At 41.8% G+C, this 57,671-nt stretch carries 49 protein-coding genes (2 of these 49 cut by a window edge); 21 read left to right on the top strand and 28 right to left on the bottom strand.

Features of this window, described 5'->3' with window-relative positions; all coding sequences use genetic code 11:
• The 5 genes from benD to catA all read right to left on the bottom strand — a co-directional run.
• Positions 1–253, bottom strand: partial view of a benzoate diol dehydrogenase BenD gene (benD, locus tag FTT77_RS11675; RefSeq protein ID WP_180027182.1) — the beginning only. The gene continues 533 nt to the left of window position 1, outside the view; the window shows 253 of its 786 coding nt (coding positions 1–253); it begins with the start codon at positions 251–253; its stop codon lies off the left edge, out of view.
• A 14-nt stretch (positions 254–267) separates the two neighbouring features.
• Positions 268–1,284 (bottom strand): benzoate 1,2-dioxygenase electron transfer component BenC, encoded by a 1,017-nt coding sequence (gene benC, locus FTT77_RS11680; RefSeq protein ID WP_078190731.1) that lies wholly within the window; start codon positions 1,282–1,284, stop codon positions 268–270.
• Positions 1,285–1,378: 94 nt separating this feature from the next.
• The gene (gene benB / locus FTT77_RS11685) at positions 1,379–1,888 is read right to left on the bottom strand and encodes a benzoate 1,2-dioxygenase small subunit (RefSeq protein ID WP_180109337.1); all 510 of its coding nucleotides are present in this window, start codon (positions 1,886–1,888) and stop codon (positions 1,379–1,381) included.
• Complete coding sequence (gene benA, locus FTT77_RS11690) at positions 1,885–3,282, bottom strand: benzoate 1,2-dioxygenase large subunit (protein WP_180106481.1); 1,398 nt, start codon at positions 3,280–3,282, stop codon at positions 1,885–1,887. The genes benB and benA overlap by 4 nt, the downstream gene beginning before the upstream one ends.
• A gap of 85 nt (positions 3,283–3,367) precedes the next feature.
• Positions 3,368–4,288, bottom strand: a complete 921-nt coding sequence (catA, locus tag FTT77_RS11695) for a catechol 1,2-dioxygenase (RefSeq protein WP_180109338.1) — start codon at positions 4,286–4,288, stop codon at positions 3,368–3,370.
• 281 nt (positions 4,289–4,569) lie between these two features.
• Here catA and FTT77_RS11700 point away from each other — a divergent pair, with 281 nt between their 5' ends.
• The 4 genes from FTT77_RS11700 to FTT77_RS11715 all read left to right on the top strand — a co-directional run bounded on the left by FTT77_RS11700 (position 4,570) and on the right by FTT77_RS11715 (position 10,987).
• Positions 4,570–5,484 (top strand): LysR family transcriptional regulator, encoded by a 915-nt coding sequence (locus FTT77_RS11700; RefSeq protein WP_180073804.1) that lies wholly within the window; start codon positions 4,570–4,572, stop codon positions 5,482–5,484.
• A 191-nt stretch (positions 5,485–5,675) separates the two neighbouring features.
• Positions 5,676–7,049: an MFS transporter gene (locus FTT77_RS11705; RefSeq protein WP_180109339.1), complete on the top strand. Its 1,374-nt coding sequence runs from the start codon at positions 5,676–5,678 to the stop codon at positions 7,047–7,049.
• Between the two features lie 126 nt (positions 7,050–7,175).
• The gene (locus FTT77_RS11710; protein WP_180073806.1) at positions 7,176–8,489 is read left to right on the top strand and encodes a DcaP family trimeric outer membrane transporter; all 1,314 of its coding nucleotides are present in this window, start codon (positions 7,176–7,178) and stop codon (positions 8,487–8,489) included.
• A gap of 368 nt (positions 8,490–8,857) precedes the next feature.
• The gene (locus FTT77_RS11715; protein WP_180109340.1) at positions 8,858–10,987 is read left to right on the top strand and encodes a TonB-dependent receptor domain-containing protein; all 2,130 of its coding nucleotides are present in this window, start codon (positions 8,858–8,860) and stop codon (positions 10,985–10,987) included.
• Positions 10,988–11,093: 106 nt separating this feature from the next.
• Here FTT77_RS11715 and FTT77_RS11720 read toward each other — a convergent pair whose 3' ends face one another.
• Positions 11,094–12,530, bottom strand: coding sequence for an amidase (locus FTT77_RS11720; RefSeq protein WP_180106489.1), 1,437 nt, complete (start codon positions 12,528–12,530; stop codon positions 11,094–11,096).
• Between the two features lie 120 nt (positions 12,531–12,650).
• A complete protein-coding gene (locus FTT77_RS11725) occupies positions 12,651–14,075 on the bottom strand; it encodes a PLP-dependent aminotransferase family protein (protein ID WP_180109357.1) in 1,425 nt (474 codons plus the stop codon).
• A 197-nt stretch (positions 14,076–14,272) separates the two neighbouring features.
• Here FTT77_RS11725 and FTT77_RS11730 point away from each other — a divergent pair, with 197 nt between their 5' ends.
• Complete coding sequence (locus FTT77_RS11730) at positions 14,273–15,088, top strand: hypothetical protein (RefSeq protein WP_180109341.1); 816 nt, start codon at positions 14,273–14,275, stop codon at positions 15,086–15,088.
• A gap of 214 nt (positions 15,089–15,302) precedes the next feature.
• On the opposite strand, the gene FTT77_RS11735 is transcribed toward FTT77_RS11730, so the two are convergent.
• Both FTT77_RS11735 and FTT77_RS11740 read right to left on the bottom strand, forming a co-directional pair.
• Positions 15,303–15,461, bottom strand: a complete 159-nt coding sequence (locus FTT77_RS11735; protein WP_168379604.1) for a hypothetical protein — start codon at positions 15,459–15,461, stop codon at positions 15,303–15,305.
• 121 nt (positions 15,462–15,582) lie between these two features.
• Positions 15,583–16,464: a LysR family transcriptional regulator gene (locus tag FTT77_RS11740; protein WP_218954083.1), complete on the bottom strand. Its 882-nt coding sequence runs from the start codon at positions 16,462–16,464 to the stop codon at positions 15,583–15,585.
• Between the two features lie 163 nt (positions 16,465–16,627).
• On the opposite strand from FTT77_RS11740, the gene FTT77_RS11745 reads away from it, so the two are divergent.
• The 9 genes from FTT77_RS11745 (at position 16,628) to FTT77_RS11785 (ending at position 27,069) form a co-directional block, all read left to right on the top strand.
• Complete coding sequence (locus FTT77_RS11745) at positions 16,628–18,145, top strand: CoA-acylating methylmalonate-semialdehyde dehydrogenase (protein ID WP_180054704.1); 1,518 nt, start codon at positions 16,628–16,630, stop codon at positions 18,143–18,145.
• Between the two features lie 15 nt (positions 18,146–18,160).
• Positions 18,161–19,051: a 3-hydroxyisobutyrate dehydrogenase gene (gene mmsB / locus FTT77_RS11750; RefSeq protein ID WP_180109343.1), complete on the top strand. Its 891-nt coding sequence runs from the start codon at positions 18,161–18,163 to the stop codon at positions 19,049–19,051.
• 89 nt (positions 19,052–19,140) lie between these two features.
• Entirely contained in the window at positions 19,141–20,796 is a 1,656-nt protein-coding gene (locus FTT77_RS11755; protein ID WP_180109344.1) for an AMP-binding protein, read from the top strand.
• Between the two features lie 120 nt (positions 20,797–20,916).
• Positions 20,917–22,044: an acyl-CoA dehydrogenase family protein gene (locus FTT77_RS11760; RefSeq protein ID WP_180109345.1), complete on the top strand. Its 1,128-nt coding sequence runs from the start codon at positions 20,917–20,919 to the stop codon at positions 22,042–22,044.
• 79 nt (positions 22,045–22,123) lie between these two features.
• On the top strand, positions 22,124–22,897 hold the full coding sequence (locus FTT77_RS11765) for an enoyl-CoA hydratase (protein WP_180109346.1): 774 nt from the start codon (positions 22,124–22,126) through the stop codon (positions 22,895–22,897).
• A 23-nt stretch (positions 22,898–22,920) separates the two neighbouring features.
• Entirely contained in the window at positions 22,921–23,946 is a 1,026-nt protein-coding gene (locus FTT77_RS11770; RefSeq protein ID WP_180054714.1) for an enoyl-CoA hydratase/isomerase family protein, read from the top strand.
• Positions 23,947–24,148: 202 nt separating this feature from the next.
• Positions 24,149–25,486: an MFS transporter gene (locus FTT77_RS11775; protein WP_180008152.1), complete on the top strand. Its 1,338-nt coding sequence runs from the start codon at positions 24,149–24,151 to the stop codon at positions 25,484–25,486.
• Positions 25,487–26,005: 519 nt separating this feature from the next.
• The gene (locus FTT77_RS11780; protein ID WP_180004441.1) at positions 26,006–26,242 is read left to right on the top strand and encodes a VF530 family DNA-binding protein; all 237 of its coding nucleotides are present in this window, start codon (positions 26,006–26,008) and stop codon (positions 26,240–26,242) included.
• Positions 26,243–26,370: 128 nt separating this feature from the next.
• A complete protein-coding gene (locus tag FTT77_RS11785; RefSeq protein ID WP_180004439.1) occupies positions 26,371–27,069 on the top strand; it encodes a DUF1826 domain-containing protein in 699 nt (232 codons plus the stop codon).
• A gap of 114 nt (positions 27,070–27,183) precedes the next feature.
• Here FTT77_RS11785 and FTT77_RS11790 read toward each other — a convergent pair whose 3' ends face one another.
• The 18 genes from FTT77_RS11790 to FTT77_RS11875 form a co-directional block, all read right to left on the bottom strand.
• Entirely contained in the window at positions 27,184–30,339 is a 3,156-nt protein-coding gene (locus FTT77_RS11790; RefSeq protein ID WP_180109347.1) for an efflux RND transporter permease subunit, read from the bottom strand.
• Positions 30,329–31,555, bottom strand: coding sequence for an efflux RND transporter periplasmic adaptor subunit (locus FTT77_RS11795; RefSeq protein ID WP_180109348.1), 1,227 nt, complete (start codon positions 31,553–31,555; stop codon positions 30,329–30,331). The genes FTT77_RS11790 and FTT77_RS11795 overlap by 11 nt, the downstream gene beginning before the upstream one ends.
• Positions 31,556–31,568: 13 nt before the next feature.
• A complete protein-coding gene (locus FTT77_RS11800; protein ID WP_180008162.1) occupies positions 31,569–32,891 on the bottom strand; it encodes a TolC family protein in 1,323 nt (440 codons plus the stop codon).
• Between the two features lie 47 nt (positions 32,892–32,938).
• Entirely contained in the window at positions 32,939–33,370 is a 432-nt protein-coding gene (locus FTT77_RS11805) for a cation efflux protein, CzcI-like (protein WP_218948484.1), read from the bottom strand.
• 195 nt (positions 33,371–33,565) lie between these two features.
• Positions 33,566–34,969 (bottom strand): amino acid permease, encoded by a 1,404-nt coding sequence (locus tag FTT77_RS11810; protein WP_180008163.1) that lies wholly within the window; start codon positions 34,967–34,969, stop codon positions 33,566–33,568.
• A gap of 213 nt (positions 34,970–35,182) precedes the next feature.
• A complete protein-coding gene (locus FTT77_RS11815; protein ID WP_180009450.1) occupies positions 35,183–35,821 on the bottom strand; it encodes an ATP-binding cassette domain-containing protein in 639 nt (212 codons plus the stop codon).
• Entirely contained in the window at positions 35,808–36,506 is a 699-nt protein-coding gene (modB, locus tag FTT77_RS11820; RefSeq protein WP_180009449.1) for a molybdate ABC transporter permease subunit, read from the bottom strand. The genes FTT77_RS11815 and modB overlap by 14 nt, the downstream gene beginning before the upstream one ends.
• 3 nt (positions 36,507–36,509) lie before the next feature.
• Positions 36,510–37,271, bottom strand: a complete 762-nt coding sequence (gene modA, locus FTT77_RS11825; RefSeq protein WP_180009448.1) for a molybdate ABC transporter substrate-binding protein — start codon at positions 37,269–37,271, stop codon at positions 36,510–36,512.
• 9 nt (positions 37,272–37,280) lie between these two features.
• Positions 37,281–38,531 carry a molybdopterin molybdotransferase MoeA gene (locus FTT77_RS11830; RefSeq protein ID WP_180109349.1) on the bottom strand — a complete coding sequence of 417 codons (1,251 nt, stop codon included), beginning with the start codon at positions 38,529–38,531 and terminating at the stop codon, positions 37,281–37,283.
• Positions 38,528–39,451 carry a bifunctional molybdenum cofactor biosynthesis protein MoaC/MoaB gene (gene moaCB / locus FTT77_RS11835; protein WP_180109350.1) on the bottom strand — a complete coding sequence of 308 codons (924 nt, stop codon included), beginning with the start codon at positions 39,449–39,451 and terminating at the stop codon, positions 38,528–38,530. Before moaCB ends, FTT77_RS11830 begins: the two co-directional genes overlap by 4 nt.
• Before the next feature lie 51 nt (positions 39,452–39,502).
• Positions 39,503–40,066, bottom strand: a complete 564-nt coding sequence (locus FTT77_RS11840; protein WP_180004420.1) for a molybdenum cofactor biosynthesis protein MoaE — start codon at positions 40,064–40,066, stop codon at positions 39,503–39,505.
• Positions 40,067–40,068: 2 nt separating this feature from the next.
• Positions 40,069–40,320, bottom strand: coding sequence for a MoaD/ThiS family protein (locus tag FTT77_RS11845; protein WP_180109358.1), 252 nt, complete (start codon positions 40,318–40,320; stop codon positions 40,069–40,071).
• A gap of 2 nt (positions 40,321–40,322) precedes the next feature.
• On the bottom strand, positions 40,323–41,363 hold the full coding sequence (gene moaA / locus FTT77_RS11850; protein WP_180109351.1) for a GTP 3',8-cyclase MoaA: 1,041 nt from the start codon (positions 41,361–41,363) through the stop codon (positions 40,323–40,325).
• A gap of 356 nt (positions 41,364–41,719) precedes the next feature.
• Positions 41,720–42,343, bottom strand: coding sequence for a molybdenum cofactor guanylyltransferase (locus tag FTT77_RS11855; protein ID WP_373683881.1), 624 nt, complete (start codon positions 42,341–42,343; stop codon positions 41,720–41,722).
• Positions 42,343–45,135, bottom strand: coding sequence for a nitrate reductase (locus tag FTT77_RS11860; protein ID WP_180051016.1), 2,793 nt, complete (start codon positions 45,133–45,135; stop codon positions 42,343–42,345). Before FTT77_RS11860 ends, FTT77_RS11855 begins: the two co-directional genes overlap by 1 nt.
• 291 nt (positions 45,136–45,426) lie before the next feature.
• Entirely contained in the window at positions 45,427–47,037 is a 1,611-nt protein-coding gene (gene nirD, locus FTT77_RS11865) for a nitrite reductase small subunit NirD (RefSeq protein ID WP_180051013.1), read from the bottom strand.
• Between the two features lie 113 nt (positions 47,038–47,150).
• Positions 47,151–49,697, bottom strand: a complete 2,547-nt coding sequence (nirB, locus tag FTT77_RS11870) for a nitrite reductase large subunit NirB (protein ID WP_218946177.1) — start codon at positions 49,695–49,697, stop codon at positions 47,151–47,153.
• Positions 49,698–49,763: 66 nt separating this feature from the next.
• The gene (locus tag FTT77_RS11875) at positions 49,764–51,113 is read right to left on the bottom strand and encodes an MFS transporter (RefSeq protein WP_180009439.1); all 1,350 of its coding nucleotides are present in this window, start codon (positions 51,111–51,113) and stop codon (positions 49,764–49,766) included.
• A gap of 446 nt (positions 51,114–51,559) precedes the next feature.
• Here FTT77_RS11875 and FTT77_RS11880 point away from each other — a divergent pair, with 446 nt between their 5' ends.
• Entirely contained in the window at positions 51,560–52,147 is a 588-nt protein-coding gene (locus FTT77_RS11880) for an ANTAR domain-containing response regulator (protein ID WP_078190882.1), read from the top strand.
• A gap of 3 nt (positions 52,148–52,150) precedes the next feature.
• Positions 52,151–53,146, top strand: coding sequence for an ABC transporter substrate-binding protein (locus FTT77_RS11885; protein ID WP_180109352.1), 996 nt, complete (start codon positions 52,151–52,153; stop codon positions 53,144–53,146).
• Between the two features lie 76 nt (positions 53,147–53,222).
• Here FTT77_RS11885 and catM read toward each other — a convergent pair whose 3' ends face one another.
• Positions 53,223–54,146, bottom strand: coding sequence for a cis,cis-muconate-binding transcription regulator CatM (gene catM, locus FTT77_RS11890; protein WP_180109353.1), 924 nt, complete (start codon positions 54,144–54,146; stop codon positions 53,223–53,225).
• Positions 54,147–54,249: 103 nt separating this feature from the next.
• Here catM and FTT77_RS11895 point away from each other — a divergent pair, with 103 nt between their 5' ends.
• The 5 genes from FTT77_RS11895 to pcaF all read left to right on the top strand — a co-directional run.
• A complete protein-coding gene (locus tag FTT77_RS11895) occupies positions 54,250–55,359 on the top strand; it encodes a muconate/chloromuconate family cycloisomerase (protein WP_180026996.1) in 1,110 nt (369 codons plus the stop codon).
• A 20-nt stretch (positions 55,360–55,379) separates the two neighbouring features.
• Entirely contained in the window at positions 55,380–55,670 is a 291-nt protein-coding gene (gene catC, locus FTT77_RS11900) for a muconolactone Delta-isomerase (RefSeq protein ID WP_078190886.1), read from the top strand.
• A gap of 154 nt (positions 55,671–55,824) precedes the next feature.
• A complete protein-coding gene (locus tag FTT77_RS11905) occupies positions 55,825–56,511 on the top strand; it encodes a 3-oxoacid CoA-transferase subunit A (protein WP_078193765.1) in 687 nt (228 codons plus the stop codon).
• A 19-nt stretch (positions 56,512–56,530) separates the two neighbouring features.
• The gene (locus tag FTT77_RS11910) at positions 56,531–57,181 is read left to right on the top strand and encodes a 3-oxoacid CoA-transferase subunit B (RefSeq protein ID WP_180109354.1); all 651 of its coding nucleotides are present in this window, start codon (positions 56,531–56,533) and stop codon (positions 57,179–57,181) included.
• A gap of 125 nt (positions 57,182–57,306) precedes the next feature.
• A protein-coding gene (gene pcaF / locus FTT77_RS11915; RefSeq protein WP_180088309.1) for a 3-oxoadipyl-CoA thiolase crosses the window boundary here: on the top strand, positions 57,307–57,671 show its 5' portion. Its footprint extends 841 nt past the window's final position; 365 of the gene's 1,206 nt are visible here — the first part of the coding sequence; the start codon lies at positions 57,307–57,309; the stop codon falls past the right edge of the window.

The raw sequence follows: 57,671 nt of genomic DNA on the forward strand, positions 1-57,671 counted from the left end.
GGCCATATTTTTCAATGGCTTGAGCAGCAACTGATTGAGCGCCTGCAAATGTTTCAAGATTGGCTTTAACAATAATGGCATCGCCATTGTGGGCTTGAATATCGTTAAGCGTCTCTTCAACAAAATCTGAGAGATCTGCCAATACCACTTGAGCGCCTTCTCGAGCCACTTGTAGTGCTACTCCACGACCGATACCTTGAGCGGCACCGGTAACGATGACAACTTTATTGTTAAATCTGGCTTGTTCTGACATTAAACTATTCTCCCTTAATTCGCTGAGAATTTTTCAAACAAAAAGTTTGCAGGTTTAACGCCTTCGGTATCTAACCAGCCACGTACCGCTTCGACCATCGGTACAGGACCACAGAGGTAAATATCCACATCGCCATTGTTTAACCAATCTTTTTCAACATGACTGGTCACATAGCCTTTACGTTCATGCTGTGACTCAGGGTGAGCGACCACAGTACGGTATTCGAACCACGGGAGTTTGCTTTGTAATTCATCGAGCTTGTCTTTTGCTACGATGTCAAAGTCATTGGTTACGCCAAATACAAGACGAACAGGTTGTTCAGAACCTTTTTCTTCAAGCACTTGTAACATGGACATAAACGGCGCAATACCTGTACCACCTGCAAGCATGACCACAGGGCGGACAACATTACGCAGATAAAAACTACCAAAAGGTCCTTTGAAGGTCATTTTGTCGCCGGCTTTCGCATCGGCACTCAGGAAAGTACTCATTTTGCCTTCAGGGACATTACGAACCACGAAGCCTGTTAAACGATTGCCCGGCTTTGAACTAAACGAATACGAACGAGTTTCTTCAGTCCCCGGAATGCCGACATTGACGTATTGACCTGCCAAGAAGTTAATGTCAGGTTGACCTTCATCCAGTTGAATATCAAAGGTAATCGTAGAATCCGACATATTTTCAACACGAGACAATGTGCCTTGAAACTCATGAATTTCAGTTTTACACACGTCAGATGATGCACTGATTTGGAAAACCGCATCTGAACTAGGACGACATTGGCAAGCTAAAATATAACCTTGCTCTGCTTCTTCGGGGGTTAAAGCGTCTTCGATATAAGATTCTTCAGGCATGTCGTAAGTACCCGACTCACAAAATGCACGGCATGTCCCGCATGCGCCATCACGGCAATCTAGAGGGATATTGATTTTTTGACGATAGGCTGCGTCGGATAGGGTTTCACCTTGAGCAACACTAATAAAACGAGTAACGCCATCTTCAAATTGAAGTGCAACATTATGGTTTGACATGGCTGAATATCCTTTTGAAAATCTGGTATAACGTGTCCTTTCAGCCAAATATCCTTCTGGCTGAAAGTTAAACCTTGCTTAGTGAAATAAGCTTTTATAGGTGATAAATATCAATAACTTGGTTGATATAATCGTTTTTCAGAACAACATATTTGCTGAGGATTTTTGGCTGCTCGCCTGAAAAATCAATTTCATAACGTGACATGCCAAAGTAGCTATAGTTGGTTTTGTAGCGGAAACTTAAGGTGTTCCAGTTAAAACGCACCGTCACTTTTTCGCCATCACGTTCAATAATCTCGACATTATTAATGTTATGGCTGGTGCGGGTATCTGGCATCGTTGCAGATGAACGCTCAGTTTTAATGCGGAAGACACGGTCTTCTAAACCTTGGCGGTCTGGATAATAAATTAAAGAAATCTCAGACTGAGGATCTTCCGTTAGGCGGTCGTCGTCATCCCAAGCCGGCATCCAAAATGATGCAGATGGGGCATAGCACTCTAGCCATTCATCCCACTTTTCATCATCTAAAAAACGCGCTTCGCGGTAGAGGAACTGAGATACAGCTTCAATGCTTACGCTGTCTAAATGTGCAGTTGCATTCATGCGACATCTCCTTGTTCATTTGCGACTTGTTGTGCCAATTCTTTTTCTTCAGCGATGGCATGTTTCATGGTTTTTAACCAATATTGATGCTGAGCAAGGTAAAGACCTTCATCTTCGGTTTTGATGCCACTTAATAGTGGTTTTAATCCAATTTCATTGGCTGCATCATCCGGTCCATGAATCCAGTGTTTTGAACCACGGCACATGTCGTTCCATTCCAGTTCAATCCCTGCATAACCTGCTTGGCAGGCACGGAATTCTTCTAAATCGTCAGGTGTTGCCATGCCTGAAGCATTAAAGAAGTCTTCATATTGACGAATACGACGTGTACGTGCTTCTGGCTCTTCACCGACAGGGGCGATACAGTAAATGGTGACTTCAGTTTTATTGACAGAAATCGGGCGTAAAACTCGAATTTGTGAACCAAATTGATCCATCAAATAAACGTTTGGATAAAGACATAGGTTACGTGAACGTTCGATCATCCATTTCGACATCGGCGCGCCAAATTTTTCGGTATATTCATCGGCTTTGCTAAAGTTTGGACGGTCTTCTGGGTTAGCCCATTGTGTCCACAACAACATGTGACCACTGTCAAAACCATAAGAACCACCACCTTGCTTGCCCCAAGAACCCGCACTCATGGCACGAATATTATCTGCCGCTTGTGCTTCTTTACGGTGCTGAGTGGTCGCTGCATAGTTCCAATGCACGGCTGATACGTGATAGCCATCTGCGCCATTTTCAGCTGTCAGTTTCCAGTTACCTTCATAGGTATAGGTAGATGAACCACGTAAAACTTCTAAACCGTTTTCCGACTGACCTTCGATCATGTCGATAATTTTGGTGGTTTCACCTAAGAATTCTTCAAGGCTTGGCACATCAGGATTTAAGCTACCAAATAAAAAGCCTTTATAACTTTCAAAGCGCGCGACTTTTTTCAAGTCATGTGAACCATCTTGGTTAAAGCAATCTGAATAACCAGCTTCAGCAGGGTCTTTAACTTTGAGCAATTTACCTGAGTTATTAAAAGTCCAACCATGGAATGGACAGGTGTAGGTTGCTTTGTTGCCTTTTTTATAACGACATAACTGTGCGCCACGGTGTGAGCAGGCATTGATCATGGCATTCAATTCACCATTACGGTTACGTGCAATGATAATGGGCTGGCGACCGATATGAGTCGTGTAATAATCATTGTTATTTGGAATTTGGCTTTCATGTGCCAAATATACCCAGTTACCTTCAAAAATGTATTTCATTTCAAGATCAAACAACGCTTGATCGGTAAATACTGAGCGGTGCAGTTTAAATTCACCAGTGTCAAAATTATCGACAAGAAGTTCATCAATACGATCTAGATGGCTGGTGTTAATTACAGGAATACGTGGCATGTCCATTCTCCGACTGTCCAATGAGGGGATAGTCGCCGAGTTGTCAAACTTGGATGAGACAGCTCGGCTTCCTTTGAGTGAGTAATTAAGCGCTAGCTCGTCGACGATCAACTTCAGTATTTGGTGCTGCGGCTTGTTCTTTAACTAACTCAACATTAAAGCTAATGTGCTTAAACGGTTGGTTTAGACCACGACGCGCAATTTCAGCTTCGTCTGTGATATCAACAGCAGTTGCTACCAGACCATCACGAGTTGCAAAGGCAAAGTCGTCCCAAAGGTATTTATCACCTTCGATGTTGAATTGAGTGGTTAGCTTGCGGTAACCTGGTGCAGAGATAAAATAATGTACATGCGATGGACGGTTACCATGACGGCCTAATTTGTCTAAAACAAATTGAGTTGTACCTTCTGGAGGGCAGCCATAACCAACGGGCATCGTAGTTTGTGCAACATATTTACCGTCTTGGTCAGAAAGAATCGTACGGCGAAGGTTAAAGTCAGATTGAGACTTATCAAAGAAAGAATAGTTACCTAGGCTGTTGGCATGCCAAATTTCAACTTTAGCGCCTTCAATGATGTTGCCTTCGGTATCTGTTACTGTACCTTCAATAAACAGTGTTGGAATTTTATCGGTTTCCGTACCATCATCCATACGAGCAAAGCCCACTGATTTAGGTGCGCCAGCCACATATAAAGGGCCTTCAATGGTACGTGGTGTACCACCTGTAATACCTGCTTTCGCATCAGCTTCATCCGCACGTAAATCAAGATAGTGCTCTAAACCTAAACCTGCGGCTAAAAGACCTAATTCGTTTGCTTGACCCGCGTCTGTAAAATACTCTAGACCTTTCCATAGTTCAGTTTGAGTAATATCCAGATCTTCAATCGCTTGGAATAAATCACCCAATAAACGTACCACAACTTGTTGTACACGTTGGTCAACAGGCCCTGTCGCTGTATCTACGTTCATTTGTTTAACCAGAACATCAATCTCTTGACGGTTCATACTATATCTCCTTAAGTATGCATTTAAGTATGGGTGGCTATCACTCGATAAAAGAGGTCTTTGGCTGCCACGTTCCTTGTTTGGTTGTCTAACAATACTTTTTAAGTTGTTTCGTGTAGCGGCTGAAGCTTCTTTCAGGTAATGCACTGCACGATGTTTTTGATCTGTTGGATGGGATTAAATTTGCTTAATCCTGTCTATGTGATATACCTTAAAAGAATAAAATCTTCACGTCGAAGATCAAATTTGCATTTTATTATACTTAATAGGTATCGATAACCATGGAACTAAGACACTTAAGATACTTTGTCGCGGTGGTTGAAGAGCAGAGTTTTACCAAAGCGGCAGAAAAACTATATATAGCTCAACCACCTTTGAGTCGGCAGATTCAAAATTTGGAACATGAGCTTGGAATTCAGTTATTTGAACGAGGTAGCCGTCCGCTTAAGACTACAGAAGCAGGTCAGTTTTTTTATCATCATGCTTTAAAACTTTTGTCTAATGCAGAAGAAATTAAATCAATGACGAAACGAATCGGTTTGACAGAACGGACCGTGACAATCGGTTTTGTGAGCTCTTTATTGTTTGGTTTACTTTCGAATATTTTGTATTTATTTAAACAACAACATCCACATTTAAAAATAGAAATGGAGGAAATGGCGACCACTGAACAAATTAAAGCATTAAAAGAAGGTCGTATAGATGTCGGCTTTGGGCGTTTGCGTATTTCAGACCCCGCGATCAAACGGGTTTTACTGCGTGAAGAACGCTTAGTGGTAGCCTTACATGCCAGTCATCCTTTTGCACAAAAAAAGGAAGGTATATATCTTGCAGATCTGATCGATCAGCAATTGATTTTTTATCCAAATCACAACAAACCAAACTTTTCGACCCAAGTGCGTGGCATATTTTCAGAGTATGGTTTGGAACCTAAAAAAGTACGTGAAGTTCGTGAATTACAACTGGCATTGGGCTTTGTTGCGGCGAACGAAGGGGTTTGTATCACCCCAATGAGTGCCCAAAGTGTGCAATTAACACATTTAACCTTTGTTCCTATCTTAGACGAAGCCGCGATTAGCCCTGTATTTATGGCTGTGCGTAATATGGATGAAAGCGAAGATATTCGTGGTTTATTTGATAGTGTTTATCAAGTGTATGATTTAGAAGCGATTCCATATGATCGTGCTGTGTTTTAAGTAATGTGTTGATAGACGTTCAGATGAACTGCAGTTATGAAATGATCTATTTAAATAAAGCGGAATCAAGGGATTAATTTGTATTTAACTTTTTAGGTATACAAACATGCCTAATCGGTTTTGGACATTAAGCACCAACTTATTCATTGTGAAAAGCGAATTTTACAAGCTTCACAATTAGGAGGTGGGCTATGCAAAACCAGAAAATTAATATTAATACCTTGGTTGATGAAGCCAAATTTACGCCATTTCATTGGGGTGTTTTGATTTGGTGTCTTTTGATTATTATTTTTGACGGTTATGACTTGGTGATCTATGGCGTTGCCTTACCGTTGTTGATGCAAGAATGGTCCTTATCTGCGGTACAAGCCGGCTTACTGGCAAGTACGGCTTTATTTGGCATGATGTTTGGTGCCATGTGTTTTGGCACACTGTCCGATAAAATTGGTCGTAAAAAAACCATTATGATCTGCGTCGGTATTTTTAGTGGTTTTACCTTTTGCGGCGCTTTTGCAAGTACTCCAGTTGAGTTTGGTATTTTACGCTTTCTTGCCGGTCTAGGCATCGGTGGCGTTATGCCGAACGTTGTGGCATTAATGACAGAATACGCGCCAAAACGTATACGCAGCACCTTGGTTGCACTAATGTTTAGTGGTTATGCCATTGGTGGTATGGCTTCAGCATTATTGGGAGCTTGGTTAGTGCCTGTATATGGCTGGAAAATCATGTTTTATATTGCGATTATTCCATGTCTTGCATTGCCTTTAATCTGGAAATTCCTCCCTGAGTCATTGATGTATTTAACCTCAAAGCATCAAACAGATACGACTCGAACGATTGTCTCTAAAATTGCCCCTGAACAAGTCCTCACAACGGATACGCAATTTGTACTCAATGAAATTTCTGAAGAAGACAAAGCACCGTTAAAAGCATTATTTCAACAAGGGCGTAGTTTCAGTACGTTTATGTTCTGGATTGCATTTTTCATGTGCTTATTGATGGTTTATGCACTTGGAAGTTGGTTACCAAAATTGATGATCCAAGCTGGCTATTCGCTTGGTGCAAGTATGATTTTCCTCTTTGCACTGAATATTGGTGGAATGGTAGGTGCTATTGGTGGTGGTGCTTTGGCAGACCGATTCCATATCAAAAAAGTACTGAGCATCATGTTCATGTGTGGCGCATTGGCTTTAATCTTACTGGGCTTTAACAGTCCGCAAATGGTTCTGTATACCTTAATTGCTGTAGCAGGTGCAGCTACCATCGGTTCGCAAATCCTACTTTATACCTTTGTCGCACAATACTATCCAACCACGGTACGTTCTACAGGTATGGGCTGGGCATCAGGCATTGGACGAATTGGTGCAATCGTTGGACCGGTACTTACTGGTGCGCTGTTAACCATGCATTTGCCACATCAAATGAACTTCTTGGTGATTGCCATTCCCGGTGTTATTGCTGCATTGGCGATCTTTATGGTGAATTTGCAAGCGTCTGTAGAGGCATCTACTCAAGGTCAATCGCCAAAACTCAATACGCAAGCTATCAAAAATCCAGCGAATTAAGCCGATATTTAAAGATTTAACATTACCCCAAAATTTTAAGTTTCCAGGCCCTGATGCACAGCATGAGGGCTAGTGGGAAATTGTGACAAAAAATAAGGAAAGGGCATTGCCCAAATCGAGGTCAGGATGAAAACTCAAAAGCTAAATTTAGTCAAAAAAACCTTTAAAATTAAACCGATGATACTAGCTTGTGCAGTCGCGTTCCCCATGTGGACACATGCGGCAGTCAGCGAAGCTGAAGTTGAACAGTTGCGTGATGAAGTCAAAGCATTAAAAGCCATGATGCAGCAATATGTTCAGCAGCAAAACACTTTGTCGAGTGAAATCAAAGACGTAAAACAAGGATCTGTAGTTGCTGCGCAGAATCAAAAACCGACTCAAACACCGAGCCTGAGTTTAAATACCAAATCGGGCGCTGAGTTTAGCTTGTATGGCAATGTGCGAGCAGATGCATCTTATCAGACAGAAGGCGGCAGCTTATCTCGCCTGTATAACCAAATGAATAGTGTTCCGCTAGAAGGGAATGCTGAAAGTTCAGATCGTTTAAAAGCAACACTTGCTGCCACACGTTTAGGACTAGACTTTAAAACGCCGACTCAAGTGGGAGATGTAGGTGGTAAAATTGAAGTCGACTTTTTGGGTGCAAATGATGGACTACGTATTCGTCATGCCTATTTAACCTATGGTGATTGGTTGGTGGGGCAAACATGGTCTAACTTTGCTGTACCTGATTATATGCCTGAAACCATTGATGCATTGGGCTATGTCGGTGGTGCTGTTAAACGTACACCGCAAGTTCGCTATAGTCACAAATTTAGTCCAGAGACAAATCTTGTACTCGCTGCCGAAGATTCTAAGGATGACAGTTCAAACATGCGTTTGCCTGCATTAACAGCGCGTTTAAACCATAAAATGACAGATACACTCATGTTGAGCGCACGTGCGATGGGTGCTGAAAAGAAAACGGATACGGATACAGAAACCGCATGGGGACTTGGTCTGGGCGCAAAGCTAGATTTGACGGATAAAACAGTGCTCAAAGCGGATTATTACCATGTCAAAGGCGACAGTAGTTTTGTGTCATGGACCAACCAAGGTTTTGTGACCAATGCGGATAAAGACATCATCGCCACCAATGAATTTGACTCGATTACAGTAGGTTTAACTCAACAAATTTCAGCACAATGGCGCGGAACATTGGGCTATGGTTATATGAAAGCAGATAATAATGCAGATTATGTCAACTCATTAGTCGATAAAACCAAGACCAATAAAAACTTGTGGCAAGCTTGGGCAAATTTATTTTATAGCCCTGTTAAGCCGATTTGTTTAGGTCTGGAATATGCCTATGGTGAACGTGAAGCTTTTGGCGCTGCACCAAATGGCAGTACCAAGGGTGAAGATAACAGAATCAATGCAGTCGCGATGTATAACTTCTAATGTCGTTACAGAGAATTGTTTAATTTAAATTGGCTTAGAAATTTCAATATCAATTTAACGAGAGCGTGATTGAAAGTATGTTCAGGATTTGACATCTAACTTTCCGACAATCTTTCAATTCGTGCTCTCAATCCATACATGCCCTTGATCTTTATCGATTGAGGGCTTTTATCTTATTTAGAAACTTTTATTTTTGACTAAAAAATATAATTATCTGTTTTATTTCATTTAACAAATCATTTGAATATAAAAATACGAAGAAGGATATTGATAAATATCATGAATTTTGAAATATTTTGATACATACATGATGATAAAACACACTACAATCCTTGCCATCAATTTCGTTTCACTTAGAAGACGCAATCATGGATGTCCCTCAATTTTCCAAATATAACAACACGTCACTTAAGCTTTTAAGCCTGATGATGCTTACTGCAATGGCACAATATAGTGTTGCAGATAGCAATGTATTACCTGAAATCACCATTAACTTTGAACAAAGTTCAATGGATGAACAAATAAAAAAAGCACTAACTAAAGTAAATGGTGCAACCAATGCGATCGTTGCAGCAGACATTCAAGATATACCGAAGCGAACAAATGCTGATTTATTTAAAAATCAACCGGGGATTTACGCGGCATCTTCAGGGAATGAAGGGGTGAAACTGTCGATACGTGGCTCGGGGATCAATCGTGCACCGGGGGCGCATGCTTCAGGTTTGTATGTGACCTTAGATGATTTGCCATTTACAGGGCCAGGAGGAACACCTTATGAACTGCTTGAGCCGCTGTGGGTAGACCATATAGAGGTTTTACGAGGGGCTAATGGTTTAACACGTGGCGCATTAAGCTTGGGTGGTCTAATTAACTATGCTAGCCCAACTGGAAAAAATGCAGCAAAACTGTCAGTGCATCATGAAATGGGTAGCCATGGTTATCAAAAAAGTGAAATCAGCTCAGGACAACAAATCGGTGACTTAGACTATTATCTTTCCTTAACGCAAAGTGATGATGATGGTTATCAAGATCATGCCTTAAGCCAGAGCAAAGGTATATCGGCCAATGTGGGATATCAAATAAACCCTAACCTAGATACACGTTTTTATCTGCGTTACCGAGAAACTGAACACCAAACACCGGGACGTCTAACCCAACAACAGATTGAACAAGATCCAAAACAAGCAGTACCTCTAAATATCTCGCTGAATAATAATCGTCCGCAGCCGGGAAGTCTTTGGTTGGCGAATAAAACCAATATGACTTTGGACTCAGGCGATCGCTTACAGTTGGGGCTGGCCTATCATCATTATCCGATGGATTTGCAAGAAGGACTTTATAGTACTGATGTTGACTATGATGATATTAGTACCTTATTTAACTACCAATTTGACCGAACGCTATGGGGGCATGAAAGCCAAAATACTTTAGGTTTTCGGAGTACCACGCATTTGCCAGATGGTCAGGTCGTTGAACGCTTGCGTGTTGCGCAAGGCGCCTATGCTGCGGGTACAGAAACGCGGCATTATACCTACCAAGGTGGTGACTATGTTTTACATTATGCCAATGCCTTGGCACTACACCCACAGTTTTGGCTCGATAGTCGTGTCGCATTGGCGTTCACCCATCGTGAAAGTGAAGTGACATGGCCTGTGCAAAGCCATAAAGAAAATATTCGTGAATGGAATGTCCTGCCATCGCTAGGTTTTCGATATCAAATCCAACCAGAAACACAGCTCTTTGCCAATGTCAGTCGAAGCTTAGAAGCACCACATCCATGGGCTTTAATTTGGGGTTCTGATCAAAAGTTCCCAGATGGTAGTGGCGCAGCAACGGGACGCCAAAGCGCTCCGATACATTTGAATAGTCAGACAGCGAATACTCTTGAACTAGGTGGGCGTGGTCAACATGCACTGGGTGAGTGGAATATTGCATATTACTATTCACAGGTTAAAAATGAACTGTTGGCTGTTGAAATCCAACCAGAGCCTAATCCGATAATTTACGAATCGAATGCTTCAGACACCATCCATCAAGGGATTGAAGTCGGTTTAAACAGTTCACTTTGGCAAAATGATACATATGGACAGGTTCAACTAAAACAAGCCTATACCTTGAATGATTTTCACTATAAAAATGATGCGGTATTTGGAAAAAATGAGCTTGCAGGTATACCAAAACACATCTATCAGGCTGAACTGAAATACGAACATCCTTTAGGCTTTTATGCTGCGGTGAATACACTTTATGCCGCAAAGGTCGCAACCGACTATGCCAATAGTTTCTACGCAAAAGATTGGCAAATTTGGGGAGCATCGTTCGGCTATATACAACCGCAAAAACAGTATATGGCTTGGTTGGATTGCAGAAATATGGCTAATAAAAAATATGCATCTACCGTGACACCGGGCTATAACGATGCCGGCAAAGATCCTGCTCGTTTAACACCTGGTGAAGGTCGGGCGGTATATGCAGGACTGACGTATCATTTTAATTAAGCATCTTGTATTTAAACAGTGATTTATTAAAAAGCTTTGATTCGCAGATTTGAAAATAAAAAAGGGAGTCAATCAGCTCCCTTTTTTTAAATCTTTGATTGAGTTGTTAAGCAGTTCGAGGCATATCTTGAATACGTCGCCATGGCTGAGCTTCTTCAATTTCATACGCCAGTTCGATCAAGGTTTTTTCATCCCCGACATCGGCTGATATTTGCATACTGATCGGTAGTCCATCGTTTTGCGTTTCTCCCATAGGAATCGACATACCCGGCGCACCCACCACATTTTGGATAGGGGTAAAAGTCACATAGTTCTGTATACGTTCGAATAACTGGTCAAACGGTAATTGAGGTGACAAATAGCCAATTTTAGGTGTGGTATGTGCAAGTACAGGCGATAGCAATACATCGTAATGCTTAAAGATTTCACGATATTGTTGCTGCATTTTCTTTAATCGATACAGAAATAACGGGGTTTTATAAAAGTTCTTTTTATACAACTTCGATAAACCAACGGTTAAGTGATCTAACTCTTTTGGATTAAAGTCAGCGCCAAAGATTTTCTTGCCAAAGGTACTCAGTAAAAAGGACAACATCCCCCAATATTCACTAAAATCTTCCACAAAGCTTAAGGCAAAAGGTAACTGAAGTTCTTCAACATGATGGCCTAATTTTTCCAAGAGTGCTGCGCTATACATTAAGGTTGAAGTTGTTTCGCTATCTATTTGCCCAGTAATCGATTGCGGGACTAAACCGATGCGTAGTCGACGTTTAGAAGGGCCATGAATCATGCCTATGCGTGGCAGTTTTTTATTGTAATAACTTGACTCCATTCCTGCATAGAAATGCGCTGTATCGCGTATGCTACGGGTTAGGACACCTTCACTGATGATATTAATCGGAAGAGAGCCTGCTGCTTCACTGTCATAAGTACGACCACGACTAGGCTTTAATCCAATCAAACCGCAGCATGCAGCAGGGATACGAATCGAACCACCGCCATCATTGGCATGGGCAATCGGCACTACACCGGCTGCAACGAGAGCTGCAGAACCGCCAGAAGACGCGCCGCAGGAATAACTTAGATTCCAAGGGTTATAGGTGGCTGAGCCATCTTTATATTCGGTACTGGCATTTAGACCAAATTCAGGGAGCTTAGATTTTCCTAATACGACAAACCCTTGATCTAAGATTTGTTGGCTAATTTGAGGATTACGATCGGCTGGTTTTGAACCTATGGCCTTTGAACCATGGCGTGATGGCAATCCTTGATAATCTAGATTATCTTTAAAGAAAAAAGGGACGCCCGCAAATAGACCATGTTCAACATATTGATTTTGCTCTAAAGCACGCTGAAAACAGTCCAATTCAATGGCATTTAGATACGGATTGACTTGTTCCGCACGTGCAATGGCCGCTTGTGTTATTTCCTGTACAGAGGCTTCTTTAGATTTGATGAGCTGTGCAATCCCCACAGCATCTAGATCTGTGAGTACATCCGAACTAAAGGCATGTATGCGTTGACTGTGTTTGTGATCTTCCATGAACTAACCTATTTGTTTTTTGAATTTTCGTAAATGTTGAATGAATTCGTTGTTATCTCAACAACAAATATATGTATTTGAACAATATCTGTTTGAGCATAATAATGACAATAAAAATTGTCAAATATTCGTCTGATCTGAGGAAAGTGCAGAGATTGTACTAAGGAGGGCATCTAAAGCCTGTTGAATCTCATCCTTCCATGCAAAGGAACAATTTAAACGGATATATTGAGTTTTGGCTTCCGCAACATTAAATAAACGGCCTGGAGCAACGCCAATCTGCTGTTGAATTAGGGCTTCATAGACTGCCATACTTTCAACATTTTCCGGTAGTTTTAACCAAAGAAAATAACCACTTGGATGATATTGTAATTTGCATCCAGTCGGTAGGCGGCTTTCTAAATAACGGTAAAACTGTAATTTATGCTGTTGTAGACTTTTTCTTAAGACCCTTAAATGTTTTTCATAATGATAATTTGAAATAAATTCCACCAAGGCATTTTGCAATAAGGTATTAACGGAAATCGTGCTCATGAGTTGTAAGTGTTGAATCGCTTGAGAATATTTACCCGCATGCACCCAACCGACCCGAAATGCAGCGCCCAACGTTTTAGAAAAAGAAGAGCAATGTAAGACCATATTATTTTGGTCAAAATATTTCATTGAAACGGGCTTCTTAGAGGCATAATGCATTTCCTCATACACATCGTCCTCAATTAAATGCACATGATATTGGTGTAATAACACGGCAATTTTTTGCTTGATTTCATCACTCACTGTGAAGCCAACAGGATTATGCGAATTCAGCATCAGCCAACAGATCTTGACGGGATAAGTTTTTAAAATATGTTCAAATGCGGTTAAATCAAAACCGTCTTGTGGATGTTCAGGTAAGGTCACCACTTTAAGGCCTAAGCGCTCTGCAGCTTGCAAGGCGCCATAGAAAATATTTTGCTGTAACACAATATAGTCACCCGGTGAAGCTATTGCCTGTAAGGAAAGATTCAGTGCATCCATACAGCCTGAGGTAATCACAATATCCTCTGGATCTGTGGCAATGCCTTGCATGCAATAGCGCTGTGCAATTAACTTACGTAGGGCTAAATTACCAGGTGGAAGATTATCAATGGCATCGTAACTTTTGGAATTTCGGGAAATTTGCCCCATGATTTGGGTTAACTTTTTAGAAAAAACAATGTCTTGAGCTGGAAAAGCTGATCCCAAGGGAATGGTTTTTTCATCTTGTATTGATTTTAAATACTTAAATACTAGTGAGTTAATTTCAACCGGTGTGTTTAAGGACACGATTTGAGTTTGTTCAGCCTCTATTTCGACTAAGCCTTGCGCCACATAGTAGCCAGATTTCTCACGTGCATAGATTAAGCCACGCGATTCTAACTCCTGATAAGCATTCATGACTGTGATTAAACTAAAGCCGGACAACTGCACTTGTTCACGCAAAGACGGGAGCTTTTCGTGCGCTTTTAAAGTGCCATTTTCAATCAGTTGACGTAGGTGCTGAGCAAGCTGTTCCGATTTATACATAGTCATCAACAAGACAAGATTCTGTTATAAATATATCAGTAAAATTAATTGTGCATTATATTTTTATAACAGATGAGTCTGTACTGTTATATGTTTTTTCAAATTCACTGTATCTAGTTTTAAGCTTGAATTTTTTATAAGGTGTATTGACAACAACACTTGTGGCGTCAAATGGTATGGAAGTTAGGGAGTTGAGTATGTTTAAAGCCAGTGAATTAGAACTGTTACAACATTTACTGGTGGATGTTCCATTGACAGATTCAACGCTGCATCTGCTGCAACAACAGCATACTAATTTAGAAGCGGTGCTGTTACGCAGTCGAATTTTGCGTCAAGTACAGCAAGTGGGCTATGTCAGTATTTGTCAGGAGCATATGAATGCCAAGGCTGAAAATGCGGCTTTCTTATTTGCACCATTTATCCTAGCGAATTTGAATCAGAAGGTGATCTACGCTACACCGCAAAGCCCTGAAAATGTTGCGATATTAAATCGTTATTATCAAGCGGAGGCTAAACTTAGCGCATTTAAAGTTGATGATGTTTTATCGGGACTAAATGTCTACATTGAGCTACATAAAGAACAACTATCGCCAGCAGAATACTTCTATTTTGGTTTGATCAATAGCTTATGTAATCCGAAAGTTTCCAAAATCATTTGTATTACACATCTACATATCGACTTAGAAAAATTAAAACAGCTCGCTGAATATTTAGATGTTGAAATCCATGTCTTGGCGGATAAAGCTGAACCGATTGACTTTGATCTAAGTAAAATCAATATGTTAAAGCTGCTATTTAAAGACAAAGATCAGCAATATATCGATTTATGCCAAAAGTTTTCGTTTATCAATGCGAAAATTTTACAACGATTAGGTTTATATGAATTTGACCGTGCGCAAGTCTTGGTAGAAGACATGTTTTATTCAGAGCATATTTTTGAAAAAATGTCGGTCTATGGTGAATATATCCAAACGCATCTTCAGCACCAAGTGAAAAAGCAAAGTCCTGCATAAGCGATAAAGATGACTAATTAAGTTTATAGCTGTGAATTGATCACTTTAAAAATGCAAAAAGCTTGTAAATCTAGACTTACAAGCTTTTTTTAAATTCAAATTTAAACCAAATTATTTGGTCTGATGATCAATTCATTATGAACTGATCATGAGCAAACATGAAATGTAAGATATACATGCAATAGCGAGTTGCAATAAGCGAATAGATTATCGTTTAAGGTAGATAGGAATTATCTGCACCAACGACAAACGCTACACCAATACAGAATAAAAGCACATAGATCGAGAACCAAATAATGGCACGCTTAAAGGCCTTATCTGAAATTTCACTGTCTGCATATTTTTGCGGTTTTTTAGGCTCTTGATTGCTCATAAGATGTACTCTAAATCCCTAGTGGTTATAGGTGATTATTGGGGTATATCGCTTGAAAGCATAGATACAACATTCATCTAAATTTCTATAACAGTTATAGTTTGGAAGCAGCCATCCTGACTTAATCCATTAATAAACTATGATATTGGTCGGTTCTTTTTCTCAAAAAGTCCCAAACCAATTTAATGCGTGGCTCATGTTGTAAATCGACTAAGGTTAGCATCCAAAAGGTATGTACAAAACGAACATCTTGCGCCAAGACTTTTTCTAATTCGGGTTTTTCCTCGGCCAAAAATTTGGGCAATATTGCCAATCCTGCACCCGCACTCACGGCAATTTGTTGTGCCAAAATACTACTACTTCTAAAGTTAGCATTGAGCTGAATAGGTAAGCGCTCTAAACAATACAGTTCTGGGCTATAGACTAGATCATCTATATAGTTCACAAAAGTGTGTGATTTTAAATCTTCTAATGTATGAATGGGTTGCGTGTTTTTTAGGTATTCCTTACTGCCATAAATTTTTAAACAATAGTCTGCCAATCGAGTAATGATATAGGGGCCTGATTTTGGTCGATCGATGGAAATAACAATATCTGCTTCACGATGTGAAAGCTTGATCATTTTCGGTACAGGAATAAGGTCGATAGTCAGTAGAGGGTATTTTTTGGACAATTCTGCCAAGAGCTGTGTCAAAAATGCCGTTCCAAACCCTTCGGGTGTGCCAATTCGCACACGACCTTGCATAGGTTGGTTGGGTTTTTCGATTTGTAAAAATGCCTGTTCCATTTGTTCAACGCGAGGAACCAGTGCCAAACCTTCTAAAGTGAGTTCATAACCTGTGGCTTCACGTTTAAATAATGGCGTGCCTAAAGCCAGTTCTAGCGCATGTATACGTCGAGAAACCGTACTGTGCTCAACACCGATAATACGTGCGGTATTGGTTAGGGTTTTCGCACGAGCCAAAACCAAAAAATACTGTAAATGATCCCAATCTACTTTCATTGTTATTGTCATCCCTGTGCATATTTGCACATCAATCGTGCGTGAATCTCTATTGGTAGTCAAAATTTTCTTTGCTAGTTTGAAGTGAATTGGAAAATATAAATATAAGGCTTTTGGATATTTTCTAAGTCAGTACAAAACAATAAGTGCCTATGGAGAGGTCATGAACACAATGTCAAATATTCAGTCTGCGACGGCTAAATTATTAATTAACGGTAAATTTGTAGAGTCAAACACTACAGAGTGGCAAGACATTCTAAATCCAGCAACTCAAGAGGTTTTGGGTCGTGTACCAATGGCGACTATGGAAGAAGTTGATGCAGCGATTGCTTCAGCGCAAGAGGCTTTTAAAACTTGGCGCTTAACACCTGTGCAAGCACGTATGCGCATTATGCTGAAGCTACAAGATCTGATCCGTAGCAATATGAAAGACATTGCCCGTGTACTGACTGCTGAGCAAGGAAAGACGCTTGCAGATGCTGAAGGTGATATTCAACGCGGTTTAGAAGTCGTTGAGCATGCGTGTTCGGTTGGCACACTTCAAATGGGCGAATATATAGAAGGTGTTGCACGTGGTGTGGATACCTATACTTTGCAGCAACCTTTGGGTGTATGTGCAGGAATTACGCCATTTAACTTTCCTGCGATGATTCCACTGTGGATGTTCCCAATGGCCATCGTCTGTGGAAATACCTTTGTTTTAAAGCCATCTGAACAAGATCCATTATCGACCATGATGCTTGTCGAACTTGCGATTGAAGCCGGTATTCCAGCAGGTGTATTAAACGTAGTGCATGGTGGTAAAGACGTTGTTGATCGTTTATGCACACATCAAGCTATTAAGGCCATTTCATTTGTAGGCTCTACAGCCGTTGGTACACATGTATATAACCTTGCAGGACAGCATGGAAAACGTGTGCAGTCGATGATGGGGGCCAAAAACCATGTGGTGGTAATGCCGGATGCCAATAAAGAACAAACTTTAAATGCCCTCGTTGGTGCAGCATTCGGTGCGGCAGGTCAGCGTTGTATGGCTTTGTCGGTTGCTGTCATGGTTGGTGAAAGTAAAGAATGGGTCAATGAACTGGTTGAAAAAGCCAAAACGCTGAAGGTCAATGCAGGGCATGAGCCGAATACCGATATTGGCCCAGTTATTTCACCTCGCGCAAAAGCACGTGTACTGGATTTAATTCAAAGCGGTGTAGAACAAGGCGCAGAACTGTTGCTGGATGGTCGTGATGTTCAAGTCATTGGCTATGAGCAAGGAAACTTTGTCGGAGCAACGATTTTTAATCAAGTTTCAACCGATATGCGCATCTATACCGAAGAGATCTTTGGACCCGTATTAGCCATTATTCATGTCGATACTCTGGAGCAGGCGATTGAATTGATTAATGCCAATCCATTTGGCAACGGTGTTGGACTATTTACACAAAGCGGTGCAGTCGCTCGTACATTCCAAAGCGATATCGATATTGGTCAAGTGGGTATCAACATTCCAATTCCTGTACCTGTACCTTTCTTTAGCTTTACAGGATCGCGTGGTTCAAAACTGGGTGACTTAGGTCCATATGGTAAGCAAGCAGTTCAGTTCTATACACAAACCAAAACCATCACCAGTCGTTGGTTCGAAGATACACAAGAAAAAGGTGAAGTGAATACCACCATTAACCTACGTTAATTTAGGAGTTCAAGGATGAATATTGCCTTTATCGGTTTAGGAAACATGGGCGGAAAAATGGCCCAAAACCTACTCAAAGCAGGTTTTACGGTTTACGGTTTCGACTTAAGCGAAATTGCGATTCAGCATTTTACTGAAGCAGGTGGCATCGTTTGCCAAAGTCCAGAAGATGCAGCGAAACAAGCAGATGTTGTGATTAGCATGTTGCCTGCTGCCAAGCATGTCAAAGAGGTGTACTTGGGAGAAAATGGTGTATTGGCGGTAATGAAAGCAGGAAGCTTATGTATCGATAGCAGTACCATTGATCCGCAAACCATTAAGGATATAGCCGAGGCGGGTGCTGCACATCAGATAAAAATCTGTGATGCACCTGTTTCAGGCGGAACTATTGGTGCTCAGGCAGGTACATTAACCTTTATGGTCGGTTCGGATGATCAAACTTTTGAAAGAACCAAAGCTGTATTGGGGCACATGGGTAAAAACATTGTGCATTGTGGCGATGTGGGTGCAGGTCAAATTGCGAAAATTTGCAATAACTTGATTCTTGGTATTTCCATGGCAGCCGTTGCTGAAGGTATGGCGCTCGGTGCGCGTCTAGGGATTGATCCTCAAGCCTTAGCAGGTGTGGTGAATAGTTCGAGCGGACGTTGCTGGAGTTCGGATGTATGTAATCCATGGCCGGGTATTTCAGCAAATGCACCCGCAGGACGCGGCTATACCGATGGTTTTGCAACGCAGTTGATGTTGAAAGATTTAGGACTGGCTGTAGAAGCCGCAGGACAAGTCAAACAGCCGATTATTTTAGGCGGACTGGTTCAGCAAATGTATCAACAGCTGTGTTTACAAGGTAATGCACACTTAGATTTTTCAAGCATTGTGCAGCAATACTTACCTAAGGACGCTTAATCGCTTTGAACACCAATCTAGCCTAGGGATGGCTAAAAATACTAACACTCGTGTCGGAATAACAATAAATTGAGACTGAGGTAGAGAAGATGTCGAATTATCAGGATGTTGCAAAGGCATTTGACTTAAATCATGCTGCCAAAGAAATGCTATCAGGCTCTTTAGAGCAATTAAATGCATGTTATGAATGCTGCGACCGTCATGCGATTGATCAAGATAAAGTTGCACTGTATTGGCAAGGCAAAGATGGGCGGAAAGAACAATATACCTTTGCAGAGCTGCAACAGTGGTCGAGCCAATTTGCCAATTTTTTAAAGTCACAGGGTGTGCAAAAAGGTGATCGTGTATCGGGTTTATTACCCCGTACAGTTGAATTACTTGTGGTGATTTTAGGGTCTTGGCGAATAGGTGCTGTATATCAACCGCTATTTACCGCCTTTGGCCCCAAAGCCATTGAACATCGTTTACACCTTGCACAAAGCAAATTGGTGATTAGCGATGTGGGTAATCGTAGTAAATTAGATGAAGTTGCACATTGTCCCCAAATCGTTACTGTTGCAGATCGATCTGGTCAAGGGATTCAACAGGGAGATTTAAACTTTTGGGATGAAGTCAAAGCGCAGTCTACAGCTTGTGAATTCGTTCTACAGAGCATCAATGATCCATTTCTTTTGATGTTTACCTCAGGTACGACTGGTCCTGCAAAACCCTTAGAAGTCCCGCTCAAAGCCTTAATTGCATTTGGTCAATACATGAAAAATGCGGTAGGACTGCGTGAAGATGATTCGTTTTGGAATATTGCCGATCCGGGTTGGGCTTATGGCTTGTATTATGGAATCACTGGGCCACTTTTACTTGGACATGCAACACTCTTTTACGAAGGTGGTTTTAGCATTGATAGTTTGTGTCAGATCGTAGATGACTACAAAGTGACGAACCTTGCAGGCGCACCGACAGCGTATCGGATGATGATGGCGGCTGACCCTGAACAAATGGCAAAACTTAAAGGCAAATTTCGTGTCGTCAGTAGTGCTGGAGAGCCGCTTAACCCTGAAGTGTTCCGCTGGTTTAAACAAGTCCTAGATGCACCCATCTTTGACCATTATGGGCAGACTGAAGTTGGTATGGTGGTGTGTAATCACCATGGTTTACAACATGATATTCGCGCAGGTGTCGCAGGTTATGCAAGTCCAGGATATCGCGTGGCGGTTGTTGATGAACAAGGGCAAGAGCTAGCTGCAGGAACGCCGGGAGTGCTTGCTGTCGATATTAGTCAATCACCGATGATGTGGTTTGGTGGCTATAAAGAAAGTCGTAAGTCACCCTTTGTAAAGCATTATTACCTCACGGGTGATACCGCAGAATTACACGCAGATGGCAGTATGAGCTTCGTTGGTCGTAATGATGATGTGATTACCACATCAGGTTATCGTATCGGGCCATTCGATGTAGAAAGCGCTTTACTTGAGCATGATGCAGTGATTGAAGCAGCGGTCATTGGTGTACCTGATCCAGATCGGACAGAAATCGTAAAAGCTTTTGTAATTTTAGCTGAGCATGTCACAGCGTCCGAAGAATTAGCAGAGCAGCTGGGGCAATTTGTGAAAAAGCGCTTATCCGCACATGCTTATCCACGATTGGTGGAGTTTGTTCAAGAACTGCCGAAGACTCCAAGTGGAAAAATTCAGCGTTTCTTATTAAGAAATCAAGAGATTGCGAAACAATCCACGCAGCATGCAAGTTAAATGACGTAACGATTAACTCTAAATTAATGCCGAACAATCAGGATCAAAATCAAGCTTTCATTCAGTTCTAATCATTTTCAAACTGGATGGAAGCATTTGATTGATGTACAGGAAGATAAGATGCAATTTACCGAAGAACAATTATTAATTCAGGACATGGCACGCAGTTTCGCGCAGGAACAAATTAAACCTCAAGCGGGCGAATGGGATAAACACGGTACCTTTCCCAAAGCGGCTTTAGCGCAGATGGGGGAACTGGGTTTATTGGGTATGTTGGTATCAGATGAATGGGGTGGTTCAGATACAGGTAATCTTGCTTATGTTATGGCTTTAGAAGAGATTGCCGCGGCCGATGGGGCAACCTCAACCATTATGAGTGTACATAACTCGGTAGGCTGTGTTCCTATAGCTAAATTTGGCACAGAAGAACAAAAGCAGAAATATTTAGTGCCTTTAGCACAAGGCAAAATGATCGGTGCATTTGCATTAACTGAGCCGCATACAGGTTCAGATGCTGCTGCCATTAAAACTCGTGCAGTGAAAGATGGTAATGAATGGGTGATTAATGGTGCTAAGCAGTTTATTACCTCTGGTCATAATGCAGGGGTCATTATTGTCTTTGCTGTGACTGATCCGAGTGCAGGGAAAAAAGGCATGAGTGCTTTTATTGTCCCAAGAGAAACACCCGGTTATGAAGTGATTCGTACTGAAGAAAAGCTTGGATTACATGCCTCAGATACCTGCCAAATTGCACTAACAGACGTGCGTGTGCATGAAAGCCTAATGTTAGGAAAAGAAGGTGAAGGTTTGAAAATCGCCTTATCAAATCTAGAAGGCGGTCGTATTGGTATAGCGGCGCAAGCAGTTGGTCTTGCACGTGCAGCATTAGAAGAAGCAACCCGATATGCCAAAGAGCGTATTACTTTTGGTAAACCAATTTTTGAACATCAGGCAGTTGCGTTCCGATTGGCAAGTATGGCAACAGAAATAGAGGCCGCACGCCAATTGGTCTATCACGCGGCACGTTTAAAAGAAGCAGGACAACCTTGCTTAAATGAAGCGTCTATGGCCAAGCTTTTTTCATCTGAAATGGCTGAGCGTGTTTGCTCTGCAGCATTACAAGTCTTTGGTGGTTATGGCTATCTCAAAGATTTCCCGATAGAGCGTATATATCGTGATGCACGTATTTGCCAAATCTATGAAGGTACGAGTGATATCCAACGTTTAGTAATTGCCCGTAGCTTATAACGTCTTTAAGACATTTAAAACGACAAGGCTTCAGATATGAAGCCTACTCATAAATATTGAACATATATAGGGATCTCACATGCAATTTGAAACGATTCTGCTCGAAAAGAACAATGGTGTTGGACTCATTATTTTAAATCGTCCTCAGGCCTTAAATGCGTTGAATAGCACAATAATTAAAGACCTTAATTTGGCCTTGGATGATTTAGATCGAGATCCAACCATCGGTTGTATGGTTATTACAGGTTCAGAAAAAGCCTTTGCCGCTGGTGCAGATATTAAGGAAATGGCTGAACTGAGTTTTCCGAATATTTATTTGGATGATTTTTTTCATCTGGCAGATCGAATTGCTCAGCGCCGTAAACCTTTAATCGCAGCTGTCTGTGGTTATGCGTTAGGTGGAGGCTGTGAGTTAGCACTCATGTGCGACTTTATTTACTGTGCCGATAATGCAAAATTCGGTTTACCAGAAGTGACTTTGGGAGTAATTCCAGGAATAGGTGGTACACAGCGCTTAACGCTTGCTATTGGTAAGGCCAAAGCCATGGAAATGTGTCTGACTGCCAGACAAATGGGCGCAGCAGAAGCAGAGCAGAGTGGTTTAGTTGCTCGAGTCTTTCCTAAAGAGGAGTTGGTCGAAAAGACCTTAAAAGCTGCTGAAAAAATAGCCGAAAAATCTGTGGTGGCAACCATGATGATCAAAGAGTCAATTAACCGTGCATTTGAAGTCAGTTTGCAAGAAGGTTTACGCTTTGAACGTAGAACATTCCATTCGATTTTTGCAACTCAAGACCAAAAAGAAGGCATGCAAGCATTTGTTGAAAAGCGCCAAGCCAATTTTAAAAACAATTAAAAATAAAAAAGGATTATATGGATATGAGTACAAATAACTTAATGATTGAAGAACATGGACATTTAGGCCAAATCAGTTTAGATCGCGTGGCAAGTTTAAATGCCTTGTCTTTGGAAATGATTCAAGGGATTCAACAGCAATTAGCACTATGGGCTGATCAAACTAATATTCATGCTGTACTTATTCGCTCAAATAGTCCTAAAGCATTTTGTGCAGGTGGCGATATTCGTTATCTCTATGATAGTTATATGAATGGTAAAGAAGATCATCAAGCTTATTTTCAAGCTGAGTATGAAATGCTGAATACCATTCGTGCGTATGAAAAACCCATTATTGTCATACTTGATGGCTATGTACTTGGCGGTGGATTTGGCTTGGCCCAAGCATGTCATGTGCTTATCAGCAGCGAAAAATCTAGATTTGCCATGCCTGAAACTGCCATTGGATTTTTCCCAGATGTGGCTGCGACACACTTTTTATCACGTTTAGATGATATTGGTGTGTACATGGCAACTACAGGCGATCAAATCAGTGCTAGCGATGCGTTGTATCTAGATTTGATTGACTACCATGTTCCGAGTGAGCAACTTGTTCAATTAGAAGAAGAATTAAGAAATTCCAAGCAACTCAGCAAGGAAAATATTGAACAATTGATTGCGAAATATATTACTCGACCAGCGGAAAGTGAACTTAGTCAAAATGCAGATTTAATTCGTAAGCATTTTGGTTTTGAGAGCATTGATGCCATTGAAAATAGTCTTGAAAATGAACAGCATAATGATGCTCAAGTGTGGGCGCTAAAAATACGCAATACCTTGGAACAACGATCTCCAATCGCGAAAAGAATCAGTTTACAACTCCAGCATTTAGGTCGTGGTCTTTCACTGAAGCAATGCATGCAAATTGAACGACATTTACAAGACGTTTGGTTTCAACATGGCGATATTGTCGAAGGTGTGCGCGCATTAATTGTGGATAAAGACAAACAGCCAAAGTGGCAACAGTCTAGTCCGACCTTAGATAAAATAATGGAGGAAATATCTATTTAATCAGTAATTTAAAAACATTCACGGTTCAAACACTTGGGTAATATTCATATTCAATTTCTTATTCAATATGAACAAGTGACTCAGCGTAAATTAAACATATATAAGATCTAAAAATATTGATTTTCACGAAGAAAATCATCACACAAATCAAGCATCGTGAAAATGCAACATAGAAATATCTTGCAGAATAAGGAAGATAACAATGCAAAATGTACAGGGAAACACAGCTCCACCAGCTAAGTCTTCGCATCGTTTAGCAGGTATTTCCAGCATGGTGGGTACAACCATCGAATGGTATGACTTTTTTATCTATGGTGCTGCCGCAGCACTCATTTTCAATCGACTTTTCTTTCCAAATCTTGATCCATTAACTGGCGTATTGGCAGCATTTGCCACTTATGCTGTTGGCTTTATTGGTCGACCACTTGGTGGAATTGTTTTTGGTCATTTCGGCGATAAAATCGGTCGTAAATCAATGTTATTGGTCACATTAATGTTGATGGGTATTCCAACGGTGATGATTGGGTTGTTACCGACATTTGAAACCATTGGTTATTGGGCAACGGTCTGTTTAATTATATTAAGATTTATACAGGGCATGGCCATGGGTGGAGAATGGGGCGGAGCAGTCCTCATGGCGGTAGAGCATGCGCCAGCGGGTAAAAAAGGCTTTTGGGGAAGTTTACCGCAAGCCAGTACAGGTGGTGGTTTATTGCTCGCTTCGGTAGCTTTAGGCTTAGTCTCAATGTTGCCTGAAGAAGCACTATTTAGCTGGGGTTGGCGTCTACCATTTTTAGCCAGCATTATTTTACTGGCTGTAGGTTGGTATATTCGAGTGAAAGTGCCTGAGTCACCAGACTTTGAAAAAGTTAAAGCTCAAACCGAAACAATTAAAGTTCCAGCAAAACAAGTGTTTAAAAATCATCCTAAGCAGTTGATTACGATTATTTTATCTCGAGCTGCTGAAAATGCTTGGTTCTATTTAGCATCGACATTTGCTTTAGCCTATACAACCACACAGCTAAATATTCCTAGACAAGACATTTTGTTTGCAACGATTTGTGGTGCTGCGGTCATCATGGTCATTACGCCAATTTTTGGGCATTTGTCTGATAAAGTTGGGCAAAAAAACATGTTCAGATTTGGTTTATGCGTACTGGCTTTATACAGCTATCCATTTTTTGCAATGTTAAATACCAAGGATCCTGTATTGGTTTGGACGGCCATTGTGATTGGTATTGGCGTAGTTTTTCCTTTGATGTATGCGCCGCAGTCACAGTTATTTTCACGCCAATTTCCAGCAGAAATACGTTATAGCGGTATTTCAATCTCAGTTCAATTTGCAGGCGTGCTAGGTGGTGGTTTAGCTCCATTAATCGCGACGAAATTGTTGAGTATTGGTGATGGAAGCCCCAATTTAATTATTGCCTATATTTCAGGCTTTGCAGTGATTGCGATTATTGCGTCGTCATTTTTAAAGCCGGATCAAATAGAGCAAAAAACAAAAGCATTTAGCAGTAAAGAAATTAAATCTTCATAAATCAAAAATCAGGTAAACAGTAGGCTGATTTAAATATAGAAATTAATGTGAATTAGCCATAGCAATCGTTGTTATGGCTTTTTTCTTGTCTGAGGATTGTAGCAGGACAAATAATATTGTCAGTATTGCGTAGGATCTTGGCGGCACAAAATATGTTTGATGTGTAAGAGCAACAAATCAAGTTTGTTACACAGATGAAAGATTTAAGCACCAATAAATTAAAAAATATTAAATATCAAAGTCTTAATTATACTATTTCGTATAATATATATTATGTTAAATAGCATATCCAAGACTGTGGCCTACACAACGCATCCGTTGCCACAGCTCGACATCGTGAATCTGTAAAATTATCATTCACGATGCCGAGTACGCTAATGAACATAATATACGTTATGCCGAAATCAGAATCTTATCAATTGGCGAATCTGACGTTCCTGATGTTTAAATTCAAACCCTCTCATTTTTTCAACTCGCTCAGGTTATAATAATGGTCTCCCAAAATATGATTGATCTAATATGAGCACCTCCAATGACCCTTTACACGGCAAAAAACTTGCTGACATCTTGGATGAATTATTGGATTACTACGGTGGTTTTGAAAGCTTAAGCCGCAAAATTGAAATTAGATGTTTTTGCATAGATCCAAGCGTTAAATCATCACTACGATTCTTACGTACTACACCTTGGGCACGTGAAAAAGTAGAAAGCTTATATTTGTATGTCTTACGCCAAAAAGCCAAACAGAAAGCGTAACGATGAATGCCTATGCTCGAATAATTTTGTATAGCAGTTTATGGTTTAAGATAGAATAAAACTGCTTAATCCTTCTAGCACTTCCTTGTACGCAGTATCTTCGCCTCAGATTTAAATTGATCCCTATTATGAGCAATACTTTTTCCCAGCATCCTCAAATTGGTGTAGTCACTACATTTTCTGAATTGATTCATAGTCATTTCGAAGGTCAAATGAATGCGCTTTGCTGGCAACGCAGCATACAAGGCGACTTTAAAGAAATAGTCGAAAAACTCGAACTGATTGAAAATATAACCGAAATTTCTATAGATGATCTGATGAAGTTAACACTTTCATCGCAAGGCCATTTAGCCAGAGAAGTTATTTTAAATGATCTGCAACAATTAACAGAATTTGGTGCATCACCTTCGTTGAACTTGCTCAAATGTTATGAACGAGATGATGAATTCGATTTCATCTCAACCGATGTTTATTCCTTTCATGTCGATCGATCACCTATCGCTACCGATACCTTTTTATGTACATATTATGGTGCTTCCAGTGATATTGTGCCAAATGATCAAGTGACACAAAGAATCTTAATTCCTAAAATACGAGAACAACTTAAAGATTTGTACGATGGCCCTACCTCAGAATTTGATGATTTTTTAGCGGAATATTTTTTTGATTTACATTATCAGCTCAAAGAAAATGCTGTGCCTGTAAATCTAGGCAATGGTCATCTTTGGCGTTTAGCGGTGGATCATCCTACACAGCAAGTTTTGCCTTGTGTACACCGCGCACCTGTAGAAAATGTAGGTGAATATCGGCTTATACTGATTTGCTGATTTTAGCTGTGTTTAAATATTGATAAATCGTAAGTCCATACGATCCATTCTGTCTAATGAATGAACCGTATGGGTTAATGCAATATCGTTTTAATCAAAATTGCTTAGTCTAGATTATTGAGATCGAGCTGTATTAAGCCAGCGGTAAAGCACTGGCAATAGCACCAAGGTCAGCAAGGTGGAAGAAAGAATACCGCCGATCACAACCGTGGCTAAAGGCCGTTGCACTTCCGCACCTGTACCTGTTGCCAAAGCCATTGGTACAAAACCTAAAGAGGCAACACAGGCAGTCATGAGTACTGGGCGTAATCGAAGTACAGCGCCCTGCCATACGGCTTCATGCAATGGATACTTGTCCCCCAGTTCTTTAATGAAGGTCAGCATGACCAGGCCATTCAGCACAGCAACACCTGAGAGTGCAATAAATCCAATCCCTGCAGACATCGAAAGCGGAATATCTCTTAACCAAAGAAACAATACACCGCCCGTTAAGGCAAAGGGTACGCCAGTAAAGACCAGCAGACTTTCTTTCACATTATGAAATACTGCCATTAATAAAATAAAGATGGTCAGTAGTGCTAAAGGAATGACAATTTGCATTCTTGCTTTGGCAGATGCAAGGTTTTCAAATTGACCGCCATATTCAATCCAATAACCGCTTGGTAATGCATATTGTTTCAGCTGAGTCTGCATACCCGCCACAAAAGAACCTAAATCACGGCCCTCAACATTGGCAGTCACTACAATACGGCGTTTACCATTCTCACGGCTGACTTGATTGATCCCATCTACATTAGACACTGTGGCAACATTTGAGAGTACAATACTGCCACCATTTGGCAACTTTAACGGTAGTTGTGAAATTGTACTTACATTACGATCTTGATCATTTAAACGAATAACAAAATCAAAACGGCGATCACCTTCTAAAATCTCCCCTACACTTTGTCCACCGACACTGGCTGCCACAGTATCCTGTATAGATTTAACGTTTAAACCATATTGCGCAGCCAAAGCCTTATCTATTTCAATATTTAATAAAGGTAAACCTGAAGTTTGTTCAACTTTTACGGCGCTGCTCCCCGCAACTTGCTGCATAATTTTGGCGATCTTAGTGGCTTCTGTGTTGAGCACTTGCATATCATCGCCAAATATTTTGACGCCCACATCACTACGCACACCTGAGATCAACTCATTAAAGCGCAGTTCAATAGGTTGGGAAAACTCACTGTTATTACCTGGAATTGTAGCCACATAAGCCACCATACGGCCACGCAGTTCATCCACACTTTCTTTAGGGTTTGGCCATTCATTACGTGGTTTGAGCATGATATAACCATCGGAAATGTTCGGAGGCATTACATCGGTTGCTACTTCTGCCGTACCTGTACGAGCAAATACAGCCTGAATCTCTGGGAATTTTTTCAACAGCAGTTTCTCAGCGTTTTCCTGCATTCTTAATGATTCTTCTAAACCAGTGCTAGGAGAGCGCATCAGTTGAACTGCAAAATCACCTTCACTCAGCTGTGGTGCAAACTCACTGCCAATTTTGGTGCTTAAAAGCCCAGTAATGAGCAGTAAACACAGTGCAAAAGTCATCACTACAGCCTTGTAATGAAAGGCTTTATTTAAAATTTGAAGATACTGCTTTTTCAGCCAATTCATCCAACGGCTTTCTGTTTCTTTAATTTCACCTTTCACCCAAAGCGCTACAGCAGCAGGTACAAATGTAATAGACAGAATGATCGCCGCCACAAGTGCCAATACCACAGTTAATGCCATCGGATGGAACATTTTTGCTTCTACACCACTTAAAGCAAAAATTGGCAAATAAACCACTAAAATAATTAACTGACCGAATATCAGCGGACGGCGCGCCTGACGTGCAGCCAAAAAGACTTCTTTAAAGCGTTCATTTTGCGTTAATGGACGTTTCAAAATTTGCTGTGCATGGGCTAAACGTCGCATACAGTTTTCAACAATCACCACTGCACCATCAACAATAATACCGAAATCCAATGCGCCTAAGCTCATTAGGTTCGCGCTGATATTCTTTTGTGCCATGCCGGTTAAGGTAAACAGCATTGACAGCGGAATAACACAGGCCGTAATGAGTGCTGCACGGATATTGCCTAAAAAGATAAATAAAATGATGATGACTAGAATTGCGCCTTCAACCAAGTTCTTTTGAACGGTTTTAATCGCTTTCTCCACCAATGTGGTACGGTCATACACTGTTTCAATTTTTACCCCTTTGGGTAAGCTGGCTTGAATGTCTTTAATTTTGGAATCTACAGCTTTCGAGACAGTTCGGCTATTTTGTCCCATAGCCATCATGGCAATACCTAAAACCGTTTCTTCTCCGTTATAGGTTGCACCACCTGTGCGCAAATCATGCCCAATGGAGACTTGCGCAATATCACCCACCCGAATTGGACTGCCATTTGGGCTGTCAATCATGGTGTTTTCAATATCTGAAATGGTGTTTAAGGTTCCCGGCACTCGAACTGTTAACTGCTGACCATTTTCCTCAATAAATCCTGCACCACGGTTTTCATTATTTTCTGTAAGCGCTTGCTGTAATTGTTCTAATGACAGGTTCAGCTGTTGCATGCGGTTTAAATCAGGTGAAACCACGTAGGTTTTATTAAAACCACCAATACTGTTGACCTCGGCAACACCTTGTACACGCTGTAATTGCGGACGCACAATCCAGTCCTGAATTTCACGCAAATCCATCGCGCTATATGCCGTACCATCTGCTTTTTTTGCATTGGGTTCTGCTTTCAGCACCCATTGATAAATCTCGCCCAAACCTGTCGAAACTGGCGACATCGTCGGAGAAACCTGAGCTGGCAATGACGACTGAACTTCCTGTACCCGCTGATTAATTTGCTGACGTGCCCAGTAAATATCCGTACCGTCTTTAAAGACAATCGTGACTTGTGACAGGCCATAACGGGAAATAGAACGGGTCAACTCCAAATCTGGAATACCTGCCATCGCATTTTCAATCGGATAAGTAATCCGCTGTTCAACTTCTAACGCTGTAAAGCCATTGGCCTGCGTATTAATTTGCACTTGGGTGTTGGTAATATCAGGTACTGCATCAATCGGCAGTTTTTGATAACTGTAAATCCCGACGGCAATCCATGTGCAGACAAACAGCATCACCCAAATTGCATTTTGAATTGAAAACTGAATAATGCGTTCGAATAGACCTTCTGGCTTTGGTAAATCTGTGTTCGGGTTCTCTGAATTAGTGTTCATGGCCAGCCTCGTCTTTTTCCAGTTCAGATTTCAGTAAAAAACTGCCTTGGGAAATATACTTTTGCCCTGCCTCAAGACCCGAAATCACTTCTAGCCATTGCCCATCACTGGATGCTTGTCCAAGTTTTAGCGCTTGTGCTTTTAAATGCACTTGGCCTTTTAGCTCAGATTCAACAATAAAAATACTGTCTTGACCCTCAATAATTTGCACGGCGGACTTTTGCACCCGTAATGCTTTTTTAGTACCTGAATCAGCCAATAGCACGTTGACCATCACATTCGGGCGAAGCTCAGCAGATTGTTGTTTTAATTTGGCACGTACCACCAAGCGTCCCGTTTGCACATCTGCCTTTGACGTCAGGCTTTGTACCTCTGCGCTATAGAGCTGATCTGAGCCATTGATTTTGAAAGAGACGTTTTGACCCGTTTGTAATTGTGCGGAATATTGATGAGTTAAGTTAAATTCTAGCCACAAATCTTTTAGCTGTTCAATGGTGAACAATTGATCTGCCAATTGCACATTTTCACCCACCACAATATCTTTTTGACTAATCACGCCAGCGATTGGCGCACGAATAATAAATCGTCCGTTTTGACCGCTATTCGCGCCCAAAGCTTGTAAGCGCGATTGTGCTGACTGTACGCTAATTTGAGCCTGACGATAGGCATTTTCAGCACGCTGGAAGTCCTGTTTGGCAGAAATTCCTTGAGACCATAGCTTTTGCTCACGCTGATAATCTTGACGGGCTAAATCTAAATTGGCTTCTGCCATACGTAAATTGGCTTGCTGATCAATCAATTCAGGTACTGACAGCACAGCTAAAGTTTGACCTTTTTGTACAGTTTGACCGAGTGCTACACTGACTTGTTCGACATGACCGCTGAAGTTTGGGGAAATATGTGCCTGCTGATCTGTATTGACCGCCAATTTACCCGGCAATTGAATAATATTTTCGACCAGACCATTTTCCGCAGTCGCAATTTTAATTCCTTGTTCTATCATTTGCTGAGCACTAAGCTGAAGTTCACCTTCTTCTGCGTGTTCTGCTTCAGCATCACTATCATTAGCCTCGTTATGCTCTCCCTCACTCTCAGTTTTATCTGCATCGGATTTGTTTGTACTTAACCAAATAGCAGTACACAGCATCAGCGTTAAGCCAATCAAAACTGCAATCATCAAAAGCTGTGAAATTTTTCCATCTTGTTTAATTTTCATGTGATTAACTGCCTTATTGTGCTGATGCGCTGTTGATGAGGGTTTGGGATGCTTCAATGGCTTTTTTATTTAGTTGGCTATAAGCATCTGAACGGCTGATTTCTTCATAACTAGTGCCAATACTTAGGGCTTCAGCACTGAGTGCGCTCTGCCAAGCCTGTGCCAAAATTTGTATTTGGCTAAGTCGAAGGTCTTGGAGTTGTTTTGTGGTTTGCTGTACATCTGTAATGGCAAATTTCCCTGCCTGAAAACCTTGCAAAGTTCGGTTTTGAACCTTTTCAGCCAAGCCAATCTGACTGCCTGTGGCATCAAACTGCGTACGTAGACCTTTAAGCTGGTGAATGCTGTTGGCGATGTCCAAAACTTGCTGTTTTAACTCGCGCTGTTGCTGATGATTTAATAAAATTTGCTGTTTTTGCGCCATTGGAATGGCATATTGCTGGCGGTTAAAAATATTTAGCGGAATATCCACACCAAGTACCAAGACCGTATCATTGGTATCTGTTGGAGACTTGGTACGTGACATGCCCATATTTAGGGTTGGGTTTGGACGTGCCTGTACTTTTAAATGTTCAATTTGCTGATTTGCCTGCTGAACATTCAAGGCATACAATTTTTGTAGCCAACCTTCCGATAAATTACGTTCAACTAAACTTTGGCTCTGTTCAGGCCAAGGTGTAACGCTGTTATTCAGTCCGATTTGCGACGTGGTTTCCCCCCATAAATTAGAAAGCTGACGCGCCACAGTTTGCTGTTTTAAAAACGCCTGTTGGTATAGACGTTGTATTTCCAATGCTTCAATTTGAGCGCGCTCCACATCCACCAAAGCGATACTGCCTGCCTGATAACGTTTTTGCGCACTGTCCAAATTAGATTTACTGAGTTTGAGCTGTGTAGCGTAAATCGATTGCTCATTTTGAGCGATGGCTAGCTGTGACCATGCATACTTCACAATCAGCTGACTTTGCGCGTTCCAAATCTGCTGTTGCAACTGAATTTGCTGTGCTGAGGTACTCGCGAGTGCTTGATTGATTTTACGCTGACCGAATACATCCAGTGGCTGGCTGATTGCGATACTGAGCTCTTGATCTTGATTTTTACCAAAACCATTTTGTTCAATCGATAGACTTGGGTTTTGCCATAGCTTGCTTTGACGCAGATTAAAATCAGAGATTTGCTGTTGTTGTTGCCAAATATCAGTTTGGGCTTGGTAGTTTTGTACTTTGGCAAATGCAGATTCAAAACTACTGACATTTTCCGCAAAAGTACTTTGTAAGGCCGTCGAAATACCGGCAGCTAAGCCTAGACGTATAAACGCCATAAAATATAAAGACATGATTTTTCCCACTCATTTATTAAAAAAAGTGGCGGGAATTTTTTAGGCTACCCCGCCATTAGCGGGGCATAAACAGGAGGAGGTGTTTGCAGTAATAAATCAGGGGCTTGATAAAGATTCTTCCAAACAAATTTTGGCGAATATTCAAAGCTCTGATGTGCAATAAAAAGAATCGATTGTTGATTTTGCACAATCAAATGCGTCATAGACGGCAAATGGTCTTGATGATCTTCACCGAGTTGTAGATCGTTAGCGATATTTTTGACTGGTTTGCTACTAGATTCATCAGATGCTTGATGCAACGAATGCTGTGGATAGGTTTCATTGCTAACGCATAAGATATTTTGATGATGACCAAAATGATAGCTTTGAACAACTTGAGTTTGCTCTTCATGCACACAGAAAGCGGCTGCCACGTTCCAAAGGCTTTGGAACATGAACAATCCAACTAAGACTGTTATCCATGTCGCAGAACGCATATTGCATCAATCAAGAAAATTTTAATGATTATAAAGCTTGGAGTTGGTCGAAGGTCAAGTGAATCTTTGAATTTGTTTAAACATGGCGTGCATTAGGGATCTAAAGTAATGCATTCGCTTTTATCCCCCTTGTATAACACGCTCTAAAGACAAACCATTGGTTCATGATTACGATTTTTATCGGTGAAACCTTTTTTAATTTAGTTCTGAATCATTCTTCAACTTGGCTTTTCTTGTCACAACTAAGCCGCAGAGAACCACCAATGTCGTGACACCTAAGGACAATGAAGTCTCATAACTGTAGGCTGGAGATAAAAACATATAGATCAGCACACTTAAGATCACCAAAATGACTGCCCATGTGAGCCATGGAAATAGCCACATTTTAAACGCAACCTCAGTTCCATTTTTTTCGATTTGTGTTCTCAATCTAAGCTGTGAAAATGCAATCACTAAATAAACCAATAAGGCAATTGAACCTGTGGTTGAAAGTAAAAATCCGAATACTTGGCCTGGAAATAAATAATTGACTGCACAGCAAATTAAGCCCACTACAGACGATGCAAATACAGCAATAGCAGGTACACCAGAGGCATTAATAGATGTGACCCATTGAGGTGCTTCTTTGCGTGTCCCCAATGAAAATAGCATCCTTGATGAACTATAAAGTGCGGCATTCATACAACTTGCAACCGCAATAAAGACTACACTATCAATAATCAATTTTGATTGAGGGACATTTAAACTGACCAAGACATATTGGAAGGTGCCTAATTGTTGTAATTGCGGTGAACGCCAATCTACCAGTGCAACCGTTATAAAAATTGAAACCACAAAAAATAAGATGACCCGATACAATACTAAATTGGTTGCACGTTTAATTTTTTGTTCAGGATCTTTTGATTCTGCTGCAGCGATCGATAGTATTTCTACACCAAAGAATGAAAATGCTGAAATCAATATTGCTGAAAGTACACCACCCAGGCCATTTGGCATAAATCCATCATTTTTGAACAGATTTTCTACACCACTCACGTCAGGTGCTAAGGGCCAAAATCCAAATATTGCGGTGAGTCCAATGGCGATAAAAATCACAATAGCCAAGACTTTTATCAGAGAAAACCAAAATTCAAACTCACCAAAACTTCGAGTACTAAAAAAGTTGGCTAAACTGAGAAGCACAATGAAGAATGTTGCAAATACAGCACTGGATATTGATGGAAACCATGCATGCAAAATTTCTGCACCGGCAATTGCTTCAATAGGAATAACTAAAACCCAAAACCACCAATATAACCATCCGATAGTAAAGCCAGCCCATGGCCCTATGGCTTTTCTCGCATAGGTTGAAAATGAGCCTGTGTCAGGTTGAGCTACTGCCATCTCCCCCAACATTCGCATGACTAAAAAAACCAATATACTGGTAATAATATAAGCAAGAACAGCGGCAGGCCCAGCTTTTGCGATAGCAGCAGATGATCCAACAAACAGTCCAGCACCAATTACACCACCGATACTGATCATTGTAATATGCCGATTAGATAGCCCTGCACCCAGTTTTGCAGTTGAATTATGTGTGGCTAAGCTATCATCATGCATCGATTAGATTCCCTGTCTGCACGGTCAGTCGTACAAATCATTATTTCCAAGATCATTAGGAATAAAAAAGGGAAAACGCTGTGTTCTCCCTTGTTTTGTAACAATTTAATCTAGAAAATGAGTTTTTCATAGTTCTAATCAAAACTTTAAGATGCAGCTTAATACCATTTTTTTATCTAATTCACTGTTATTACTTATATAATTTATATTTATTTAAAAACTTATTTGACCATTTTCTAGATACAAAATATGGGCTTTTAAATAATCTAACTCATCGCCATGATGCGTAACATATATCATCGGCAGCGCCAACTGTTCTTTCACCGTGTTTAAAAATGGCAATATTTGATCTTTCAGCCTGCGGTCCAGTCCTGTCAGCGGTTCATCTAACAGCAGTAAGTCAGGCTGTGACAGCAATGCGCGTCCTATGGAAACGCGCTGCGCCTCACCGCCAGAAAGTTCATGCGCCCGCCGTTTGAGCAGTGGCTGTAACTCAAGCAGATTAGTCACTTGCTCAAATTTAAATTTCGCATTTTCCTGAGCGCCTAAGTTCTCCGCATATTGCAGATTTTGCTGCACATTCATATGCGGAAAAATCCATGCTTTTTGAAAAATCAGCGCAATACTGCGTTGATGCATCGGCACGTTAATCTTCTGCGCCGTATCGAACACATCACGCTGATTCAGCGATATATAACCTTGCTGCGGCTGCAGCAAACCAACCAAATTTTTCAGCAGCGTAGACTTGCCGCTGCCTGATGGCCCCATAATGCCAAGCAGCTGTTCTTGCATCTGCAGCCGAGCCTGCAATTGAAAATCTGCATATTGAAACTGAAAATCACACTGAAGCATGGCCGGCTCCGAGTTTTCGCTGATAGCGCTGTAAAATATAATAATTGGCAATCAATGCGCCAAAAGCCGCCAGCAGTGAAAGGATCACTAAACGCATTGCGGATTCTTCGCCATTGGGCTGCTGTATCAGCGAATAGATAGCAATTGGAATGGTTCGGGTTTCATCAGGAATATTACCCACAAAGGTAATGGTTGCGCCAAATTCGCCTAAACTTCGGCTAAATCCTAAAATGCTCCCGATTAAAATGCCCGGCAATGCCAGCGGCAGGCTAATTGATGCAAATACCCGTAACGGATGCGCGCCTAGTGAGCCTGCAACCTGCTCCAGCTGCTGATTAATCATTTGAAAAGACAAACGGATCGGCTGCACAATCAGCGGAAATGACACAATCATGGATGCTAAAACGGCGCCTTTCCAATTAAAAGCCAGTTGAATGCCCCATTCATTGAGCAGCTTGCCGATCCAGCCATTTGAACCAAACAGCACCAATAGCAGATAACCTAAAACCACCGGCGGCAGCACCATCGGCATTTGTAACAGCGCTTCGACTAAAAATTTCAAATGAAACTCATAGCGCGCCAGCACCCAAGCCAGCCCAATAGCAAATGGCAAGCAAAATACAGTGGCGCAAACGGCAACCTTAGCCGACAGAAACAAGGCGCTCCACTCTTCTGGGCTGAGCATGCTTTAGCCTTTCACACCAAAGCCATAATGCTTAAAAAGCATTTTGCTTTGCGCATGGTCTTTAAGATAACGGTAAAACTTCACGGCCTCAGGTTTAGCTGCGCCTTGATGTGTTAAAGCCAATGGATAAATGATCGGTTGATGAGTATGATTTGGAAAAATCCCGGCTATTTTAACTTTAGAACTGATCAGCGCATCGGTACGGTAAACAATCCCCGCTTGGCACTCACCGCGTTCAACAAAAGCCAAAGCCGATCGTACATCATCTGTCCCGACAATCCTTCCATTCAAACTTGATAGCCAGCCCAACTTGGTTAGGCTTTGTTTGGCATATTTTCCAGCAGGTACAGACTCCATTTGCCCTGTACATAAGTGACCTTTGAATGCCTTGGCAAAATTAAACTGCGGCACGGCTTTAAATTGCATATTCACCGCTTTAGGCGTAATCAGCACCAAATCATTGCTTAGCATGTTGAATACTTGCTTTGCAGGTATTTTCTGTTTTTGCACCAAATAATTCATCCAGTCCACATCTGCTGAAAAATACAAATCACTTGGCGTACCGGCTTCAATCTGTTTGGCTAAAGCAGATGACGCGCCAAATACTGGTACAATTTTGATGTCTGGATTCTGTGCCTGATATTGCTTTGCAATATCGCTGATAGCATTGCTTAAACTGGCTGCAGCATAAATTTTGACTGTTTCCGCCTGAGATGCGCCAGCAATGAAGCTCAGTCCTAGTGCTAAAATAAATTTGAATCGCATAGCAAACTCCTAATGCTGAATAAATACGCCTTGAAGAATTTGTCCTGCTTGCACAGACTGCCCTGCAGGAATCCGAACAATGCAATTAGCTTGCATTAAATTGCTCAACATATGCGACTGCTGTTTAGACAGGCTGGTTAGTTGAAGCTTGCCTTGCTTATCAAAGTGCGCCGACATTCTTAAAAACCGCTCACGTGCATCTGCTTTTAGGTCATGTGTCATGACTGCGCTGAACCAGTCCAGCGCAGGTGTTTGACCTTGTAGGGCTTTCAATAATCTATCTGTATAAATTTGCATGCCGACATAGACTGCAGCGGGGTTGCCCGGCAGTCCGAGTAAATAACAGGAACTGCTGTCAGGACGTCGATATTGTGCAAACAGCATCGGTTTGCCGGGTTTTTGTTTCACTTTCCAGAAAATTTGCTGAAAACCGATGTCCAAGGCTGCCGGCCGAACAAAATCATAATCACCGACAGATACGCCGCCAGTCGTTAAAATTAAATCAAAGCTGTCTTTTAAACGGTTGAATAAATCTAAAACCGCCTGTTTTTCATCTGCAATATGAATCACTTCAACTTGGACGTGCTGCGACTGAAACCATACTAAAATCAGCGGCGCATTGGCATCAAATATTTTACCAGCACTGTAATCTTCTATATTTTGCGCAACTTCATCACCTGTAATTACGACCGCAATTTTCGGATAGGCAAAAACTTCGCAGTGTGAAATACCAGCCATACTGAGCGCTGCAATTGATCCAACCGTCAGCTTTTGACCACGCGCTGCTAAACATTGTCCAAATGAAATTTCCTCACCTGCATCTCGAATATCTGCATGCGGGCTTAAGGCTGCAGTCAGTTCAATCTGCTGTCTATCCGCCTTTACAATTTCTTGCCGCGCTACAGTTGCCGTGCCTTCAGGTATCGGCGCGCCGGTAAATATGCGGACAGCTTGCCCTGCTTTTAAGCTTATTTCAGCCGTTTGCCCTGCGCGGATTTCTCCAATCAGCTTAAATTGCGCGCCGGGTTTAATTTCACCCGCTGCGCAAATGGCATAGCCATCCACTGCGCTTTGCGCAAATAAAGGCAGCTGAATTGGTGAATGCACATCTGCCGCCAAATAACGGCCTAAAGCGTGCTGAAGCGCCAAAGTTTCATGCGCTAAACTTTGCGTATGTGTCTGAATCAGCGCAAGAGCCTCGTCAACTGAAATCAGTCCAGCCTCAGCACCGCAGCCTGTATGCAATACAGCTTGGTTCATTGATAGCCTCCTGCATGCGGAATATTCTTCTGCACATCAAATAGATGTACCAAGGCAGGTAAAATGGCAGTTAGAGATTCTATAGCACCCTGTCTGCTGCCCGGCAATGTAATCACAAGGCTGTTATCTATGTAGCCTGCAACACCGCGGCTAAGTGCCGCATAAGGCGTGCGTTTCTGCCCAAAACTGCGGGATGCTTCCATTAGCCCAGGAATTTCACGTTTTAACAGCGGCTGTATCGTTTCTACAGTTAAATCTTTTGGCCCTAAACCCGTACCGCCAACCGTCAATATCAGCGGGTATTGATTTTTTTGCTGCTCAATCAAGGCAAGCAGTTGTTCAGGACTGTCTGGTATCACTTGATAGCTGATATTGCTGAAGTTTGCTTCTTCCAATATTTCGAGGACATTTTGCCCAGCGGTATCCGGTTTTTTACCAGCTGCAACTGTATCTGAAAGCACAATAATTGATGCCGATAAGCTTTCTTTAAGCACACGAGTAAAATGTGATTTACCGCCTTTTTTCTTTTGCAGTTTTACCTGATCTAGGCACAAATTCTCTGGTTCACAGTGTGGTTTAAGCATGTCATACAGCGTTAAACCCGCAAGGCTGACAGCAGTTAAAGCTTCCATTTCCACACCCGTTGGGCCAATGGTTTCAACCACTGCGCTAATTTCAACATGCGCCTCAAACAATTCATATTCAACATCTGCACGGTAGATTGGCAGCGGATGACACAGCGGAATCAGTTCATCGGTACGTTTAGCCCCTAAAATACCCGCAATACGTGCAGTTTTCAGCGCATCGCCTTTTTCTGTATTGCCATTACGCAGCAGTTCAATGCAATGTGGCGGCGCATGCAGAATTCCAGTTGCAATGGCTGTACGGTAACTTTCCGCTTTCATGCCCACATTTTTCATTGCTTTGTCCTTATCTTATTCATTTGCATCTGCAGTATTAAATTTGGAGTTTTATAGGTGCCATTGGTAAATATTGGCGTTCAAATGCATGGTCTGGCTATTTTGATGTGAATGTTCGCATGACTCGCTATGAACATGAGCATGCTTCGTTTCGTGATCTGCCACTTCAGGCGCGTGATCCTTACGAATACAGCAGCCCTCTACATATTGACTGCTGCCATCCATATAAAACTCTTCTTTCCAAACAGGCACTTCATGCTTTACACGTTCAACCGCTTCTTCGCAGGCTGCAAAAGCTTCACGGCGGTGCGGTGCATAAGCCATAGCAATAATTGCAGTATCACCAATATCTAAACTGCCAATACGATGCACAACCCGTACATATGACACGTCGTATTTGGCTTGAATTTCCTGTTCAATTTGTCGGATCATTTTCTCAGCCACAGGCGCATAAGCGGTATATTTCAGGGCTTTTACCGCTTTGCCTTCATGGTGATTACGAACCGCGCCAATAAATACACCTATACCGCCGCATTCAGGAAATGCCTCAATGCTGTCAAAATCAGCTTGGCTGAATACTGTATCTTGTATGCGTGAAATATGCTTGAGCTCCATATTCAGCCTCCCGCCACAGGTGACAGCAGCACAACGGTACTGTCCTGCATCAATGCGGTTTGTCTTGGCACAATGTCTTCCCCAATGGCACAGGCGCAGCGCTCAAGCATGCTGAATGATTCTGGAAATTGATTTGCAACTTGCTGCAAAACCTCTGCAATCGACTGCTGTGCGAAGCAAGTCAGACTCAAATGCGCTGGCAATAGACGCTCAATAGCGCCAAAAGATTCAATTTTGATGGTGATTTGAGTCATCATTAACCTCCAATCATATGCATGCTGATTTTTCTGGTATTGCTAGTACTAGACGCTGTAATCGTGTGAAAGCCCTGTTCTTTTTGCCAAATATAGCTGCCTAATTTTTGCTGCAAAGCCATTGAATCCAACGGTATTAACTCTGTTGTTTTACTGCTTTTCAGCTGCTGAATTTCATGGCTGAGATTTAAACCTTTTCGGGCAAACAGGCAGTTAAAAAACTCGCCTTGCGCATTCAGTCTTAGACGGTCGCAGCTGCCGCAAAAAGAATTGCTGATGGTTGAAATAATGCCTATAGGTAAGCCGTTGATTAAGTATGATCTGGCTGGTGACGCGCCTTGACCTTGCAGTGTTTGCACTTCAAAAGCAGTCTTTAGTTTATCCAGTATGTCTTGTTCAGTAACGACCGCAGCTTTAGACCAGTTTTGATCGCCATCCAACGGCATAAACTCGATAAACCGCAGTTCGAAACCTTTTTGCAGCGCCCATTTTGTTAATGCAATGATTTGCTGTTCATTTAGACCTTTCATTAACACGGTATTGATTTTGATTTCAAAGCCCGCTTGCTGAGCCGCTTCAATACCTTTTAATACAGGCTGTAATTGTTTTTGTGTCAGCTGGAAAAATTGCGCTTCATCCAAACTGTCTAAGCTGATATTTATGCCATCTAGGCCAGCTTGTTTTAGGGCCTGTGCATATTGCTTCAGATAATGTCCATTGGTGGTCATGGATATACGTTTAAGGCCTAGCTTTCTCAGCTGCTGCAGCTGTTCAATAAAATGCACAACGCCTTGACGCATAAGAGGTTCACCGCCGGTGATCCGGATTTGATCAATCCCGCGCAGCACCATAAACTCACAAAAATTGTAAAGTGATTCAAAACTAAGAAGATTATGTTTTTTCATCCATTCAGGATGTTCAGGCATACAATAGACACATTTAAAATTACAGCGGTCTGTCACTGAAATGCGCAATTTGCGTTTTTCACGGCCAAACTGATCCTTAAAAATGGTCGCTGGCTGTAATTGTGTCATGCTGTTCATGTTTATCTTCCATGGTGCTGTCATTTGCCCTGTCTTAGCTCAGTACAAATTTTGCGCCTTCTTTTCTTGCAGTAAAAATTGCAATAAGTGTTCCAACTTTGCGCTTTTTTGAATATTTATTTCAGAGGATTTGGTTTGTTTTTTTGACACACAAAATCAATAACTTATAAATAACTAATAGCAATTAAAAATATAAATTGCCGTTAAGCCCATTATCTAAGGTATAAAAGCAGTCTGTTTTATCTCTAGATATCATGCTCAAAAGCTTCATATTGGCTGTAGATTTTCTCTCTGGGTTCAAAAACAGCACATTAGGCTCATTATTTGAAATGAAAGCTCCGCAAAAGGTACAGCTTTTAGAGAAAATTCAGCTGACGGTGCTGCTGCAGCTCATCTAGAGAGTTAATGCTGTGAAAAAAGAGTGCATTATTTTGAAAACGTGCAACTTGCATGTGCATTTTACTAAAACACCCCTTCAAACTGCGCTGTTTTTGATCAAGATGCACCTGCAGCATTGTGAGACTGCTTCGTTTTAGCAAACAAAATGGATACAGCGCTTTGCCATTAATTTCCACTACAGCTACTTCACACAAGGGATCCCGCTGCATGGCCTGATGCAATCTCGAAAGCACTTTCTTCGGGATATAGGTCACATCGCACGGGACAAACAAAACATAATCAGACTCAACATGTGACCACGCGCTTTTCATCCCTATCAATGGCCCTAAAAATCCGGCTTCATCATCTTGATAAAAGCGGATCGAGGGAATGAGCCGTTTATAAATCGAATGGTCACGATGGCTGTTGATCCAGACATTTTCAACCCGTGATTTCAACTGCTGATGGATCTTAATCAGCTGAATTTCATTATCAAATTTTTGCAGCACTTTATTCATTCCGTTCATTCTGCGGGCCTGACCACCCGCCAAAATAACCAAGTCTGTTTCTGGATAGCCTACTGATTTGGTGATTTTCTTCATCATTCTGCGTACTCCGTCTGACAGGCTTTAATCAAACCCCGTATTTCTGCTAAGCACGAACCGCAATTACCGCCGGCTTTTAAACATGCTGTGACTTGTTTTTCATGGCTAATATTCTTTTCTTTAATGGTTTCGATAATGGTATTTTTACCGACTTTAAAGCAGCTGCACACCAGCGGACCTGCACTGTTGGTCATGTTCATCGGCTGACCTGCAAGCAGCGCTTTGCGGTGCATTGCGCTTAGTCGTTCACGCTTAAACATGCCAGCAATCCAATCACGGTCTGGCAGCATAGAGCGTTGCGCAATATATAGACTGGCAATTAAATGCCCATCTTGCAGCACCACGGTATGACTCAAATCGGCAGTTTGATCTTCCAAATTCAGCCATTCAAAGCTTTCATCGGTAAATGGCAGTAATGTTTTCAGCTGCTGAACCGTGTTTCTAAATTTTTTACGATCTGCCAACTCAAAACGTGTCGCTTTCGCTGTTTTAATTTTGGTCCACCACACCGTGTTGTGAATGGTGTTTTGCACCATTTGCTCAAAGCCGTCACGTACATACAGTACACCTTGCCACTGTGTATAAAACGGCTGTACAAATACAGGTGTATGTTTAAATTCAGGCTCACCAGATAGTGCATCGACCACAGGATTCACCACTTTGCCAATACGCGCATCCGATGCGACTTGGTCATTCCAATGAATTGGCGCAAAAATTTGACCGCGTCGAATTTTACTGCTGACCTGTGCACGTAAAATACATAAGCCCCAGTTAGATTTCACCTCAACCAGTTCACCATCTTTAACACCAAACTTCAGTGCATCTTGCGGGTGTATTTCACAAAATGGTTCGGCGATATGTGTACTCAAGTTTGCAGATAAACCCGTACGGCTCATGGTGTGCCATTGATCACGGATACGGCCAGTATTTAAAACCAGCGGATATTCGCCGCAAATCTTGTTCAAAGGGTCAATAGCGGTTGTTGCTACAAACTTAGCTTTGGCATCGGCATGGCTGAATTGGCCTGCTGCAAACAAACGGCTGACTGCATCAGCGCTCTGATCTAACTGCCAAACTGGCCATTGCACGGGCTTTAATTCAGCATAATCTTGTGCAGATAACTTACTTAAACCCTGCAAGTTAAAGTAGCGAAAAGACTCAGTGGTATCACGTTGATCTAAAGGCGCATTTTGATAAGCAGATAATTTTGCATGTTCAATAAATATGTCATAGCTGCTGCTGTAGTCAAAACCGCTATAACCCATCTTTTTCGCAACTTGTGCAATAGACCACCAGTCTGCTCTGGCTTCACCCGGCGCATCTAAAAAAGCAGTTTGACGTGAAATACGGCGTTCAGAATTGGTAACGGTTCCGTCTTTTTCACCCCAGCCCAATGCAGGTAAAAGCACATCTGCATATATTGCTGTGTCTGTGTCTTTGCAAATATCCGACACCACTACAAACTCGCATTGTTCTAAAGCACGTTTGACTTGATCTGCATCTGGCAAGCTAACTACAGGATTAGTAGCCATAATCCAAATGGCTTTGATTTTCCCGCTTTCGACCGCCTGAAACAGATCAACCGCTTTTAATCCCGCTTTATTGGCAATAAATGGACTTTGCCAAAACGCTTGTACTAATGCCTGATGCGCCGTGTTATCGACATCTAAGTGCGCAGCCAGCATATTGGCTAAACCGCCAACCTCGCGGCCGCCCATCGCGTTTGGTTGACCTGTCATAGAAAATGGCGCTGCGCCTAATTTTCCGATTTTGCCAGTCAGCAGATGGCAGTTAATAATACTGTTGGCTTTGTCTACACCGCGCGAAGACTGATTAACCCCCATCGAAAATAGCGTCATAACTTTGTCAGTTTGCGCAAATTTTTCAAAAAATAGCTGTAATTTTTCTAAAGAAATACCTGTACGCTCAGCAACTGCTGTCATAGAAGCTTCTGTTGTACTTTGCTCCAGCGCTTGCGCCAAACCTTGAGTATGTTTGGCGATAAAATCTACATCACTATGATTATTTTGTACTAAATACTGCAGCAAACCATTGAACAGTGCGACATCTTGCCCCGGTAAAATCGGCAAATGCAAATCTGCAGCCTCACAGGTACTGGTAAAGCGCGGATCAATGACCACCACGAACAAATCACGTTCTTCTTTGGCTTTCATAATGCGTTGATACAGCACGGGATGGCACCACGCCGTATTTGAACCGACCAACACCACCATATCTGTATGTTCAAAGTCTTCATAGCTAGCTGGTACAAGGTCTTCACCAAATGCACGCTTATGTGCCGCCACAGCCGATGACATGCAAAGCCGTGAATTGGTGTCAATATTTGCAGTACCTAAATAGCCTTTGACAAATTTGTTAACGGCATAGTAATCCTCCGTCAGCAGTTGGCCCGACACATAAAAAGCGATGCTTTCACGTCCGTAAAGATCTATACATTGCTGAAATTTTTCGGCAATCAGTGCTGTTGCTGTGTTCCAATCTGTAGCCTGACGAGTATGAAATGGTGATGTTTGACGCCCAAGCATCGGCTGTAAAACACGTGTTTCTAATCCCATCGTATCGGCTAAGTTACTGCCTTTAATGCACAGCTTGCCATAGTTTGATGGATGGTTCGCATCGCCAGTTACGCTCACTTTTTGCCCTAAAGCTGTCTGTTCAACTGTTGCGCTCACGCCGCAACCGACACCGCAGTATGGACAAGTGGTTTGCGTTGTTTTAATTTTATTTTCTGTGGAGCTATGCAGTTCCACTATTGGGATGCTATTCACTTCTGCTGGCTCCTTTTCCAAACTTTTTTAAACACTTAACACGCTCGAATCGGTGTCTTTTCATTTACGTTTATATTTAAAGGTCAACATTCGGTTCGACCTACTTTTCTTTCGGGAAAAGTAGGCAAAACCATTGTCATCCGCTGAACTCGTCCACTACCGGCTTCTAACAGATGTATTGCAAATACATGACTATTCATCTGCAATCCTGCCTTAAACAACAGCGGATGACGTTATCGCGTATCCAATGACGATTTAAATCTTGTATCTTTTTTTATCAGGGCGATTCCGTTACCCTGCTTTCTTTAATGCAAAATCCTTACCAAACAGCAATTTGTTTCGGATGCTTGAAATTGGAGTTTGATCTGAAATCAATTCTGCATACCATGCACCGTCTTCAGTATCGCCAAACAGCACAGCGCCAATCACTCTATCTTTTTGAATAATAATGCGTTTATAGATTTGGCGTTTTTCATCATTCAAAATAATGTCTTCAAAATCATCCAACGGTTCAAAGTTGCCTGCAGAAAAAACATCACAGCCGCTGACTTTTAACTGCGTCGGAACCGTAGGCGCTTTGAAGGTTAAGCTGCCATGTTCGGCCAAATGCGATGCACAAATGAATGCCTGTCCCCAAAGCGGTTCAACTAAACCGAAAGTTTGGCTTCGGTGTTCAATACATTCACCCACCGCATAAATACTCGGATCAAAAGTTTGCATGGTGTCATTCACCATGACACCGCGGCCGCAGCGCAGTCCTGCACTTTGCGCAAGCTCAATATTCGGACGAATACCCACCGCAAAAACCACAAGATCTGCATCTAAAACAGTACCGTCTTGCAAACGCAGCTGCTTCACATGGCCATCTTCACCCATCAACTCTTGGGTATTTGCTGCGGTCATGATTTTTATACCTTTTTGTTCAATCGCATGATTGAGCATTAAGCTGGCTTTTTCATCTAACTGACGGTCCATAATACGATCCATCAAATGCAGTACTGTGACATTCATGCCACGCTGTTTCAGGCCATACGCAGCCTCTAGGCCAAGTAAACCGCCGCCAATCACCACTGCATTTTGCTTAGATTTACAGTAATCCAGCATGCGGTTTACATCATAAATATCACGGAAGCTGAGAACACCTTTTAAGTCAGTTCCCGGTATAGGCGGAATAAATGGCTTAGAACCTGTCGCTAAAATCAGACGGTCATAATCGATGACCAAGCCTTTTTCTGTGTATACCTGCTTGCGCGGACGGTCTATGCGTACCGCCGCATCACCTGCTACAAAACGGATATTTTTGTCTTTATACCAAGCATGTGAATGCAGCATGATATCTTCAATGGTTTTATCACCTGAAAGCACAGGTGAAAGCATAATTCGGTTGTAATTACCCCAAGGTTCTTCACCAATGACCGTAATTTCATAACGCTCTGGTGCCATATCCAGCAGATCTTCTAAGCAACGCATACCTGCTAAGCCATTGCCGACCAAAACCAGTTTCATCAACTCAGACGATGGCGCGTTATTGGTAATATAGGTTTTTTGAGCAGTTGGACTAATCAGCACACGGCCATTTTCAATTTTGCTTGGAAAAACCAAGAGTTTTTGGTCTTTATCTTCTAAGCAGCGTCCAGTAGCAAGGCTGAAATGCTGTTTATAAATGGGTGATGCCACAACACGCTCACCCTGCAAGTCACCAATAATACCGCGGGACATAACATAGGCTTGGCTAAATGGGTCCTGATTGCTGAGCGCATAAACCCGCTTTTCTTCACCGACACGGAATATCGCAATTTGCTGATTTTCAATCAGTGCGCCCACACCTGTATTTGGCGTAATATCATCTAATGCACAAACATCAAACCAGTCTAAATCATTTATTTCTTTTAAAATTGTCATATTCTTGATCCTTTTTAAACTTCTTTTAGATCACTATCTTTTCATTTTCGCCTTAGCGAGAAACCGAATAAGGATGTAAATCAAATAAAAGAAGTTTTAAATTCGTTATTCTCTTAAGCTTCAACCACTGGAATGCGTGTCGTATCGCGTTCAGCTTCTGTTTTGGGTCTGATTTGACCGCGAACGGATGCAAACTGAATATGCGGATCATTTTGCTGTTCTGCTTTTGCATTCACGAAAGTCACAAAGCGTTTACGTACTTCAGGATCTTCTACAGCAGTACGCCATTCATCTTGATATGTACCCACAACATGGCTCATACGGCGTTCAAGTTCACCCGCTACGCCAAGCGAATCATTCACAACGACATCTTTCAGGTAATCTAAACCGCCTTCCATGTTGTCGCGCCATACAGAAGTACGCTGCAAACGGTCTGCTGTTTGAATGTAGAACATAAAGAAACGGTCAATGTATTTAATCAATGTTTGCGTATCTAAGTCTGATGCCAAAAGCTCTGCGTGACGTGGCTTCATACCGCCATTGCCGCATACATAAAGGTTCCAGCCCTTTTCAGTCGCAATCACGCCCACATCTTTACTTTGCGCCTCAGCACATTCACGGGTACAGCCCGACACAGCCATTTTCAGTTTGTGCGGTGAGCGAAGGCCTTTGTAGCGGTTCTCTAAATAAATCGCCAAGCCGACTGAATCGTCCACGCCATAACGGCACCAAGTACTGCCGACACAAGATTTCACCGTACGCAGTGATTTGCCGTAGGCATGGCCAGACTCAAAACCAGCAGCAATCAATTTTTCCCAGATTTCAGGCAGTTGATGCACTTGTGCACCAAACATATCAACACGCTGACCGCCTGTAAGTTTGGTATATAGACCATATTCTTTGGCAATTTGACCCACGGCAATTAATCCGTCCGGAGTAACTTCACCGCCAGCCATACGAGGTACTACTGAATATGAACCGTCTTTTTGAATATTGCCGAGGTAGTAGTCATTACTGTCTTGCAAGCCCGCATGGCTTGGTTTAAGTACAAAGTCATTCCAGCATGACGCTAGGATATTGGCTGCCGTCGGTTTACAGATATCACAGCCTAAACCATGGCCATGCTGTTGAATCAGGTCATCAAAGGTTTTGATTTCGTTCACACGTACCAAGTGATAGAGCTCTTGGCGTGAATAAGCAAAGTGTTCACATAAATGGTTATTTACAGTTACACCTTGACGCTGAAGCTCCGATTTAAGTACTTGAGTGACTAATGGCGCACAGCCGCCGCAAGCTGTTGCAGCTTTAGTACATTTTTTCAATGCGCCTAAAGAAGTCGATCCGTCAGCAATGGCTGAACAAATATCTGCTTTAGAGACGTTGTTACATGAACAAATCGTTGCGCTGTCTGGCAGCAGATCGACACCGCTTCCGCCCGATTTACCTGCAGATTGTGCATAGCCAGGCATGATTAGGCTTTCTGGGCTTTCTGGAACTTCTAAGCCATTCAGCATCATTTGCAGCAGGTCATTGTATTCTTTAGCACAGCCCACCAATACTGCACCTAGCAGCTTAGTTTTCTCTGCATTCACGACAATTTTTTTATAAACCTGAGCTGCTTCATCTGCATAGAAATAGCTTAAAGAATTTGGTGTCATTGCATGCGCATCGCCTACAGATGCAACATCAACTCCCATCAGTTTCAGCTTGGTGCTCATATCTGCACCAGCGAAAAGCGTGCAGTTTTGTTCCATCACATGCTTTGCTGCAATACGTGCCATGTCATAGCCCGGCGCAACTAGGCCATAAATTTTATTTTGCCAAAGCGCACATTCACCAATGGCATAAATGTCAGGGTTTGAAGTTTGGCAATAATCATTAATTACAATACCGCCACGCTCACCAATGGCTAAACCGCTTTGGCGCGCTAATTCATCGCGTGGGCGGATACCTGCAGAGAATAAGATGATGTCGGTTTCCAGTTCAGAACCATCACCAAACTTCATTACATGCTTCGCATTTGCACCGTCTTCAATGCAAGATGTTGCTTTTTGCGTATGGACTTTAACACCTAGATTTTCAATTTTTGAGCGTAAAACTTTACCGCCTAGATCATCAATCTGAACTGCCATTAAGCGTGGTGCAAATTCAACAACATGGGTTTCTAAGTTTAAATCACGCAGCGCTTTTGCTGCTTCTAAACCCAATAAGCCACCGCCGATCACCACGCCCGTTTTAGCATTTAGGCTTGCGGCACGGATGGCATCCAAGTCTTCAATGGTACGGTACACAAAGCAGTTTTCACGTTCATTGCCTGGAATTGGTGGCACAAAAGCGTATGAACCTGTTGCAAGCACTAGCTTGTCAAAAGAAAGAATATCACCGTGATTGGTTGTGACCGTTTTATTGCGCTGATCAATTTCAACCGCTTTGGTGCTAAGGCGTAAATCTATACCGTATGCATCGGCAAAGTCGCTGCGGCATAGGGTTAAATCTTTAGCCGATTTACCGCTGAAATATTCAGTTAAATGCACACGGTCATAGGCTAAACGCGGCTCTTCAGCCAAAATGGTTAATTCAACATCATCACCTGCGTGTTCCAGTACAGATTCGATAAATTTATGGCCAACCATGCCATGTCCAATCATGATGATTTTCATATTCTTTCTCCGCAAGATTTTTTTATTTGCCCCTAAATCGCGATGTTTAGAGGCAACTTTTCAGTATTAGTTTTGAGCTTCAGCTAAATTTCGTTCATTTACAGCTTGTTCAAATAGGCGCTGTTCTTTTTCTTTATGCTCTACAGAGAAGCGGATCATCAGTACACAGCTTGCAGCGATAACCACTAGACCGCCCAACACCATAAGCGTGGTTTGAATATCCAGCATGCCTTTAAGCAAGAAGCCTGCAGCCACTGCACCTACGTTACCGCCTGCACCGATAATGCCTGCAACACCGCCTAAAGCATCACGGTCAATGAATGGCACCAGCGCATAGGTAGCACCGCAAGCCATATGTGTGAAGAGCGCAAAGACTGTCATTGCAAGGATTGCAAGCACTGCAGTATTCATTTGTGAGAAGACAATCAGGAATAAGCCTTCTAGCAGAATCATGGCAAATAACACTTTGGTACGGCCATCTAAGCCTTTTTTAGTCGCTACTTTGTCCGAAACAATGCCGCCAAGCGCACGAGCAAACAATGCAAGCAAACCAAAGATACCTGCTGCCATACCCGCCTCTTTTAATCCAAAGCTGAAATGGTCGACGTAGTACATTGCTACAATGTTGTGAATAAAGATTTCAATACCGAAACAAGCTGCGTAAGCGCCAAATAGAATCCATACACGGTAATTGCGTGCTGCATGCATTAGAATTGCCAAGCCGCCTTTTTTGTCACTGCCAACACTGATGCCTTGTTCGCGAAGTTCTTTAAAGTTGCCTTGCGGACAGTCTTGTGTGAACTTCCAGTAAAGCGCCCCAACAATCAGCATCATCACACCAGGTACAATCAGCGCAATACGCCAGCCCATCGCTTGCTCTACACCAAACATAACGAGTGCGCCAAGCAGTAAAGGCATAAGGGCTTGAGTTGCACCGCCGCCTGCATTGCCCCAGCCTGCTGTTGCAGCATTGGCTGTACCCACAACATTAGGCGCAAACATAATGCTTGTATGGTATTGAGTGATGACGAAGCTTGCGCCAATCGCGCCGATCAGCAAGCGGAAGAAAAGAAAGGATTCATAGCTGCTCGCAGAAGCGACACCAAAGACTGGAATACTGCCGATGATTAATAAAGCTGTATAGGTTTTACGCGGGCCATATTTATCACATAAAGGACCAACGATCAGACGGACTAAAATCGTGATCGCAACAGCGGCAATATTAATATTGGCAATTTGATCTTTCGTGAGGTGAAATTCGCCAGCAATCACTGGCATCAACGGTGCACAGGCAAACCATGCAAAGAAGCAAACAAAGAATGCGAGCCAACTCATGTGGAAGGCCCGCATTGCTGCTGAAGAAAAATTAAATAGACTTATTTTTGTGGCTTTTTTGGCATTTAAATTTGAAGACATAACCTTCTCCTGACTGAACTGAACGCATGAATTACTCGGTTATGTCGCTAACACATAACAGAGTCGATCAGAACGGACGTCGTTGGCCGTCTAACAAATTTTTAGAGTCTTCTTTGACTCAATAAGTATTAAGCACGATACGTGCCAAGTTTTTATTTCAATCGTAAATTTCATCTCTATATTTAAGCATTGAGCGCCGATCTATCCGAAAATAAGCGAATTAAGGTAAATAGATAGTCAATATGCCTATAGAGATGCGGCTGAATGTTCAAACGTGGTTCAGCCCTGCACAAGATCAGTGCACGGAAATGGTTCAATTTTAAAATGTGCATATAACCAAGCTAAAATTTAGAAGCAGATTTATGTTTTGTATTGTCTTAAAATTTGGCATTTAAATTGCTTAGAAAACTCAATACGTATTTGTTTGGCTCTGTCTGAGCGTTTGCATGCCAAAACTAAAAATAGCCCTAATTGATGATGATCAAGAACGCGCTGAATTTATTCAAGCCTCATTAATTCAACATGACTTTGATGTGGTCGCCAGTTTCATGATTGATCATTTAAATATGTCATATCTGCAAAATATTCAGGCAGATGTGATTTTATTGGATATGGATCATCCACATCGCGATGTCATTGAAAGCTGTGTCAGCCAATTTGACTTACCGACTGTTCTGTTCACTAAAAATTCGAGTCTTGAAATCATCCGAAGCGCGATTGATGCGGGTGTCACGGCATATATTGTCGATGGTATTGACCCTGCACGTTTGAATAGCATTTTAGAAATTTCGATTGAACAATATAAAAAGCATAAAAAACTGCTGAATGATTTGGCTGAAACCAAGTGCAAACTGGCCGATCGAAAAGATATTGAAAAAGCCAAAGTGCTTTTAATACAAATGCATGGTTTAACCGAAGATCAAGCATTTAATTTGCTGAGAAAAAATGCCATGAGTCACCGTATGACGATGGGTGAAATGGCGCGCCGACTGCTTGATGCGCAAGCGCTGTTACAGTCTCAATTTAAGGAATAAACCATGCAAAAGCTTGAAAAAACTGATATTCAATTGGGCTATATTCCTTTACTTGACTGTGTTGCTTTGCTCTGGGCAGAACATCAAGGTTATTTTGCGGAACAAGGGTTGAACGTCACGCTGACTCAAGAACCATCTTGGGCAAGTTTACGCGACCGTCTAGCTTTTGGTTTTTTAGATGTAGCACACTGTTTATCGGCCATGCTGCCTGCGTCTGTGACGGGCAAAGACCATCTCGGCATTCCCTTACAAACCTCTCTTACACTCAGTACTAACTGCGCTTATATTAGTTTGAGTCAAAAGCTGTGCTATGAATTAAATATCCATGCTTTAGATCTACCAATTAATTCAGCAGAGAAAATCGTATCTGCGATAAAACAGAATCAAACGATTCAGTTGGCGCATGTTTTTCAGCATTCGATTCATCATTATATTCTAAGAGAATGGCTGGCACTTGCAGACACAGAAATTGCTCAAACGCAAACGTTTTCAACTTTACCACCGCCTTATATGGTCGAAGCAATATCAACGCAACGAATTGATGTATTTTGTGTCGGAGAGCCGTGGAATACGCAAGCTGAAATACAAGGCTATAGTCGTATTATCGTCAATAGCCAAGATATTATTGATCATATTCCAGATAAAGTTTTGGCTTTTACCCATGATTGGGCAGAAAAACATCCTAATACCTTAAACGCAATCAATCTTGCCATCCAAAAAGCCCAAAACGATCTGCTTCAACAAACGCATTTTTCTGAAATATTTTCTTTGTTAAAGCAATATCACATCATCCGTTTTGATTGTTCTGAGCAGATTCACGTCGAGGCTTTTCATCGGATCAAAAGCATCATTCAAAATTTTGGCAAGACCCAAGCGCCACAAATTTCAGACTTTGAATGGATGATTCAAAAAATGCAGCAATACGATCAATTAAATATTGAAGATGAAAAGGTTTTTGAAATAGCACAATCTTGTATTTATCAGGATGCTTTGGGCTGAAGTGATTGATATTCCATAAGACCCTATCATCTGAATAGTGGATCTTGTGTTACATCGACCATGAAACCTTGATTAGTTATGCATCTGCATCGATGGCGTGTAAGTCGATATTTTCTTCAACGAAGACTTCACGAATGCAATCCAGTATCTTTGGAATGTAATTACTATGATCCATATTTCGTACTGACAAAGAGATTGGACTATAGGCTTCCAAATCTAAGATTGGGATGTACATCAAATTTTTCATGCCAATATCACTGGCACTTTCAGGAATCAAGGAAATGCCCTCTCCCGACGCCACTAAGCCCAAAGCCATATGAATTTCACGCACTTCGGTTAAATGTTTAGGTACAAGTCCTAATTCGGTAAATATCGATTGAATGAGCGTGGAAAAATTCGGTTTCGGTGTCGTTGGATAGGCAAAAATTGGTTCATCTAAAATTTGAGAAAGATAAATGCCTTTGTCTTTAAATTCAGCCAAATGATGATTTTTATGAATAGCTAAACGTAGCGCTTCTTTTCTTAATAAAATACGTTTAATGGACGGATCAGTTAATCGAAGTCGTCCAAAACCAATATCGATTCGACCGGTTTTTAAGGCTTCAATCTGGTCGCGTGTACCACATTCTATGAGTTCAACATGAATATCTGGGTTGCGTTGTCGAAATAGATAAATAATTTGCGGCAATAATGCGTATAAAAGCGAACTGACATAACCAATGCGGACAGTTTTATCGACGGCATTAATTCGCTGTGCCATGGTTTTGGCCTGGGCGGTATGCGTCAATATCTGTACAGCATGCTCATAAAAGAACATACCAGCTTCTGTGGTTTTCACGGGTCTAGAACCACGCTCAAACAAGGTAATGCCCAGTTCTTCTTCAAGCTTTTGAATTTGGCGGCTCAAAGGCGGCTGAGCAATACATAATTTTTCTGCTGCCTTGGTAATACTTTGCTCTTCAACCACGGTGACAAAGTAACGTAAGTGCCTTAATTCCATTTATATACCTTTTAAGTATCTAAAAATACCAAAATCGCTCTAGTTAAAGATATTACATTAAATTAGGGTATATAAATAGTTGGATAGATAAGAAATACGCAAGATGTATAAGTCGATTGAAACCCTGCTCGTGGAAATCCCAACAATCCGTCCGCACAAGATGGCTGTTGCAACCATGCAAACGCAAACCCTTGTTTTGATTAAAATCACCACCGAAGATGGTTATATCGGTTGGGGTGAAGCGACGACGATTGGTGGTCTAGGCTATGGTGAAGAAAGCCCTGAAAGCATTCGTACCAATATTGAAACTTATTTTAGTCCTTTACTGAAAACTCTCACTGGTTTGAATGTTGCTCAAACCATGCAAGCTATTAAACGTAGTATTAACGGCAATCGCTTTGCTAAATGTGCCATTCAAACGGCGCTACTCGATATTTTGGCGCAGCGTTTAAATCTGCCCTTAAGTGAAGTATTGGGCGGCCGTTTACGTGACAGCTTGCCTGTTCTTTGGGTACTTGCATCTGGCAATACGGAAAAAGACATTGCCGAAGCACAAAAGATGATTGCGGCAAAACGACACAATATTTTCAAACTCAAAATAGGTTCACGCCCCGTTGAAGCTGATGTTGAGCATGTTTTAGCTATTAAAAAAGCGTTAGGTTCAGACATTTCTATACGTGTGGATGTTAACCGTGCATGGTCTGAATTAGATGCCATTAAAGGCATTCAGTTGTTACAAGATGGTGGTGTTGACCTGATTGAGCAGCCTTGCGCAATCGATAACATTGACGCGATGCGCCGTTTAACTCGTCGTTTTGATATTGGGATTATGGCAGATGAATCACTGATGGGGCCTCAAACGGCATATCAACTTGCTCGGCACAATTCTGCCTCTGTTTTTGCAGTCAAAGTTGCACAGTCTGGCGGTTTAATCGAAGGCTGTGAGGTTTCAAAAATCGCCAAACTTGCGGGTATCGATTTATACGGTGGAACCATGCTTGAAGGTCCTGTAGGCACTATTGCATCGGCACATGCATTTTCTACATTTGACAATTTAGCTTATGGCACTGAGCTTTTTGGTCCATTGCTGTTAACTGAAGAAATTTTAAAAACCCCACTTCAATATCAAGATTTCGAACTCAAGATTCCAACCACGGCAGGTTTAGGGATTGAAATTGATGAAAACAAAATTGATGACTTACGTCGTAAATAATATTTAGCTAGGAGTGAGAAATGCTTTTCCAAGTACGCATGGATGTCAATATTCCATTAGATATGCCAGTCGAAAAAGCCAATGAAATTAAAGCTGTAGAAAAAGCTTATTCACAAGATCTACAACGTCAAGGCAAATGGCGTCATATCTGGCGCATCACTGGTCAATATTCAAATATCAGTATTTTTGATGTTGAAAGCAATGAAGAGCTACACAACATTTTACAAGGGTTGCCCCTTTACCCGTATATGAATATTGAAGTTATGGCTTTAAATCGTCATCCCTCTTCTGTTCGTAGTGATGATAGCTGATGCGTTTGGATTCCAATTGTGTAGCACATGATTGGAGTCCATTGATCTGCATTTTTAAGTTTGTAAACATTTGAAATAAAAGATTATCTGCCATACATGACTGAAGTGGTTAGTCAGGTAAATAGTTTTATCGTTCTTGATGAAGGATCGTAGCATGATTGATAAAAGTACCGCTTCCTTAACAGAAGCACTTTCTCAAATTAAGGATGGATCTACCATTATGATTGGCGGCTTCGGTACGGCTGGTCAGCCTGCTGAACTGATTGATGGACTGATTGAACTTGGCATCAAAGATCTCATCATCGTCAACAACAATGCAGGTAATGGTGACTATGGACTGGCTAAATTACTCAAAGCTGGTGCTGTCCGTAAGATGATCTGTTCTTTCCCTCGCCAATCGGACTCTTGGGTGTTCGATGAGCTATACCGTGCAGGAAAAATAGAACTTGAGCTTGTACCACAAGGTAATTTGGCTTGCCGTATTCAAGCGGCAGGCATGGGTTTAGGTCCAATTTATACACCAACAGGTTTTGGTACGTTGTTGGCAGAAGGCAAACCTACACTCAATTATGAAGGCAAAGATTTCGTCCTCGAAAATCCAATTAAAGCTGATTTTGCTTTAATCAAAGCACATCAGGGCGACCGCTGGGGCAACTTGGTTTACAACAAATCAGCGCGTAACTTTGGCCCCATTATGGCTATGGCAGCAGATGTGACAATTGCTCAGGTTTCTGAAGTTGTTGAACTTGGTGCATTAGACCCAGAGCACATTATTACCCCTGGCATTTTTGTACAACATGTTGTGGCTGTTCAACCTGCACAGCTTGAGCAATCTGCATAAATCACGTGAGGAAAGAACCATGAGCTATACCAAATTAACCCGTGATCAAATTGCAGAACGTGTTGCACAAGATATTCCAGATGGTGCTTATGTCAATTTAGGCATTGGCTTGCCCACTAAAATTTCAAATTATTTACCAACAGATAAAGATGTTTTTCTACATTCAGAAAATGGACTTTTGGCTTTTGGTCCTCCTCCAGCTAAAGGCGAAGAAGACCCTGAGTTAATTAATGCAGGAAAAGAGTTTGTCACTATGCAAACGGGCGGCTGCTTTTTTCACCATGGTGACTCTTTTGCCATGATGCGTGGCGGGCATTTAGATATTGCAGTATTAGGCGCTTTTCAGGTTGCCCGAAATGGTGACTTAGCAAATTGGCATACTGGTGCGCCAGATGCAATTCCTGCTGTAGGTGGTGCAATGGATTTGGCTGTTGGGGCGAAAAAAGTCTTTATTACTACAGACCATGTGACCAAAAAAGGTGAACCGAAAATTGTCGCTGAATTGTCATACCCTGCGACAGGCCTGCAATGTGTCGATCGTATTTACACAGATCTGTGCGTCATTGATGTGACGGTTGAAGGTTTGAAAGTGATTGAAAAAGTCGAGGGCTTGAGCTTTGACGAATTACAGTCAATGACCGGTGCAAAGCTGATAGATACGACAGCATAAAGCAAAAAGTCCCTCCTTGATTAAAGGAGGGATTTAGGGAGGATTAATTTAAAAAATTAACTTCCTGTAAATCCCTCCCAACCTCCCGTTAAAAGGGAGGAGCTGAGTTTTTTAGGATTTATAAAATGAAAAATGCCTATATTATTGATGCAATCCGTACCCCTTTCGGTCGCTATGCGGGCGGTTTAGCAGCAGTACGTACCGATGACCTAGGTGCCTTACCTATCAAGGCACTGATGCAGCGAAATCCAAGTATTGCTTGGGAGTCTGTTGATGACGTGATTTACGGCTGTGCGAACCAAGCCGGTGAAGATAACCGTAATGTTGCACGAATGTCGTCGCTACTCGCAGGTGTACCTTTTCAAGTTCCTGCTACAACTGTGAACCGACTTTGTGGTTCATCACTTGATGCAATTGCGATGGCAGCCCGTGCAATTAAAGCAAATGAAGCAGACTTAATTATTGCTGGCGGTGTTGAAAGTATGTCCCG

It is taken from the genome of Acinetobacter sp. YH01010, from assembly GCF_013420775.1.
Lineage (GTDB): Bacteria > Pseudomonadota > Gammaproteobacteria > Pseudomonadales > Moraxellaceae > Acinetobacter > Acinetobacter amyesii.

Coding starts and splice junctions, on each gene's coding strand:
- FTT77_RS11735 (WP_168379604.1), bottom strand. CDS start 15,461: ATGAGCAATCAAGAGCCTAAAAAACCGCAAAAATATGCAGACAGTGAA.
- FTT77_RS11765 (WP_180109346.1), top strand. CDS start 22,124: ATGCAATTTGAAACGATTCTGCTCGAAAAGAACAATGGTGTTGGACTC.
- FTT77_RS11705 (WP_180109339.1), top strand. CDS start 5,676: ATGCAAAACCAGAAAATTAATATTAATACCTTGGTTGATGAAGCCAAA.
- FTT77_RS11875 (WP_180009439.1), bottom strand. CDS start 51,113: ATGTCTTCAAATTTAAATGCCAAAAAAGCCACAAAAATAAGTCTATTT.
- FTT77_RS11720 (WP_180106489.1), bottom strand. CDS start 12,530: ATGGAAGATCACAAACACAGTCAACGCATACATGCCTTTAGTTCGGAT.
- FTT77_RS11885 (WP_180109352.1), top strand. CDS start 52,151: ATGCAAAAGCTTGAAAAAACTGATATTCAATTGGGCTATATTCCTTTA.
- nirD (WP_180051013.1), bottom strand. CDS start 47,037: ATGACAATTTTAAAAGAAATAAATGATTTAGACTGGTTTGATGTTTGT.
- moaA (WP_180109351.1), bottom strand. CDS start 41,363: ATGAACAGCATGACACAATTACAGCCAGCGACCATTTTTAAGGATCAG.
- FTT77_RS11715 (WP_180109340.1), top strand. CDS start 8,858: ATGGATGTCCCTCAATTTTCCAAATATAACAACACGTCACTTAAGCTT.
- nirB (WP_218946177.1), bottom strand. CDS start 49,697: ATGAAAATCATCATGATTGGACATGGCATGGTTGGCCATAAATTTATC.
- catC (WP_078190886.1), top strand. CDS start 55,380: ATGCTTTTCCAAGTACGCATGGATGTCAATATTCCATTAGATATGCCA.
- FTT77_RS11810 (WP_180008163.1), bottom strand. CDS start 34,969: ATGCATGATGATAGCTTAGCCACACATAATTCAACTGCAAAACTGGGT.
- modA (WP_180009448.1), bottom strand. CDS start 37,271: ATGCGATTCAAATTTATTTTAGCACTAGGACTGAGCTTCATTGCTGGC.
- benC (WP_078190731.1), bottom strand. CDS start 1,284: ATGTCAAACCATAATGTTGCACTTCAATTTGAAGATGGCGTTACTCGT.
- FTT77_RS11745 (WP_180054704.1), top strand. CDS start 16,628: ATGAACACAATGTCAAATATTCAGTCTGCGACGGCTAAATTATTAATT.
- FTT77_RS11790 (WP_180109347.1), bottom strand. CDS start 30,339: ATGAACACTAATTCAGAGAACCCGAACACAGATTTACCAAAGCCAGAA.
- FTT77_RS11740 (WP_218954083.1), bottom strand. CDS start 16,464: ATGAAAGTAGATTGGGATCATTTACAGTATTTTTTGGTTTTGGCTCGT.
- modB (WP_180009449.1), bottom strand. CDS start 36,506: ATGCTCAGCCCAGAAGAGTGGAGCGCCTTGTTTCTGTCGGCTAAGGTT.
- FTT77_RS11855 (WP_373683881.1), bottom strand. CDS start 42,343: ATGAAGAAAATCACCAAATCAGTAGGCTATCCAGAAACAGACTTGGTT.
- FTT77_RS11780 (WP_180004441.1), top strand. CDS start 26,006: ATGAGCACCTCCAATGACCCTTTACACGGCAAAAAACTTGCTGACATC.
- FTT77_RS11770 (WP_180054714.1), top strand. CDS start 22,921: ATGAGTACAAATAACTTAATGATTGAAGAACATGGACATTTAGGCCAA.
- FTT77_RS11815 (WP_180009450.1), bottom strand. CDS start 35,821: ATGCTTCAGTGTGATTTTCAGTTTCAATATGCAGATTTTCAATTGCAG.
- FTT77_RS11795 (WP_180109348.1), bottom strand. CDS start 31,555: ATGAAAATTAAACAAGATGGAAAAATTTCACAGCTTTTGATGATTGCA.
- FTT77_RS11905 (WP_078193765.1), top strand. CDS start 55,825: ATGATTGATAAAAGTACCGCTTCCTTAACAGAAGCACTTTCTCAAATT.
- FTT77_RS11895 (WP_180026996.1), top strand. CDS start 54,250: ATGTATAAGTCGATTGAAACCCTGCTCGTGGAAATCCCAACAATCCGT.
- catA (WP_180109338.1), bottom strand. CDS start 4,288: ATGAACCGTCAAGAGATTGATGTTCTGGTTAAACAAATGAACGTAGAT.
- FTT77_RS11760 (WP_180109345.1), top strand. CDS start 20,917: ATGCAATTTACCGAAGAACAATTATTAATTCAGGACATGGCACGCAGT.
- mmsB (WP_180109343.1), top strand. CDS start 18,161: ATGAATATTGCCTTTATCGGTTTAGGAAACATGGGCGGAAAAATGGCC.
- benB (WP_180109337.1), bottom strand. CDS start 1,888: ATGAATGCAACTGCACATTTAGACAGCGTAAGCATTGAAGCTGTATCT.
- FTT77_RS11910 (WP_180109354.1), top strand. CDS start 56,531: ATGAGCTATACCAAATTAACCCGTGATCAAATTGCAGAACGTGTTGCA.
- FTT77_RS11755 (WP_180109344.1), top strand. CDS start 19,141: ATGTCGAATTATCAGGATGTTGCAAAGGCATTTGACTTAAATCATGCT.
- catM (WP_180109353.1), bottom strand. CDS start 54,146: ATGGAATTAAGGCACTTACGTTACTTTGTCACCGTGGTTGAAGAGCAA.
- FTT77_RS11785 (WP_180004439.1), top strand. CDS start 26,371: ATGAGCAATACTTTTTCCCAGCATCCTCAAATTGGTGTAGTCACTACA.
- FTT77_RS11700 (WP_180073804.1), top strand. CDS start 4,570: ATGGAACTAAGACACTTAAGATACTTTGTCGCGGTGGTTGAAGAGCAG.
- FTT77_RS11725 (WP_180109357.1), bottom strand. CDS start 14,075: ATGTATAAATCGGAACAGCTTGCTCAGCACCTACGTCAACTGATTGAA.
- benA (WP_180106481.1), bottom strand. CDS start 3,282: ATGCCACGTATTCCTGTAATTAACACCAGCCATCTAGATCGTATTGAT.
- FTT77_RS11805 (WP_218948484.1), bottom strand. CDS start 33,370: ATGCGTTCTGCGACATGGATAACAGTCTTAGTTGGATTGTTCATGTTC.
- FTT77_RS11775 (WP_180008152.1), top strand. CDS start 24,149: ATGCAAAATGTACAGGGAAACACAGCTCCACCAGCTAAGTCTTCGCAT.
- FTT77_RS11710 (WP_180073806.1), top strand. CDS start 7,176: ATGAAAACTCAAAAGCTAAATTTAGTCAAAAAAACCTTTAAAATTAAA.
- FTT77_RS11845 (WP_180109358.1), bottom strand. CDS start 40,320: ATGACTCAAATCACCATCAAAATTGAATCTTTTGGCGCTATTGAGCGT.
- FTT77_RS11880 (WP_078190882.1), top strand. CDS start 51,560: ATGCCAAAACTAAAAATAGCCCTAATTGATGATGATCAAGAACGCGCT.
- FTT77_RS11800 (WP_180008162.1), bottom strand. CDS start 32,891: ATGTCTTTATATTTTATGGCGTTTATACGTCTAGGCTTAGCTGCCGGT.
- FTT77_RS11840 (WP_180004420.1), bottom strand. CDS start 40,066: ATGGAGCTCAAGCATATTTCACGCATACAAGATACAGTATTCAGCCAA.
- moaCB (WP_180109350.1), bottom strand. CDS start 39,451: ATGAAAAATGTGGGCATGAAAGCGGAAAGTTACCGTACAGCCATTGCA.
- FTT77_RS11830 (WP_180109349.1), bottom strand. CDS start 38,531: ATGAACCAAGCTGTATTGCATACAGGCTGCGGTGCTGAGGCTGGACTG.
- FTT77_RS11730 (WP_180109341.1), top strand. CDS start 14,273: ATGTTTAAAGCCAGTGAATTAGAACTGTTACAACATTTACTGGTGGAT.